This window comes from Mesorhizobium sp. CU3, from assembly GCF_006442965.1.
GTDB lineage: Bacteria > Pseudomonadota > Alphaproteobacteria > Rhizobiales > Rhizobiaceae > Mesorhizobium.
In genome coordinates this window covers 171247-227267 of the sequence record NZ_VFWX01000004.1, presented here as the reverse complement: position 1 = coordinate 227267, position 56021 = coordinate 171247, and the positions used below count along the sequence as shown (strand labels likewise).

The 56021-nt window shown below is 64.9% G+C and carries 55 protein-coding genes and 1 pseudogene (1 of these 56 running past the window's edge); 45 read left to right on the top strand and 11 right to left on the bottom strand.

Features of this window, described 5'->3' with window-relative positions:
- Nucleotides 1-49: 49 nt before the first annotated feature.
- From FJ988_RS08810 to FJ988_RS08735, 17 genes are all read left to right on the top strand, one after another.
- Nucleotides 50-1621, top strand: coding sequence for an ABC transporter substrate-binding protein (locus FJ988_RS08810; RefSeq protein WP_140816523.1), 1572 nt, complete (start codon nucleotides 50-52; stop codon nucleotides 1619-1621).
- Nucleotides 1618-2388, top strand: coding sequence for an SDR family NAD(P)-dependent oxidoreductase (locus tag FJ988_RS08805; protein WP_140816521.1), 771 nt, complete (start codon nucleotides 1618-1620; stop codon nucleotides 2386-2388). The genes FJ988_RS08810 and FJ988_RS08805 overlap by 4 nt, the downstream gene beginning before the upstream one ends.
- Before the next feature lie 20 nt (nucleotides 2389-2408).
- Nucleotides 2409-2705 carry a hypothetical protein gene (locus tag FJ988_RS30790; protein WP_181183468.1) on the top strand — a complete coding sequence of 99 codons (297 nt, stop codon included), beginning with the start codon at nucleotides 2409-2411 and terminating at the stop codon, nucleotides 2703-2705.
- Entirely contained in the window at nucleotides 2695-3585 is an 891-nt protein-coding gene (locus tag FJ988_RS08800) for an SMP-30/gluconolactonase/LRE family protein (protein ID WP_181183467.1), read from the top strand. Before FJ988_RS30790 ends, FJ988_RS08800 begins: the two co-directional genes overlap by 11 nt.
- Before the next feature lie 10 nt (nucleotides 3586-3595).
- The gene (locus tag FJ988_RS08795; protein WP_140816517.1) at nucleotides 3596-4192 is read left to right on the top strand and encodes a cysteine hydrolase family protein; all 597 of its coding nucleotides are present in this window, start codon (nucleotides 3596-3598) and stop codon (nucleotides 4190-4192) included.
- A complete protein-coding gene (locus FJ988_RS08790; RefSeq protein WP_210242751.1) occupies nucleotides 4189-5214 on the top strand; it encodes an ABC transporter permease in 1026 nt (341 codons plus the stop codon). The genes FJ988_RS08795 and FJ988_RS08790 overlap by 4 nt, the downstream gene beginning before the upstream one ends.
- Complete coding sequence (locus tag FJ988_RS08785) at nucleotides 5211-6065, top strand: ABC transporter permease (RefSeq protein ID WP_140816515.1); 855 nt, start codon at nucleotides 5211-5213, stop codon at nucleotides 6063-6065. Before FJ988_RS08790 ends, FJ988_RS08785 begins: the two co-directional genes overlap by 4 nt.
- Nucleotides 6062-6958: an SMP-30/gluconolactonase/LRE family protein gene (locus tag FJ988_RS08780; protein ID WP_140816513.1), complete on the top strand. Its 897-nt coding sequence runs from the start codon at nucleotides 6062-6064 to the stop codon at nucleotides 6956-6958. Before FJ988_RS08785 ends, FJ988_RS08780 begins: the two co-directional genes overlap by 4 nt.
- A 10-nt stretch (nucleotides 6959-6968) precedes the next feature.
- Nucleotides 6969-7895, top strand: coding sequence for an SMP-30/gluconolactonase/LRE family protein (locus tag FJ988_RS08775; RefSeq protein ID WP_140816511.1), 927 nt, complete (start codon nucleotides 6969-6971; stop codon nucleotides 7893-7895).
- Nucleotides 7888-9507: an ABC transporter ATP-binding protein gene (locus FJ988_RS08770; protein ID WP_140816509.1), complete on the top strand. Its 1620-nt coding sequence runs from the start codon at nucleotides 7888-7890 to the stop codon at nucleotides 9505-9507. Before FJ988_RS08775 ends, FJ988_RS08770 begins: the two co-directional genes overlap by 8 nt.
- Nucleotides 9508-9556: 49 nt before the next feature.
- Nucleotides 9557-10351, top strand: a complete 795-nt coding sequence (locus FJ988_RS08765; protein WP_140816507.1) for a MoaF C-terminal domain-containing protein — start codon at nucleotides 9557-9559, stop codon at nucleotides 10349-10351.
- Between the two features lie 90 nt (nucleotides 10352-10441).
- Nucleotides 10442-11809 carry an MATE family efflux transporter gene (locus FJ988_RS08760; RefSeq protein ID WP_140816505.1) on the top strand — a complete coding sequence of 456 codons (1368 nt, stop codon included), beginning with the start codon at nucleotides 10442-10444 and terminating at the stop codon, nucleotides 11807-11809.
- 440 nt (nucleotides 11810-12249) lie between these two features.
- Nucleotides 12250-13170: an ABC transporter substrate-binding protein gene (locus FJ988_RS08755; protein WP_181183466.1), complete on the top strand. Its 921-nt coding sequence runs from the start codon at nucleotides 12250-12252 to the stop codon at nucleotides 13168-13170.
- A gap of 39 nt (nucleotides 13171-13209) precedes the next feature.
- Nucleotides 13210-14085, top strand: coding sequence for an ABC transporter permease (locus FJ988_RS08750; protein WP_140816501.1), 876 nt, complete (start codon nucleotides 13210-13212; stop codon nucleotides 14083-14085).
- Nucleotide 14086: 1 nt separating this feature from the next.
- Nucleotides 14087-14827, top strand: a complete 741-nt coding sequence (locus tag FJ988_RS08745; RefSeq protein WP_140816499.1) for an ABC transporter ATP-binding protein — start codon at nucleotides 14087-14089, stop codon at nucleotides 14825-14827.
- A 21-nt stretch (nucleotides 14828-14848) separates the two neighbouring features.
- Nucleotides 14849-16165 carry an NtaA/DmoA family FMN-dependent monooxygenase gene (locus FJ988_RS08740; RefSeq protein WP_246688480.1) on the top strand — a complete coding sequence of 439 codons (1317 nt, stop codon included), beginning with the start codon at nucleotides 14849-14851 and terminating at the stop codon, nucleotides 16163-16165.
- Nucleotides 16166-16181: 16 nt separating this feature from the next.
- A complete protein-coding gene (locus FJ988_RS08735) occupies nucleotides 16182-16691 on the top strand; it encodes an NADPH-dependent FMN reductase (protein ID WP_210242750.1) in 510 nt (169 codons plus the stop codon).
- An 87-nt stretch (nucleotides 16692-16778) separates the two neighbouring features.
- Here FJ988_RS08735 and FJ988_RS08730 read toward each other — a convergent pair whose 3' ends face one another.
- From FJ988_RS08730 to FJ988_RS08710, 5 genes are all read right to left on the bottom strand, one after another.
- Entirely contained in the window at nucleotides 16779-17480 is a 702-nt protein-coding gene (locus FJ988_RS08730; protein WP_246688479.1) for an IclR family transcriptional regulator, read from the bottom strand.
- 169 nt (nucleotides 17481-17649) lie between these two features.
- Nucleotides 17650-19122 (bottom strand): aldehyde dehydrogenase, encoded by a 1473-nt coding sequence (locus tag FJ988_RS08725; RefSeq protein WP_140816495.1) that lies wholly within the window; start codon nucleotides 19120-19122, stop codon nucleotides 17650-17652.
- Nucleotides 19123-19147: 25 nt separating this feature from the next.
- Nucleotides 19148-19927, bottom strand: a complete 780-nt coding sequence (locus tag FJ988_RS08720) for a MoaF C-terminal domain-containing protein (RefSeq protein WP_140816493.1) — start codon at nucleotides 19925-19927, stop codon at nucleotides 19148-19150.
- Nucleotides 19924-20337: a carboxymuconolactone decarboxylase family protein gene (locus tag FJ988_RS08715; RefSeq protein ID WP_140816491.1), complete on the bottom strand. Its 414-nt coding sequence runs from the start codon at nucleotides 20335-20337 to the stop codon at nucleotides 19924-19926. The genes FJ988_RS08720 and FJ988_RS08715 overlap by 4 nt, the downstream gene beginning before the upstream one ends.
- A complete protein-coding gene (locus tag FJ988_RS08710; RefSeq protein WP_140816489.1) occupies nucleotides 20334-21260 on the bottom strand; it encodes a fumarylacetoacetate hydrolase family protein in 927 nt (308 codons plus the stop codon). Before FJ988_RS08710 ends, FJ988_RS08715 begins: the two co-directional genes overlap by 4 nt.
- A gap of 334 nt (nucleotides 21261-21594) precedes the next feature.
- Between FJ988_RS08710 and FJ988_RS08705 the strand changes: the two genes are divergently transcribed.
- The 7 genes and pseudogenes from FJ988_RS08705 to FJ988_RS08675 all read left to right on the top strand — a co-directional run bounded on the left by FJ988_RS08705 (nucleotide 21595) and on the right by FJ988_RS08675 (nucleotide 28656).
- Nucleotides 21595-22155: a VOC family protein gene (locus FJ988_RS08705; RefSeq protein ID WP_140816487.1), complete on the top strand. Its 561-nt coding sequence runs from the start codon at nucleotides 21595-21597 to the stop codon at nucleotides 22153-22155.
- Nucleotides 22156-22219: 64 nt separating this feature from the next.
- Nucleotides 22220-23053 carry a MoaF C-terminal domain-containing protein gene (locus FJ988_RS08700; protein ID WP_140816485.1) on the top strand — a complete coding sequence of 278 codons (834 nt, stop codon included), beginning with the start codon at nucleotides 22220-22222 and terminating at the stop codon, nucleotides 23051-23053.
- Between the two features lie 109 nt (nucleotides 23054-23162).
- Nucleotides 23163-24281: an ABC transporter ATP-binding protein gene (locus FJ988_RS08695; protein ID WP_140816483.1), complete on the top strand. Its 1119-nt coding sequence runs from the start codon at nucleotides 23163-23165 to the stop codon at nucleotides 24279-24281.
- 46 nt (nucleotides 24282-24327) lie between these two features.
- Nucleotides 24328-25370 (top strand): annotated as a pseudogene (locus tag FJ988_RS08690) (ABC transporter substrate-binding protein).
- A 153-nt stretch (nucleotides 25371-25523) separates the two neighbouring features.
- The gene (locus FJ988_RS08685) at nucleotides 25524-26708 is read left to right on the top strand and encodes an ABC transporter permease (RefSeq protein WP_140816481.1); all 1185 of its coding nucleotides are present in this window, start codon (nucleotides 25524-25526) and stop codon (nucleotides 26706-26708) included.
- Nucleotide 26709: 1 nt separating this feature from the next.
- On the top strand, nucleotides 26710-27510 hold the full coding sequence (locus tag FJ988_RS08680; protein ID WP_140816479.1) for an ABC transporter permease: 801 nt from the start codon (nucleotides 26710-26712) through the stop codon (nucleotides 27508-27510).
- Between the two features lie 21 nt (nucleotides 27511-27531).
- The gene (locus tag FJ988_RS08675) at nucleotides 27532-28656 is read left to right on the top strand and encodes an ABC transporter substrate-binding protein (RefSeq protein WP_140816477.1); all 1125 of its coding nucleotides are present in this window, start codon (nucleotides 27532-27534) and stop codon (nucleotides 28654-28656) included.
- Between the two features lie 81 nt (nucleotides 28657-28737).
- On the opposite strand, the gene FJ988_RS08670 is transcribed toward FJ988_RS08675, so the two are convergent.
- The 5 genes from FJ988_RS08670 to FJ988_RS08650 are packed head-to-tail and all read right to left on the bottom strand — an operon-like array spanning nucleotide 28738 to nucleotide 33643.
- The gene (locus FJ988_RS08670; RefSeq protein WP_140816475.1) at nucleotides 28738-29760 is read right to left on the bottom strand and encodes a histone deacetylase family protein; all 1023 of its coding nucleotides are present in this window, start codon (nucleotides 29758-29760) and stop codon (nucleotides 28738-28740) included.
- 28 nt (nucleotides 29761-29788) lie between these two features.
- Nucleotides 29789-30616, bottom strand: coding sequence for an ABC transporter permease (locus FJ988_RS08665; RefSeq protein WP_140816473.1), 828 nt, complete (start codon nucleotides 30614-30616; stop codon nucleotides 29789-29791).
- Nucleotides 30616-31512 carry an ABC transporter permease gene (locus tag FJ988_RS08660; RefSeq protein ID WP_140816471.1) on the bottom strand — a complete coding sequence of 299 codons (897 nt, stop codon included), beginning with the start codon at nucleotides 31510-31512 and terminating at the stop codon, nucleotides 30616-30618. The genes FJ988_RS08665 and FJ988_RS08660 overlap by 1 nt, the downstream gene beginning before the upstream one ends.
- Nucleotides 31512-32570, bottom strand: coding sequence for an ABC transporter ATP-binding protein (locus FJ988_RS08655; RefSeq protein WP_140816469.1), 1059 nt, complete (start codon nucleotides 32568-32570; stop codon nucleotides 31512-31514). Before FJ988_RS08655 ends, FJ988_RS08660 begins: the two co-directional genes overlap by 1 nt.
- Before the next feature lie 26 nt (nucleotides 32571-32596).
- Nucleotides 32597-33643 carry an ABC transporter substrate-binding protein gene (locus FJ988_RS08650; RefSeq protein WP_140816467.1) on the bottom strand — a complete coding sequence of 349 codons (1047 nt, stop codon included), beginning with the start codon at nucleotides 33641-33643 and terminating at the stop codon, nucleotides 32597-32599.
- Between the two features lie 177 nt (nucleotides 33644-33820).
- On the opposite strand from FJ988_RS08650, the gene FJ988_RS08645 reads away from it, so the two are divergent.
- The 15 genes from FJ988_RS08645 to FJ988_RS08575 all read left to right on the top strand — a co-directional run bounded on the left by FJ988_RS08645 (nucleotide 33821) and on the right by FJ988_RS08575 (nucleotide 47984).
- Nucleotides 33821-34444 carry a MarR family winged helix-turn-helix transcriptional regulator gene (locus FJ988_RS08645; RefSeq protein WP_140816465.1) on the top strand — a complete coding sequence of 208 codons (624 nt, stop codon included), beginning with the start codon at nucleotides 33821-33823 and terminating at the stop codon, nucleotides 34442-34444.
- A gap of 72 nt (nucleotides 34445-34516) precedes the next feature.
- The gene (locus tag FJ988_RS08640; RefSeq protein ID WP_140816463.1) at nucleotides 34517-35440 is read left to right on the top strand and encodes a hydroxymethylglutaryl-CoA lyase; all 924 of its coding nucleotides are present in this window, start codon (nucleotides 34517-34519) and stop codon (nucleotides 35438-35440) included.
- 9 nt (nucleotides 35441-35449) lie between these two features.
- Nucleotides 35450-36199, top strand: coding sequence for an enoyl-CoA hydratase/isomerase family protein (locus tag FJ988_RS08635; RefSeq protein ID WP_140816461.1), 750 nt, complete (start codon nucleotides 35450-35452; stop codon nucleotides 36197-36199).
- Nucleotides 36196-37383 carry a CaiB/BaiF CoA-transferase family protein gene (locus FJ988_RS08630; RefSeq protein WP_140816459.1) on the top strand — a complete coding sequence of 396 codons (1188 nt, stop codon included), beginning with the start codon at nucleotides 36196-36198 and terminating at the stop codon, nucleotides 37381-37383. The genes FJ988_RS08635 and FJ988_RS08630 overlap by 4 nt, the downstream gene beginning before the upstream one ends.
- Before the next feature lie 44 nt (nucleotides 37384-37427).
- Nucleotides 37428-38165 carry an enoyl-CoA hydratase/isomerase family protein gene (locus FJ988_RS08625; protein ID WP_246688478.1) on the top strand — a complete coding sequence of 246 codons (738 nt, stop codon included), beginning with the start codon at nucleotides 37428-37430 and terminating at the stop codon, nucleotides 38163-38165.
- A complete protein-coding gene (locus FJ988_RS08620) occupies nucleotides 38152-39771 on the top strand; it encodes an AMP-binding protein (protein WP_140816455.1) in 1620 nt (539 codons plus the stop codon). Before FJ988_RS08625 ends, FJ988_RS08620 begins: the two co-directional genes overlap by 14 nt.
- Before the next feature lie 10 nt (nucleotides 39772-39781).
- Nucleotides 39782-40744 carry a nitronate monooxygenase family protein gene (locus FJ988_RS08615; RefSeq protein WP_210242749.1) on the top strand — a complete coding sequence of 321 codons (963 nt, stop codon included), beginning with the start codon at nucleotides 39782-39784 and terminating at the stop codon, nucleotides 40742-40744.
- A 6-nt stretch (nucleotides 40745-40750) separates the two neighbouring features.
- Nucleotides 40751-42346, top strand: a complete 1596-nt coding sequence (locus FJ988_RS08610; RefSeq protein WP_140816453.1) for a GMC family oxidoreductase — start codon at nucleotides 40751-40753, stop codon at nucleotides 42344-42346.
- 163 nt (nucleotides 42347-42509) lie between these two features.
- A complete protein-coding gene (locus FJ988_RS08605) occupies nucleotides 42510-43580 on the top strand; it encodes a dihydroorotate dehydrogenase (RefSeq protein WP_140816451.1) in 1071 nt (356 codons plus the stop codon).
- Nucleotides 43577-44494, top strand: coding sequence for a DUF6282 family protein (locus FJ988_RS08600; protein ID WP_140816449.1), 918 nt, complete (start codon nucleotides 43577-43579; stop codon nucleotides 44492-44494). The genes FJ988_RS08605 and FJ988_RS08600 overlap by 4 nt, the downstream gene beginning before the upstream one ends.
- A gap of 22 nt (nucleotides 44495-44516) precedes the next feature.
- A complete protein-coding gene (locus FJ988_RS08595) occupies nucleotides 44517-44849 on the top strand; it encodes a cupin domain-containing protein (protein ID WP_140816447.1) in 333 nt (110 codons plus the stop codon).
- 26 nt (nucleotides 44850-44875) lie between these two features.
- The gene (locus FJ988_RS08590) at nucleotides 44876-46303 is read left to right on the top strand and encodes an NAD-dependent succinate-semialdehyde dehydrogenase (protein WP_140816445.1); all 1428 of its coding nucleotides are present in this window, start codon (nucleotides 44876-44878) and stop codon (nucleotides 46301-46303) included.
- Between the two features lie 38 nt (nucleotides 46304-46341).
- Nucleotides 46342-46671 carry a hypothetical protein gene (locus FJ988_RS08585; protein WP_140816443.1) on the top strand — a complete coding sequence of 110 codons (330 nt, stop codon included), beginning with the start codon at nucleotides 46342-46344 and terminating at the stop codon, nucleotides 46669-46671.
- 6 nt (nucleotides 46672-46677) lie between these two features.
- Nucleotides 46678-47106 (top strand): RidA family protein, encoded by a 429-nt coding sequence (locus FJ988_RS08580; RefSeq protein WP_140816441.1) that lies wholly within the window; start codon nucleotides 46678-46680, stop codon nucleotides 47104-47106.
- The gene (locus FJ988_RS08575; protein WP_140816439.1) at nucleotides 47103-47984 is read left to right on the top strand and encodes an amidohydrolase; all 882 of its coding nucleotides are present in this window, start codon (nucleotides 47103-47105) and stop codon (nucleotides 47982-47984) included. The genes FJ988_RS08580 and FJ988_RS08575 overlap by 4 nt, the downstream gene beginning before the upstream one ends.
- A gap of 10 nt (nucleotides 47985-47994) precedes the next feature.
- Here the strand turns inward: FJ988_RS08575 and FJ988_RS08570 are convergent, their stop codons facing one another.
- Nucleotides 47995-48810 (bottom strand): IclR family transcriptional regulator, encoded by an 816-nt coding sequence (locus tag FJ988_RS08570; protein ID WP_140816437.1) that lies wholly within the window; start codon nucleotides 48808-48810, stop codon nucleotides 47995-47997.
- Between the two features lie 221 nt (nucleotides 48811-49031).
- On the opposite strand from FJ988_RS08570, the gene FJ988_RS08565 reads away from it, so the two are divergent.
- From FJ988_RS08565 to FJ988_RS08540, 6 genes are all read left to right on the top strand, one after another.
- Complete coding sequence (locus tag FJ988_RS08565) at nucleotides 49032-50402, top strand: aminotransferase (RefSeq protein ID WP_140816435.1); 1371 nt, start codon at nucleotides 49032-49034, stop codon at nucleotides 50400-50402.
- A 5-nt stretch (nucleotides 50403-50407) separates the two neighbouring features.
- Nucleotides 50408-51514 (top strand): ABC transporter ATP-binding protein, encoded by a 1107-nt coding sequence (locus tag FJ988_RS08560; protein ID WP_140816433.1) that lies wholly within the window; start codon nucleotides 50408-50410, stop codon nucleotides 51512-51514.
- Between the two features lie 38 nt (nucleotides 51515-51552).
- Nucleotides 51553-52593 carry an ABC transporter substrate-binding protein gene (locus FJ988_RS08555; protein WP_140816431.1) on the top strand — a complete coding sequence of 347 codons (1041 nt, stop codon included), beginning with the start codon at nucleotides 51553-51555 and terminating at the stop codon, nucleotides 52591-52593.
- A 74-nt stretch (nucleotides 52594-52667) separates the two neighbouring features.
- A complete protein-coding gene (locus FJ988_RS08550) occupies nucleotides 52668-53852 on the top strand; it encodes an ABC transporter permease (protein WP_140816429.1) in 1185 nt (394 codons plus the stop codon).
- A 12-nt stretch (nucleotides 53853-53864) separates the two neighbouring features.
- On the top strand, nucleotides 53865-54659 hold the full coding sequence (locus FJ988_RS08545) for an ABC transporter permease (protein ID WP_140816427.1): 795 nt from the start codon (nucleotides 53865-53867) through the stop codon (nucleotides 54657-54659).
- Nucleotides 54660-54958: 299 nt separating this feature from the next.
- Nucleotides 54959-56021, top strand: partial view of a hydantoinase/oxoprolinase family protein gene (locus tag FJ988_RS08540; protein WP_140816425.1) — the 5' portion only. 965 nt of this gene lie beyond the right edge of the window; only the first 1063 of its 2028 coding nucleotides appear in the window; the start codon lies at nucleotides 54959-54961; the stop codon falls past the right edge of the window.

The window sequence follows — 56021 nt, the reverse complement described above, 5'->3', positions numbered from 1 at the left end:
AGGATTGGCTGCACGAAAACAAGAACAAACACAAAAAGAGGGAAACGACATGACACTATCTTCGAACAGAAAATTGGGGCGTCGGGATTTCCTCAAAGGAAGTCTCGCGGCCGGTGCCGCGCTGGTCGGCGGTGCGACACTTGTAGACCTTAGCGGGCGTCCGCTGGTTTCGGCGGCCAGGGCCGCCGAGCCGAAGCGCGGCGGCATGCTCATTCACGGCATCCAGGGCGGCAGCGCGGGCGACTCGCTTGATCCGTTCAAGGTTCTCTCGGCGGCCGACTACGCACGCTTCTCGGCACTCTACGAAACGCTCTGGCTCGCCTCGTCGAGCTACTCGATCGACCCGTGGCTGATCGAGTCCGGCGAGCCGAACGCGACGCTGGACGAATGGACGATCCGGCTGAAGAAGGGAATCCAGTTCCACCACGGCAAGACGCTGACTGCCGACGACGTCATCTACAGCGCCCAGCGTTGCTTGGATCCGGCGACCGGCGCGATATATGGTGGCTTGCTCGCGACCCTCGACCTGAAGGAAACCAAAAAGCTCGACGAGCGCACGGTGCGCTTCAAGCTGAAGTCGGGCATGATCTGCTTTCCCGAGGCGGCCTCGCTTGCGTTGCCGATCGTCCCGACCGACTTCGATCTCGCCAAGCCGGTCGGAACCGGTCCCTTCAAGGTCCAGAGTTTCGTGCCCGGCCAGCAGTCGGTGATGGTGCGCAACGAGAACTACTGGCGCGACGGCAGGCCCTACGCCGACGGCATCACGCATGTCGATTTCAATGACGAGACGGCCCGCATCAATGCCTTGCAGAGCGGCCAGATCAACATGGCCGATTTCGTCTCCTTCCCGCTCATCCGGGTGCTGGCGGCGGATCAGAACCTGCAGATCAACCGCAGCGAGACGGTCAGCTTCATTCCGCTCAACATGCGGGTCGATCAGAAACCGTACCAGGACGTAAGGGTGCGCGAGGCGCTGAAACTGCTCGTCGATCGTGAGGCCATGGTCAAGGGCGCGTATCTCGGCGAGGGGCGGATCGCCAACGACCTCTATGCACCGCTCGACCCCCTCTTCAACGCCGATCTGCCGCAGCGCCAGCACGATCCGGACAAGGCCAAGTTCCTGCTCAAGCAGGCCGGCTTCGACAGCCTGCAGATCGAGCTTACGACCAGCGACTTGGGTTCGGGTGTGCTCAGTTCGACCGAACTCTACGCCACGCAGGCGCGAGCGGCAGGCGTCGATGTCAAGCTCAACAAGGTGGATTCCGCGGCGTTCTACGGACCGCAATACGGGCAGTGGGCCTTCTCGCCAAACCTGCAGCCGCCTTACAATTACTTCGTCACCTTGATGCAGGCCGACGGGCCGACCTCGACGCTCAACCTCTCGCACTTCCAGGACGAGGAGTTTACCGGCTTGTACGGCAAAGCGGTCGCCGAGCCCGATGACGCGAAGCGCAAGTCGATGGCGCACCGCATGCAGGAAATCCAGTACGAGAAGGGCGGCACCATCATCTGGGGCTTCCAGAACTCCGTCGACTTCACACGCGGCGTTGGCGGCATCTCGCCCGACGTCTCCGGCTTCTCAACCTACAGGTCGGCCGATCTTTGGCTGGAGGATCAATGACACGCTCGGATCGACCCGCGGCAATCGTAACCGGCGCGGGCAGCGGCATCGGCCTGGCTTCGGCCAGGTCGCTCGCGGCGGCCGGGTACAACCTTGTCATCAACGGCAGGCGCAAGCACCTGCTGGAAGAGGCCGCGGCGGCAATCGTTGCGGCGGTTCCCGGAGCCGCCGTCGAGATCGTCGGTGGCAGCGTGGCCGAGCCCGGCGACGTCGATGCGATCTTTGCGCGCGCGGTCGACGCTTACGGGCGCCTCGATGCGGTGGTCAGCGCCGCGGCGGCTCTCCATGTCGCCAATTTCAAGGACCTCACCCTGGCGGACTGGGATGAGATGAACGCCACCGTCTTGCGCGGCGCGGCGATGATCGCGATGGCGGCGACGAAGTCGTTCCTGGCGACGCGCACGCGCGGGCGGATCGTGTTCATCTCGTCGATCAGCGCCCGCGTGGCCGATCCAGGCCTCGCCCACTACTGCGCGGCGAAAGCCGGGGTGGACGCGCTTGTCCGCTCACTGGCTGTCGATCTGTCGGCCGACGGCATCGTCGCCAACTCCGTGGCTCCGGGCTGGATCCACACGCCGATGATCGGGGAATTCGTCGATTCCCTGCAGCCTGGCGCACTCGCGGTGATGAACCCGCAGGCCCGTGCCGCCGATCCCGACGAGGTCGCCCGGATCGTCAGGTTCCTTGTCGCGGAGGCTCCCGACTTCCTGACCGGAACGACCATCACCGTCGACGGCGGCCAGACCGTCATGAACCACGTCATCTGAAATCTGAGGGAAGCCTGATCTTGACCGCAAGCAAAGCAACGCTCGTCGAAGTCGTGCGCATTCGCCCGAAGGAGGGCCTGCGCGATCAAATTGTCGCGCTGCGTCCGCGTTTCTGCCGGGAGTTTCGCGAGCAGGCCCCGGGATTTGTGTCGAACACGTTCCATGAACTGGCCGACGGGACATTCCTCGACGTCGTCCTGTGGGTGGACTCGGCGGCACTCGAGGCCGTCGACGAGACCCATCCCCTGCTCGAAGAATGGTACGACAAGGTCGACATATTGTGGATGGAAACGGGACTGCCGCTCCATGTCGACTGAGGATGCATCGACCCTGGCCGAGGCGCTCGGGCATCCGCAGGGACCTGACGTTATGGACGACGGCACGGTCGTGTTCGCCGAGACCTACACGTCGCGCCTGGCGCTGTGCAGCGGCGACGGCAAGCTGTCCGAGCTTCACCATTGCGGCGGCGGCCCGAACGCCGTCATCCTGGGCAGCGACAACCGCGTCTATTTCACGCAGAATGGTGGTCAAGCTGGCGACTGGCGCGCCGAGACCCAGCGGCCGCCGGCGCTCGAAGTGTTCGATCCGTCCACGGGCGAAGCCAGGGAAATCTGCCGTGCGGCGAACGGCCGCCCCTTCCTTGCCCCCCACGATCTCGCCTGGGGGCCGGACGGATCGCTTTACATGACGGATTCGGGCACCTGGGCGCCAGGCGGCGAGACCGAGCCCGGTGCGATCGTCGCCGTCTCGCCCGACGGCACTGCGGAACTCGTGCTGGAGACAGGCCACGTCTTTCCGAGCGGCATAGCGGTGGCGGCCGACGGCACCATCTACTGGGCGGAATGTTACACGCACCGTATCATGCGGCTGCGCAAGGGAGGGACGCCTGCCGAGGTCTGCACCTTGCCGCAGGGCCATACGCCGGAATCGCTGAAGATCGACGCCAACGGCAACTTCTGGGTCGCGGCTCTCGAGGCGGCAGGGTTCGACATCGTCAGGCCGAATGGCGAGATCGCCGGCTTTCTGCGGACCGGCGGGCTGCCGCTCAACGGCACCCTGAAAGATGGGAGGCTCTATGTCGCCGATCTCGGACCTTTCCAGGAAGACCTGCCGGCGCCGCAATTGATCGGCCGTCTGCAGTCGGTCGAATGCGGGGTTCGCCCCGGCCCGACCTTTCGCTCGAGCATCGAAATCTGAGGACGCATCCATGCCTGTGCCCGCCATCGACGCCGCCAACGCCGCCCTGATCATCCTGGACATGCATGCCTGTATCGTCGGTCCGCAGGGCAACGCGCAGCCGCATGCCACCGAGCAGAATCTCGTGCCCAACATCGTTGCGCTGCGTGAAGCCGCCAACCGCAAGGGCATGGCGGTCGTCTTCGTCCATCATCGGCGCCCGCGGGGCATCCGCGACAAGGGCATGGTGAGCGCCCTGTTTCGGGAAATCGCCGACGATCCCGACCTCCAGCCCGGCTCGCCTGGCCTCGAAATGCTGCCGGAGCTTGCCGTGGCCGACACCGACATCGTGGTCGAAAAGCAGCGGGCCGGCGCCTTCGCCGGCACCGACCTCGACCAGACGCTGCGGGCAATGGGCATCAATACGATTGTGCTTACGGGTGCCTGGACGAACCTCTCTGTCGAATCGACGGCCCGACACGGCAGCGATCTCGGCTACCGCGCGATCGTCGTCAGCGACGGGACGGCATCGCAGAGTGCTGAACTGCATCGGGTCGCGCTCGAGGGCGGTTTGTCGATGCTCGCCGAGATCGCCCCCTGCAACGAAGTGATCGGCGCCCTCGCATGAAGCAACCCGGCGCCATGCAACCGATCGCGGCGACGCCCTTGGCGGGGGGGTCTTCCGCAAAGCAATTGAAGTGGCTGCTCAAACGCGTTCTGAGCGGCGTGCTCGTGCTGTTTGTGGTCTCGCTGCTGATCTTCGTGGCGACACAGGCGCTGCCCTCGGATCCGGCGCAGACCATCCTCGGACGGCAGGCGACGCCGCAACTCGTCGCCGCGTTGCGGGAGCAGCTTGGACTGAACCGGCCGTTGAGCGTGCAGTACCTGTCCTGGCTCGGTGGCCTGCTGCATGGCGACCTCGGCGTTTCCCTCGCTGCCAAGAAGCCGGTCGCCACGCTGATCGGCAGCAGGCTGCTCAACTCGCTGGCCTTGCTCCTGTTTTCGGCGATCATTCTCATTCCGTTGTCGATCATCATCGGTGTGGCGATGGCGGTCTGGCGCAACACCATCTTCGACCGGTCACTCGTACTTGGACTGCTCAGCCTCATGGCGCTGCCGGATTTCGTGATCGGAACCATCCTGCTTCTGCTTTTTGCGACGCTTGTTTTCCAGGTCTTCCCGGCAGTCTCGCTGATCCCGCCCGGCCAGACCGGATTCTCGCATCTCTACAAGCTGGTGCTGCCGGTGATGACCGGCGTGCTGATCACGGCGCCCTATCTCATCCGCCAGACCCGCGCGTCGATGATCGAGGCGCTGGACTCGGAGTATGTCGCGCAGGCCCGCTTGCGTGGCGTCGACGAATGGCGCGTGGTCTGGCGGCAGGCGCTGCCGAACGCGCTGGTGCCGATGGTCCAGGGCAGTGCGTTGATGCTGAGCTACCTGCTCGGCGGTGTCGTCGTCATCGAATACATCTACAACTATCCTGGTCTTGGCGGCCTGCTCAACGACGCCGTTCGTTTTCGCGATCTCCCGGTCCTCCAGGCGGTGACCCTGATCTTTGCGTCGGGCGTGGTGGTGTTCAACATGATCGCGGATCTGTTGACCATCCTGCTGACACCGCGCCTGCGCACCGCGGAGTGGGGCCAGTGAGCGCGCCAGTTCCCCAGGCGATCGAGGACGGGCGAGCCAGACGCTTGCTCGCCTCGTGGCGGGTCCGTCGCGGTCTGGCCGCGACGGCGGCCGTGGTCGCGATCGCCTATCTCGGCCCATTGCTGGCGCCGCACGGCGTGTCGGACATCGTGGGCGTGCCCTTCGACGTCGCCAGCCGGCAGGCATGGTTCGGAACCGATTATCTCGGGCAGGACGTGTTCTCGCGAATCCTGCTCGGCGGCAGGTCCGTGGTCTGGATGTCGGTGCTTGCGAGCCTTCTGGCCACCGTTTGCGGCGCGGCGCTCGGCATCTTCGCGGCCTATGTCGGCGGCATCGTGGACCTCGCCGTCGGCTGGCTCAACGACGTGCTGCTGGCCTTTCCGCTGATCGTCCTCGTCATCCTGTTCCTGTCGATGCTCGGACATGACCCGTCGCTGATCGTCATCGTCGTGGCCATCGGCTGGCTGCCGACGGCTACCCGGCTGAGCCGCAGCGTGGCGCTGGCATCCATCCACCAGGAATATGTCGCGTGGGCGGAACTGGTGGGAATGCCGCGATACAAGATAGTCTTCCTGGAGATACTGCCCAACATCACCACGCCGCTGATCGTCCAGTTCGGCGCGCTGCTGACCTGGTCGATCGGCGTCATCGCAGGCCTGAGCTTCCTCGGCTTCGGTATCCAGCCCCCGAACGCCGACTGGGGCCTGATGGTCAACGAGAACCGCAGCGGCCTGATGATCGCCCCCTGGGGCACGGTCGCCCCGATCGTCATGATCGCGATGTTCGCGCTCGCGGTGAACTCGCTGACCGACGCCGTCAGCGACGTGCTTGGCATCGGAGAAACCCTATGACTGCTCCCGCCGAAGTCGAGGTGCTGGTGGAAGGACTCGGCCACCCGGAAGGGCCGGACTTGCTTGAGGACGGCGGAATTCTGTTCGTCGAGGCCGATAGCGGCCGGGTCTGCGTCTGGTATCCGGAGCGGGCGGTGGTGACGTTGGCCGCAACCGGCGGCGCGCCCTACGGATCGACGCTTGGCTCGGATGGCTGGATCTATGTCACCCAGAGCGGCGCGAACTATGGCGGCTACCGGCTGCCGCGCCCGGCGGCGCCGTCGATACAGCGGATTTCGCCCGACGGCGCCGTGGTGCAGACGGTGTGCTCGGCGTCGGACGGCGAGCCGTATTTCGCGCCCAACGACCTGTGCTGGGGACCAAATGGGCGGCTGTATTTTACCGACTCGGGTCTGTGGCAACCCGACGACCCGACCCAGCCAAGCGCGATCCATGCCGTTGGTCCCGACGGCAGGGCGCAGAAGATCCTCGACGTCGGTGCGGTGTTCGCCAACGGCATTGCCTGCGAGGCCGACGGGTCGATCGTCTGGCTCGAATCCTACACAGGTGTGATCGGGCGTCTGCGCCCGGACGGCCAGCGTGAAACGGTCGCCCGACTGCCGCGAGGCGAGACCCCCGAAGGTATTGCCATCGACAGCCACGGCAATCTCTGGATCACGACTTTCGAGGCGGGTCTGGTGACGGTGCTGTCGCCTGACGGGCGAACGCTGAAGAAGCTCGACATCGGCGGTGTGCCGGTCAACTGCGCTTTCGTCGGCAACTGGCTCTACATCACCGATTTCGGCTCGCCCGTCGATCCGTCGGATGAGAATTCACTGCGGCCCGGTCGCCTGGTCCGCATGCGCGTCGACGTCGAGGGCATGCCGGCGCGACGCGGGTTCATGATGCTTTAAGGTGTTGACGATGAGCGATCTCGGCAGGGTCAGCGTTGTGGAACGGGATTTCGGCGAGATGCCCCAGGGGGGCGATCTGCTGGATGACGGCCGCTTCCTTTGCGTGGATGTGATGACGGGCGACATCGTCGCCTATGCGCCGGAGACGGGCCGCGAGGTCCTTTCGCGGGTCAGCAGCGGGCCCATCGCGATCCTGCGCGGCAGCGACAGCGCCTTCTACATCGCCCATACCGGCGGCGTGCTCGGCGACTTCTGGGTCGCCGATGATCGGATCGCCCCCTGTATTCAGAAGCTGTCACCCGGACAGACCTCGCCCGAGATCATCCTGAGCGAGGTTGACGGCGAGCCGGTGGTGTCCGCCCACGACATCGCCTTCGGGCCGGACGGCCGGCTTTACGTCGCCGATTCCCACATCTGGGAATGGGAGCCGACCAAAAGGACAGGCGATGGCCGGATCTTTGCGATCAATCCCGACGGCAGCGCCGCGCTGCTGGTGAACACCGGCTGCACGTTCCCCTGCGGACTTGTGGTCGAAGCGGACGGCTCGGTCGTCTGGACCGAGGCCTATTCCGACAAGGTCCGCCGCCTGCGCACCGATGGCGCGGTCGAGGATGTCATCCAGCTCCCCGCCGGGCATACGCCGCACGGCATCCGCGTGGGTGCGGATGGAACGCTCTGGGTCGCCTCTTTCGGCTCCAGTTCGATCGACGAAATCGCGCCGGACGGAAGCTCCCTCATGTCGCACCCCGTGCCCGGCCACCCGATGCACATGGCCTTCGATGGCGACAGCCTGCTGATCGCAGCCTTCCGGGCAGTCGACGAGCAGAACATGGTCGGGCAGCTGCTGCGCTTCGATACGGGCAGGCCCGGCGCCGTGACGGCGCGCGGCGCAATCGCCGTGAGACGGCCCGACGACCCGGAGCAAGGCAATGGCTGATCCCGCGCCGATTCAAGGCCGGCGCGCGGCCGTCAGGGATCTGAGCGTCACCTTGAAGGGCGGGCGCGAGATCGTCTCCGATGTCGGCTTCGAGATCGCGCCGGGCGAGATCTTGTGCCTCATCGGCGAATCCGGCTCCGGCAAGACGACCGTCAGCACCGCGCTCCTCGCGCATGTGCGTGCCGGCGCGCGCATTGCATCCGGCCAGATCAGCATCGGCGATGTCGACGTTCTTTCGCAAACGCCACGATCGCTGCTTTCGCTGCGCGGCAAGACCGTTGCCTACGTGGCGCAGGACCCGACGTCAGCCTTCAATCCCGCCATCCGCATCCTGGACCAGATGATCGAGGTGGCTCTCTGCCACGGCTGGGACCGCAAGACGGCACGGACCCGGGCAATCGAAATTCTCGCCGAGGTCAGCCTGCCGACGCATGATGATTTTCTCTGCAGGTTTCCCCATCAGGTTTCGGGCGGGCAGTTGCAGCGTCTCGGCATCGCCATCGCCATGATGCTCGAGCCAGCCGTACTGGTGCTGGACGAGCCGACGACAGGGCTCGACGTGGCGACCCAGGCGATCGTGCTGAAGCTCGTCCGCCAGCTTTGCACCGATCACGGCATTGCGGCGCTGTATGTGACCCATGATCTCGCCGTGGTCGCCGCGATCGCCGACCGGGTCGCCGTGATGCGCAACGGAAGGATTGTCGAGACCGATGCCGCCGGTCCGTTCTTCAAGGCGCCGTCGCACGATTATTCGCGCGAGCTTCTGCAGGCGGCTCCCGACCCGGCCTTGGCCAGGCCGCGCACCGGCATGGCGCTTGGGGCATCCGCGCAGCCGATCCTTCGGGTGGCCGGGCTGGCGGCGAGATACGGCCTGGCGCCGGTGCTGAACGAAGTCAGCTTCGAGGTCCATGCCGGCGAATGTCTGGCCATCGTCGGGGAATCGGGCTCGGGAAAGACCACGCTGTCCAAATGCATCGTCGGACAGCACACCCAGCAGAACGGTTTGGTCGAACTCGACGGCGTCGCCCTGCATGCTCGCTCACGCAACCGCTCGCTTAAGGCGCGGCGGGAATTGCAATACATCTTCCAGTCGCCGTTCTCAGCGCTCAACCCGCGCAAGACGGTCGGCGAGAGCATCGGCATGGCCCATAATCTCGTTGCCGGCAGCAAGAAAAATCGCAGCCAGGCAGTCGTGGAGGCACTGACGAAAGTCGGCCTGCGCGCCGACCAAGCGACACTGAGGCCGGACCGCCTGTCCGGTGGCGAGCGTCAGCGCGTCTGCATCGCGCGTGCGCTGATCTGCAAGCCCAAGGTCCTGGTCTGCGACGAGATCACGTCGGCGCTCGACGTGGTCGTCCAGGAGGCCATTCTCGACCTCTTGGTCAGGCTCCGCGACGAGGAAGGCCTGGCGATGCTCTTCGTCACCCACAATCTGGCGGTCGTTCGCAACCTCGCCGACCGGGTGCTGGTGCTCGACAAGGGCAAGACCGCCGAGATCGGCGCCACAGAGGACGTGCTGACGCGCCCGCAGCATCCCTACACACAATCCCTGCTCGCCAACACGCTGTCGATCTCCACGATATCCGGCCAGCGATGGGGCAGCACTTCGTGAACGCCGGCATACCGGCCATCGAAAAAGATACTCTGAAAGGAACCGCCAAATGAACGAGCAGGTGGCACCGAAGTCCGACAGCGCGCTTGGCCTTGGCACGAACTTCACGTCGAACAAAGCCGAACGCAGCACGGAACTTGCCGGGTTGAACCTCGTCGCCGAGCTGGACGGCGGCCAGTCCATCGCATTCGCGTTCATCGACGGCGAGAGGCTTTCCTGGGCCGACGGAACGCAGGACGCGCAGCGCAGCGAGACTTACGAGGCGCAGAAGGTGGATGACGGCCTTTTCCTGATCGCTTTCCAGCATGCCGACGACGCCCGCGCTTCGACGAGCATTATTGCCGATCTTTATTCCGGGCAGATCGTCTTCATACGCAATGTCGTGGGCGTAAGGGTGGGCGATGAACCCGCAGTGGCTCAGACGGTCACGCTGGGCAGGATTGGTGGCCAGCCCGCCTATGGCGACAAGATTGCCTTGACGAGCGATCTCTTCGGCAGGCGGGCAATGTGGGTCTACAGCGCTGACGACGTCTATGAGCACATCTATCTCAATGCCGAATGGTATGCGTGGCATTGCCTGAGAGGCGAGGAATACCCGAAGGCCGATATCGATCCCTGCCGGATGTTCAAGCTGCGCGAGAATATCTACCTGCTGACATTCTCGGAAAAGGTTATGGTGATGGCGGCCGGCATGGTGCTGGACTTCGCCAAGCTTCGCTCCTTCTGCGCCGCGATCGGCCGCGATCCCGGCACCGGCGCGCTCACCCATTTCACCTTCGGCGCCTTTGGAAAGATCCTGAGCCAGACCGACTACCCACAGCCGCTGGTGGAATCGGCGGCCTGATCCAGGCTGCATTCCGCGACGAAATCCGGATCACCTGCTCGGGCAGGGCGGTGCATCTGACCGGTACGGCAAGGAAATCGGCGAACAACGGTGGAACAATCCGTCAGCACTGATCGCGAAGGCTGGACCGGGCAAGCCTCGGCGATCCTGCGGCTCGGCCTTCCGCTGGTCGGGGCGCAGCTTGCCCAGCTTGCGATCAACACCACCGGCGTGCTGATCGTCGGCCATCTCGGCGCTTCGGATCTGGCGGGCATCGTGCTGTCGATCCAGTATTTCTACCTGATCCTGCATTTCGGATCCGGCTCTTCGATCGCCATCATCCCGCTTGTGGCCCATGCGCTCGGCCGGGGCGATACCGGCGAGGTGCGGCGCTCGGTGCGCATGGGGATCTGGGCTTCGCTGGCCTATGCCGTGATGACGCTGCCGCTGTTCATCTATTGCGAACCCATCCTGACATGCATGGGGCAGAAGCCGGACGTCGTCGCCAAGGCGGCCTCCTACCTGCGGATCATGGGTTTCGGGCTCGCGCCGGCCTTGACGTTCCTGGTGCTGAAGTCCTTCCTCAGCGCGCTCGGCCGGACCCGCATCATACTGGCGGTCAACCTCGTCTGCGTCGCCTGCAACGCTTTGCTGGCCTACATGTTCACGCTTGGCCGGTTCGGCGTTCCAGCGTTCGGCCTGCCGGGCGCCGCGTCGGTTGCGGTGGCGATAGAAACGATGTTTGCCGCCAGCCTGGCGATCTACATTGGCCTGGTGCCGGCCTGTCGGCGGTTCCGGCTGCACAGCGAGATCCTGAAGCCGGACTGGCCGGCGCTCCGCGAAGTGCTGCGTCATGGAATTCCGATCAGCATGATGGTGCTCTCGGAGATGAGCCTGTTTTCGGTCGCCGCCGTCATGATCGGCTGGATCGACACGCTGCAACTCGCCGCGCATGGCGTTGCCATGCAACTCGTCGCCATCGCCTTCATGGTCCCGCTTGGTCTGTCGCAGGCCGCGACGGTCCGCATCGGCGTTGCGGCCGCGCGCAACGACGGCGAGGCGATCCTGAAAACCGGTATCGCGGCGCTGGCCATGGCCGCACTCTTCGCTGCATTTAGCGGCGGACTTTTCATCACGGCTGGACGCTTCCTCGCCGGGCTGTTCGTCGACAAGACGGCGCCCGGCGCGGAGACGGTGGTGGGAATCGCTGTGCGGTTCATCATGATCGCCGGCGCGTTCCAACTTTTCGACGCTTTGCAATCCGTCGCCGCCGGCCTCGCGCGCGGCCTCAAGGACTCGACGGTGCCGATGGTCCTTGCGATCGTAAGCTATTGGTGCATCGGTTTTCCCAGCGCCTATCTGCTCGCCTTCAGTCTCGGCATCGGCGGGATCGGCATATGGTACGGTTTTGTCGCCGGCCTGATCGCCGCAGCGGTTTTGCTGATCGTCCGTTTCGTCAGCCTCGCCCGCTCGCGCTGAGCACCCAGCGTAACGTAGATGTCGCGTGTTCATATAGGTGCGAATCCGGGTACCGCACCGATTGACAGTCATTCCACTGCGATGCATGTTTATCGAACACTTGTGTTCGATAAACGGACATTTTTTGGCTCATATTACGGTTGTGTCGGCAAAAATGTTCCGCCAGTGGCAGCAAATTCAATCCAAATCAGCCTCCATTTCCCCAGCCAGGCCTCATAATTTTCCGACGCTTTGAAGCTGCCTTCGAAAGTCGATCATTGGCGCCGTGCAACCCGGTTGTCAGGGCCACGCCAGGACGCAGTTCGAGGCCGCATCGCGGTGTCAGAAGATCACCAAGGGCGCTTGCCGGGGCGCCGTCTGGTTCCAGAAACCGGTTCGGAAAGGAAATGAAGTTGAGTCATCTGTTGGGAATGCTCAAGAGGCCGATAGCGGTATTGTCCATGGCGGCCGCATTTGCCGTTGTCGGGACCGGTACGACACTGGCGGATGACGCCTCGGTGTCGCTCATCCAGCTGCGCAGTTACATCGTGACGCCTGTCGGCACCGAACACGGCAAGTTCAAGGATGCGGGCGTCGCGCTCGACACCAAGATTGTCACCGACAATCTCCTGATCAACGAGGCAATGGCCGGCAACGCCTCGGATGTGGGCATCACCGGCACGACCTATCAGGCCCTTGCGGCGCCGGATCTGCCTTACTCCATCATCGCCATCGCCGAGCAGTCCCCCGAAGCGGTCGGCGTCATTGTTGCGGCCGATTCCGATATCAAGTCGCTTGCCGATCTCAAGGGCAAGACGATCGCCGGCGGCGATGGTTCGCCGATCGCCTATGTACAGGAGGCGCTCGCAGACGTGGGCATCGGCAAGGACGACTACAAATACGTCAAGATCGAAGCCAGCACAGGCGCCGCGGCCCTTGCCGGCAAGCAGATCGACGCCTGGATCAGCTACAACCCCTTTATCGCGGCGAACGTCTCCAAGGGGCTCGCCAAGGTCATCTTCACGCCGTCGTCGAAGTATTTCAACAACTTCGTCATCATCCTCGCGACCAAGAAGGCGATCGCCGAGAAGCCGGATGCGCTGGCCGCCTTCCTGAAGGGCTACAAGGCCTCGCTGGACTGGGTCCGGGCGAACAAGACGGAAGCCGTCGCCGAATACGCCAAGGTCACCGGCCTCGAGCCCGACGTAGCAGCGACGACCTTTGCCAAGCGCAACCAGCAGTTCAAGTCGCCGGACGCTTCAGTGGTTGCCGACTTCAGCCGGGAAGCCCAGCTCTACATCAAGTACGGCCTCATCACGGCAGAGCCCGACTGGTCGAAGGTCATGAACACCGAGATATGGGACAGGGCCTTCGGCAATTGAGTTTGCCGGGCGCGTCCAGAACCGGAGTGCCGAAAGCCGATGCCTGACGCCGACAAGACAGCTTCAGCGGCTGCCGGACCGGCCGGTAACCGGCGCGATCCATCCGCATCGGCGATGCAAGGAAATCGTTCCGCCGGGGCACGTGCTCCGGCGGCGCTGCTGCGGCATCTCGCCGGGTTCATCATCCCCGTCTTGATCGTCGTCGTCTGGGAGACCGCGGCGCGCATCGGCGCCGTCAACACGCTCCTGCTGCCAGCACCCTCGCGTGTGTTCTTGACATTGGGGCAAGCCGCGCTGGACGGATCGCTTTGGATCAATCTGGCTTACAGCATCCGTCGTTGGATATTGGGTTTTGCGATCGGCGGTGGGCTTGCGCTGTTTCTTGGCGCGCTCAACGGCCTGTCGTTGTTCAGCGAGCGACTGTCCGACACGACCGTGCAGATGCTGCGCACCGTGCCTTTCATGGGGCTGACGCCGCTGCTGGTGATGTGGTTCGGTCTCGGAGAGACGCCGAAGGTCATCCTGATAGCGGTGGCGAGCTTCTTTCCCGTCTACATCAACACGCTGGCGGGTGTGCGCAACGTCAATCGCGGTTTCGTGGAGGTCGGGCAGTCCTTCGAATTCTCGAAGGCTGAACTGCTTCTTCGGGTCATCCTGCCGGCTGCCCTTCCTGAAATCCTAACCGGCATCCGCTATGCGTTGGGGATTGCCTGGCTCGCGCTGGTCATAGCCGAGTTGATGGCCGCGCAAAGCGGTATCGGATACTGGCTCATGCAAGGCCGCGAGGCGGTTCGCGTCGATGTCGTCCTGGCGAGCCTGATCGTCTTCTCGCTGGCCGGCAAGCTCATGGATGTCGCCCTGCGGCTGATCGAGGCCCGAGTGCTGCACTGGCGCAACGCCTTCTCGGGGTCATGACATGAGCCAGTTCGTCTCCGTTCGCAATGTCAGCCGCACCTTCGAGGGCAGGGGACAAGGCGTCACGGCGCTCAGCGATGTCAGTCTCGACATCCGTCCGGGCGAGTTCGTGGTGCTGGTCGGTCCGTCGGGCTGCGGCAAGTCCACGCTTTTGCGCAGCATCGCCGGCCTCGATCTCGGTTTCAGCGGCGAGATCCTGGCCGGCGGACAGCCGGTCGTCGGGCCCAATCGCTCGCGCGGTCTGGTCTTTCAGGAAGCCCGGTTGCTCCCCTGGCTGACCGCCGGCGGCAACATCGCGTTCGGGTTGAGAGCGGGCCCGGAAGAAAAGCGCGCGCGGGTGGGGGAACTGCTCGACCTTGTCGGTCTGGCCGGCTTCGAGGATGCCTACCCCCACCAGCTTTCGGGCGGGATGGCCCAACGTGTAGCCATCGCCCGGGCATTGGCGCCGCGGCCGACCATATTGCTGATGGACGAGCCGTTCGGCGCGCTTGACGCATTCACCCGGATAAAGCTTCAGGACGCGCTGCGCGATATCTGGCGGTCGCAGAACGTGACGACTGTCTTCGTCACCCATGACATCGACGAGTCGCTCGCGCTCGGCCAGAGGGTCGTGGTCATGTCGGCGCGTCCGGGACGCATCTCGCAGGTGATCGAAGTCGACCTTCCTTATCCGCGCGACCGCGTTTCGGAAGCCTTTTCCAGATACCGCAACAGTTTGATGAACAGCTTCGGCCTGCATTGACGCCGGAAGCCGGAGGCCATGATGAGCAGGAAATTCCATCTGGGTTACTTCCTCACGGATTCGCATGCGCAGGCATGGGCGACTGCGTGGGGCGGCAATGTCGGCAAGGAATGGGCAAGTCCCGACCTCTATGTCGCGGCCGCCCGCGAACTGGAGCGCGCCTGCTTCGATTATGTGCTGATCGAAGACAATGTCTTCGTCGCTGACGCCTATGGCGACTCGATGGACATCTATCTGCGAAAGGGGCTTTCGGTGCCGCGCCGCGATCCGCTGATGGTTGCGCCCTACATGCTGCAGGCCACCCGTCATATCGGCGTCGTTCCGACCATCTCAACATTCGCCTACCACCCCTACCAGCTCGCCCGGCTCATCGGTTCACTCGACCAGCTTTCGCACGGGCGCGCGGGGTGGAATGTCGTCACCGGTTCTTCCGAGCGGGCGCTGCAGAATTTCGGCCATGACGGGATGGACGAGCATGACGCGCGCTACGACGTCGCCGACGAGTTCGTGGAAGCGGCAAACGCATTGTGGGATTCCTGGGATGCCGACGCGGTCGTCGCCGATCGTTCTTCCGGCGTCCTCATCGATCCCTCGAAGGTGAGGATACCTGACTATAAAGGCAAGCATTACGCCACGCGGGGCCCGCTGAACTCCGGTCCCGCTCCGCAAGGGCGGCCGGTCATGGCGCAGGCGGGCAGCTCGGGCAGGGGGCGTATCTTCGCCGCCCGGAATGCCGATACCATCGTGGTCAAGGCCAAGACGCTCGACTATGCCCGGCAGTACCGTCAGGAGATCAGGGAACTGGCGCGGAGCCTGGGTCGGGATCCTGACACGATCAAGCTGATGCTGCTGATCGCGCCGATCATCGGCGCGACCCGAGAAGAGGCCGAGTTGAAGCGCCGCAAACGCGACGCGGACGATCTGGCTGAAGCTGAGGCGACACTCGCCAAGGTCTCGAAGATCGTCGACATCGACTTTAGCCGTTACCCTCTCGACGAGCCGCTGAAGGCCGAAGGGTTAAGCACTCAAGGCACGCGTTCGGTGCTTACCGACTTTATTGCCCGCAACGCCGGCCGCACACTGCGCCAGGCAGGCGCCATCGCTCTGGCCTATAATCCCGACGGAACCAGCCTTGCCGGCACCGCGCAGGACGTCGCCCGCGAGATGGTCGAGATCATGGAGCATGTCGGCGGCGACGGCTTTCTCGTGTCCGGCCAGACGACGCGGCATTTCCTGGCCGAAGTTGTCGACGGCCTCGTTCCTGCCCTGCAGGACCTGGGGGCGGTCAGAAACCGATATGCCGGAGGGATGCTGCGTGACAACCTGATGGAATTCTAACGCCTGAGGACAGACCATGGAGACCTTGCGCACGGCCGTAGTGGTCGGCAACCCGAAGCCGGCATCTCGAACCCTTGACGCCGCGAGGCTTCTCGTCGAGCGCCTCACGGGCACGGGGCCAAATGTTGAGTTCGACCTCGTCAAGTTCGGTGCCGCTCTCCTCGACTGGGACGACGAAACGGTTAAGTCCGCCGTCGCCACGGTTGCGGCAAGCGACCTCGTCGTGGTCGCAAGCCCGACCTTCAAGGCCACCTACAGCGGCCTGCTTAAACTCTTCCTCGACAGGTTTGCAGGACAGACCGGCATGCGCGGGGTGATCGCCATTCCGCTCATGCTCGGGGCGGGAGAGCGTCACGCGCTTGCTGTCGAGGCCTATCTCAAGCCGCTGCTGGCCGAGCTTGGCGCGACCTGCCCGACGCCTGGCCTCTTCCTCAACGACAAGACCTACGCGGACGGGCCGGAGCTCGATCAGTTCACGCAGATCTGGCGCCCAGTCGTTCACGCGCTGCTCGAGCAGCGGAAGTGAGTTCCGAGATCGACCCAGCGATTGGCGCGGTGCTCCCGCCGTTGCCCGACGGATGTTGGCTGCAGTGGGACCGATACGCGCCTTGGCCTACAACTGATTGGAAATCTCGGCGGCGAGGTCGAGCAACCTCGGTGTCAGCGCCGGCAGCGTTTCAGCCCGGATGCTTGGCACCAGTATTGCGAGGCTCGCGTTGCAGCGGCCGTCCGGCTCGATCAATGGCGCGGCAATGCCGTGCACGCCCATCTGCAGTTCGTCGTGCGAGATCGCGTAGCCGTCCTCTCGGGTCTGCTCGACGCGCGCCAGCGCCGCGGCCGGGTCGGCCGACTTCTTGACGATGCGCGCGATCGTCTTCTGGTCCTGGAATGCGAGCATCGCCCAGCCGCTGGCGCCGAGGTGAAGCGGATGGCGCGAGCCAGGCACGTGCTGCACTCGCACGAGATGCCGGTTGCCAAGCGCCTGTTCCGTCACCACCGCCTCGTCCTTATTAAGACAGTGCAGCACCACCGTCTCGCCGACAGCATTGGCGAGCGTGCCCATGAACGGGCGAGCGATGCTGGAAATGTCGCGATCGAGCTGGCGGACCAGATCGTTGATCGCGCTGCCTAGCGTATAGCCGTCATGGCCGCGCCGCACATAGGCGCGCTGTTCCAGCGTGACGAGAAGCCGGTAGGCCACGGTCCTGTTGATGTCGCAGGCGCGCGCGACGTCGGCCGCACTCACCGGACCTTTCTTCGCGACGGTTTCGAGGACGGTGAGCATCTGGTCGCCGGTCAGCGATATTTCGGCCAAGAAGAAACTCCAATGTTGCGGGAAGCGCTTGGTGCTGCATCGCCTCCCGGCACCGGGCCGGATGGCCGGCGACGGATGCGTGGACTATCGAACGTGAATCGTCCGATAATCGACACTAGTGTGAAGCCCCAGGCCCTTCAATACGCAACGAGACGCAGCTGGTCGTCTCTCAGGAGATGATAGACACGGTCTTCTCGACGGTGTTGGCAAGGATGCCGGAGCGGCCGAGCTCAAGCCCGAGGCCGCTGGTCTTGACGCCGAGCCATGGCAGGGCAGGGTGGGGCGGCCCCCAGGCGTTGACCCAGACCGAGCCGGTCCGTAAATAGCGCGCGAAGCGGTTGGCCGTGGCGAGATCGCGCGTCCAGACGACAGAGGTCAGGCCGTAGTCCGTCGCGTTGGCGAGACGCAGGGCTTCCTCTTCGTCGCGGAACCGGATGATGGTGCCGACCGGGCCGAAGATTTCCTCGCGCGCGATGGTGAGCTGGTTGTCGCCGGCAAACAAAGTGGGCGCGTAAAAATATCCGGGACGGTCGATGCGGTTGCCGCCGGTGAGCAGGCGGGCGCCTTCGGCCTTGCCCTTCAGCACATAGCCGCTCACCCGCTCGAGCTGCCTTTCGCTCACCAGCGAGCCCATCTGCGTCTCCGGCGCGAACGGGTCGCCGACCACGACGCTTTGGGCTGCGGCAACCATGCGCTCGATTACCTCGTCGGCGATCGATTCGTGCACGAGGACCCTGCTGCCTGAGGCGCAGGTCTGGCCCTGGTTGGCGAACAGCGAGATCGAAGCGCCTGGGATGACGCGGTCGAGATCGGCGTCCTGGCAAACGATCTGGGGCGACTTGCCGCCGAGTTCCAGCGTCACTTTCTTCAAGGCCTCCGAGGCGATTGCCGCGATCCGCCGGCCGACGCCGGGACTGCCGGTGAAGGAAATCTTGTCGATGCCCGGATGCCGCACCAGCGCATCGCCGGCGACCGCGCCGCTGCCGGTCACGAGGTTGACGACGCCGGCCGGGAATCCGGCTTCCTCGATCAGTTCGACCAGGCGGATGGTGCTCAGCGAGGCATCCTCGGCCGGCTTGATAACGATGGTGTTGCCGGCGGCGAGCGCCGGCCCCAGCTTCCACGACGCGATCATGGTCGGCGCGTTCCACGGCGTGATCGCGCCGACGACGCCGATCGGCTGTCGCAGCGTGTAGGAATGGCGCTGGCGCCCGTCGAGATCGGGCAGGTCGAAGGTGCTGCCGCCGATCTTGTCGGCCCAGCCGGCGAAGTGGCGGAAGGTCTCGGCCGCGAGCGGGATCTCGAACATGAACGGTTCGAAATAGGGGCGCCCGATATCGATGGCTTCCAGATAAGCAAGGTTCTGGCGATTGGCCTCGACGAGATCGGCAAGCCGCCACAACAGCTTGCCGCGATCCGATCCCGAAAGGCGCGACCATGCACCGGTCTCGAACTGCGCGCGCGCCGCGCTGACGGCAGCGGACACATCGCCCGCTGTCGCCATGCTCAGCGTGCCGAGCGGCTGGCCGGTGGCTGGATTGACGATGGTCTGAACACCGCCATCCGCCGCCGACCGCCATTCGCCGCCGACATAGAGTTCGGCGCGTGGCAGCCGTTTCGCCGTTTCGCTCAAGTCCGTCACGCGATGCCCTCCCGTCAACCGGCCTTCAGTACTTCGTCTCGTTGACCAGCACGCCGGTGGCGCCGACGATCACCTGGCTGATGAGGCGCTTGTCCGCATCCCAGCCGACCAGCCGGCCGGCTGATTTGGGAGCCTCGTTGAGATCGATCACCAGGGCGCCGTTGAAGGGTGTCGCCCGGTCGGACCAGGTGAACAAATAGAGCTTCTCGGCGATCTTGCGGACCGAGGTCGGTTCCACCGCGCCCATCCCGGCTTCCGGCCCGATGATGCCATGCCAGACATAAAGTTCAGGCTCGATGTAGATGTGCTCGAAGAAGTGCGTCGGGCCATAGGTCCAGTGGATGCGCTTGCCGACCAACTCCTTGGTCGGCTCGAAGTGCTCGCCGATAGCCTCGCCGATGCCGGCCTCGAGAATGACGCTTCGCTCGGCAATGGTGGAGGTTCCGGTCATCATGACGGTATGGACGATCACGGCGCGTTTGCGGGCGAGGTCGAACACCACCATGTCGTTGGAGTTGCCTGCAGGATGATTGATCGTGGCAGCCAGCAATCCACGCCTCACTTCGATCGCTTCATAGCTGGCCTCGCCGACCGGATAGGCGACGTTGGCGGCCGGCTCGGACGTCCAAGTGACGGTCTTGTCGCCGAAGCTCATCGACAGCGGCGGGCGGTCGGAAAAATGCAGCACCTGCGTGGTGCCGGCAAGCGACAGCGTCGCATCGAGCCTGAGCGCATCATGGCCGGGAAACAGCTTGTCCGGCGTGACGGTGTCGAGGCGTTTGTAGTTCTCGGCTATCTGGCTCATGGCTTTGGACCTTTCGAAGGTGCGGTGGGCTGGGTTTCCGGGTTCTCCAGGACGTCCTGCGCGATGCGGAAGGATTCCACGCCCGCGGGAACGCCGGCGTAGATCGTCAGCTGGATCAGGGCATCGCGGATCTCGTCCGGGGTGACGCCGTTGCGCAGCGCGCCACGCAGGTGCAGCGCCAACTCGGCATTGCGCCCGAGCGTGCCGAGCATGACGATGTTGAGCAGGCTGCGGTCGCGCCGGCTAAGCGCCTCGCGCCCCCATGACGCGCCCCAGCAGAATTCGGTCACCAGTTCCTGGAAATCGCGGCCGAAATCGCCCGCCTTGTCGAAGGCGCGTTGCACGTACTCCTCGCCGACGACTTCCTTGCGGATCTTCAGCCCCTTTTCGAACAGCGCCGACCTGCTCATGCCGGTCCACTTTCGTCGACGACCGGGTTGGTGAGTGTGCCTAGCCCCTCGATCTCGACGGAGATGACGTCGCCGCCCTTGAGGAAAAGCGGCGGTTTGCGGGTGAAGCCGACACCGGCCGGCGTTCCCATCGGGATGACGTCGCCGGCTTCGAGGTCGATGAACTCCGAAATGTGCTCGATGATCGCCGGAATATCGAAGATCATCTCGCTGGTATTGCCCGATTGCACCACGTCGCCGTTGAGCGTCGTGGTGATCTGCAAGGCGTGCGGGTCGGCAACCTCGTCGCGGAGCACGAGATATGGCCCGAACGGCCCGCTATGGGAGAAGTTCTTGCCGGCCGTGTATTGCGAGACGCGGAACTGATAGTCGCGCACCGTCACGTCGTTGAAGATCGAATAGCCGGCGACGTGGTCGAGCGCGTCCTTCCTGGAAATATAGCGGCCCGGCTTGCCGATGATGACGGCGAGTTCGCCCTCCCAGTCGAGCTGATGCGATACGCGCGGCACCACGACATTGCCGCCGTGAGCGACAAGCGTCTTGGCGAAGCGGGCGAAGATGATCGGGATCTCGGAAACGGGGCGCCCGGCCTCCTCGGCATGCTTGCCGTAGTTGCGGGCGACGCAGATGATCTTGGGCGGATTTGGGATCGGCGGCAGGAGCTTGACCGAGGCCGGCTCGACGAGAAGCGATCGCGCGTCCGCTTCGCTGAGCGCCGACACTTTCCCGATGATGGCGCCGAGTGCCTTAAGAGCCGGAGCACCCGCCGCGAGAAAGGCGACACCGTCCACGGTCCAGCCGTCGCCCGAAGGCACGTCCTGCGGAAAGGCGCCGTTGGCACTGGCAAGGTCGATGATCAGGTCGCCCTGAACGGCGCCGAGGCGCGGCCGGTCGCCAGATGTGTATGTGACGAGCTTTGTCATTTCGCTCCCTTCAAATCGTGGACTGTCGAGAATTTATCCGATTATCGGACATATATAGTTCGATATTCGGTATCATAGAGCGCATCGGCACGACGGTCAAGGCAGGTTCAAGTGCATTGATCCGCGCGTGATGCATTGCGGCCGGTAGCAGCGACCAACGCGGTCAGATGAAGCATTTCCAGCGATTTTTCGGCCCTTTCGCGCCTTTCAGCTACTTTTGGAGGTTGATGAACATGCGCTCTTGACGCCGCGCTTGAGCTGATTTAGTTTCGAATAACGAACAAATACTGTCCGATAATCGGACTAAGCGAAAACGAACCAGAGAGGAAGCACAATGACGTTGCGCGTTGGTCGGCTTGGGCATGTCGGGATCGCCGTTCGGGATATGGAGCGGTCGGTCAGCTTCTACACCGAGGTTCTGGGGATGCGGCTTACCGAGCAGTTCAACTACGGGATGGACGAGGTGGGCCACGGTGTGGCGGTGCTGTCCGGATCGTTCGTGCGAAACGACTCCACCCATCACTGCCTGTCGATCTTCACGCTCAGGAACGCGGTCGAGCCGCCGGCGCAGCATGCCTTCGGCCTGCACCATATCGCCTTCGAGATGAACAGCTCGGACGACCTTCTGGCGCTTTACCGCCGTTTCGAGGAGCGCGGGATCGCCATCGTCAACGCGCGTAAGGGCGGGCCCGGCAACCAGCCGCGCTTCTATGGGCGCGACCCCGACGGCAATCTGCTGGAATTCTACTGGAGCATCGACCAGATCGGCTGGGACGGTATTGCCCGACCCTATCCGCCGATCGAGGAGATCGAGCTGGAAAGCTTCGATTTCGAGGCCTTCGAGCGCGATCGCGAACGCATGGCCGAGGCTGCCAGGAACGCAAGGAAAGCCTGAGCAAGAACACAGCCTCGAGCGCTACCGAGGGGGTCGCGCCGCACATTGGGAACAGGGAGGACCGATGGTCACCAGCGCCGCATCATCTGCTGCCATCCACTGGCCGCAGATAGGAGACATCCTGCAGAACCATTCCGGCGGCAGGCCGGATCCGACAACCGATCTCGCCGGCAAGTCATTCGCTGTTTCCCTCAACGATGGGGGCAGGCTCGACCTGGCGTTCGCCACGGGGGAGCTCTTGTCCTGGAGCGCGAGCGGCGCCGGGGGGCATGGCGAGCAGCCCTACCAGGCGTTCAATGTCCGCGACGGCATGTATTTCGTCGACTTCATCGACGCCAATGACGAGCTGAAATCGGTCAGCCTCTGGCTGGACCTGACGCGCAATGCCGTCCTGCTGATCGAAGGCTCGGTGGCCGACCGCAGCGCCGAGGACCTGAACCTTTTGACCCGCGTCGAGCGGACCGGCGCGCAGAGCGTGCCGACGCTGACCTATCGCACGGGCAGCTTTGGAGCGTCGACGGTTGCCGACTTCCCGCGCACCGACAAGCTGTTCGGCAAGTACTTCCGCTACGTCTACAGCGACACCCACGTCTACGACCACTATTACGTGAACCCGAAATATTACTTCTGGTACTGCTGGCATGGTCCGGACGCCGGCATCGGCGAATTCGACGAGGCCGACTACTTCGAACTGGCCGAGGACGTCTACCTGATCTGCTGGCGGGAGAAATTCCTGCCTTGCCTTGCCGTTACCGTCGAGGACCTCCGCTCCATGCGCTCCATCGGCAAGGTCTTCGGCGCCGATTCCAAAAGCTGGCGGACCGGTAACAGCACCGTGGGGGCATCGATGAGCATCGTCGCAACCATCGCGCCAGGCGCCCCCGGCGTTCCGGCGTAGCAACCCGGCATGCCGGTCCCACAGCCGGGTTGGCAGCGCGGGCGATGCGACCGACGCAAGAGCCGTGGAGCCGCTGCCGTGTGATGAACTTGGGAAAGAATCGCCGGAGATGACGCAGCACGACACGACAAGGAATGAGCCGCAGGCCGCTTCGGCGCCGCCGCCGATCGTGCGCTTCAGTGGTGTTTCGAAGCACTATGGTGCTTTCCGGGCGCTTCGCGACATCGACCTTGAGATCCAGCGCGGCGAGTTCCTGACTCTGCTCGGGCCATCGGGCTCGGGCAAGACGACGTCGCTGATGCTGCTGGCCGGCTTCGACATTCCTACGGCCGGCACGATCGAGATGGACGGCGCGCGCATCGAAGGCCTGCCTGCGCATAAGCGCGACATCGGCGTCGTGTTCCAGAACTATGCCTTGTTTCCGCATCTTTCCGTCGCGGAGAACTTGGCGTTTCCGCTCTCCGTGCGTCGCGTGCCCAAGGCCGAAATTCGCGAAAGGGTCGAGAAGGCGTTGAGCCTCGTCCATCTGGACGGCATGGGAGGGCGCAAGCCGTCGCAACTGTCGGGCGGCCAGCAGCAGCGCGTCGCGCTCGCCCGCGCCATCATCTTCAAGCCTCGCCTCATCCTGCTCGACGAGCCGCTCGGGGCACTCGACAAGAATTTGCGCGAGCACATGCAGGCCGAACTGAAGCATCTGCACCGGCAACTCGGCATTACCATGGTGTTTGTAACCCACGACCAGTCCGAGGCGCTCAACCTGTCGGATCGCGTCGCCGTGTTCAACAAGGGCCGGCTCGAGCAGGTCGATCCTCCCGAACTGCTCTACGAGCGGCCGTGCACACCGTTCGTCGCTTCCTTTATCGGCGAGAACAATTTGCTCGAAGGCCGGGTCGAAGCGCTTGCGGCCGGAAGCGCCGCGGTCCGGCTGGAGGCAGGCACCGTCGTCAACATCAAGGTGGCAGGGCATCCCGCCATCGGCGACCGCGTCAAGGTTTGCATCCGGCCTGAGCATGTGACCGTCGGCGACGGCGAAGGCGCATCCGCGGCGAGGGTGGTCGAGATCTCCTATCTCGGCGACGCGCGGCGCGTGGCCGTCGAATGCGGCGGCGTCGGACGCTTGACGCTGAAACTTCCGACAGGAGCCGGGGCCGACCGGATCGGCATCGGCGATGAGATCCGGGTCGTCATCCCCGAGGCGCAGTGCAAGGCGCTGCCCGACATGGAGTGACGCCCGCGATGTTTGCGAAACCATCAACCAAGAAAGGGGAATAACCATGAAAACAAGCCTGCTTCATGTAGCGCTTCTGGCATCCGCCATCGCACTGCCGGGCGTCGCGGTGGCCCGCGACCTGACCGTCGTGTCGGCGGGCGGCATCTTCCAGGACGCGCAGCGCGCGGTGTATTTCGATCCCTTCCGCAAGGACACCGGCATCCCGCTCGCCGAAGACAGCTGGGATGGCGGCATCGGCGTGCTGCGCACCAAGGTCGGCGCCGGCGAAGCCAACAATTGGGATGTGGTCGAGGTCGAGGCCGAGGAGCAGGCGCTCGGCTGCGAGGAGGGCCTGTTCGAGACCATCGATCCCGCCACGGTCGGCGGCGCCGAACGCTATATCCCCGGCAGCGTGACCGAATGCGGCGTTCCCGCCAACATCTTCAGCATCGTGCTGGCTATGACGGCGCGGTGTTCAAGGACGGCCCGAAGACGTGGGCCGATGTCTGGGACGTCAAGAAGTTTCCAGGCAAGCGCGCCTTCCGCAACGGGCCGAAATTCACCCTCGAAGCCGCGCTGATGGCCGACGGCGTCGCGCCGGCCGACGTCTACAAGACACTGGCCACGAAGGAGGGGGTGGACAGGGCCTTCAAGAAGCTCGACGAGATCAAGCCCAACATCGTCTGGTGGTCCTCCGGCAACCAGCCGATGCAGCTCCTCGGATCGGGCGAGGTGGCGATGACCACCTCCTATAACGGTCGCATCCGCGGCGCCAACGCCGAGAACAAGCGCGACTTCAAGATCATGTGGGCGGGCAACATCCTCAACATCGATTCCTGGGTGATCCTCAAGGGCTCGCCCAACAAAGACAACGCCGTCAAGCTGCTGGAATATCTCGGCCGCACCGACCGCCAGGTCGAATGGCCGGCCAAGCTCGGCTACGGGGTCGGTTCGGTCGCGGCGCAGGCTGCCTTGCCGGCCGATGTCGCGGCAACCTTGCCGACCGCGCCGGAACACATCGCCGCCGGCATCACCGTCGACGCAAACTTCTGGGTGCAGAACATCGACGCCCTGAACGAGCGGTTTGCCGCCTGGGCGGCAAAATGACGACAAGTATGGCGGCGGACCCGGTCCGCCCCCGTCCCGGAGCATGATCCCGAAGAGTGAACCTGGTTTTCGGAAAATCATGCTCCGACAACGACTTAGATCAGGATGGCGATCCAACTAGACGTCATCCTGATCTTGCGGGAGCCAGCGACCATGACCACCGAGATCAAACGGCGGCGACGGGCATTCGGCCCAAATGCCGTGGGCATTGCCCTGGTGGCGCCGCTGGCGTTGTTTCTTCTCGCCACGTTCTTCGTGCCGCTCGGCGGCATGCTGTTCCTGTCGGTCGATGACCGCGAGCTTGGCACGGTGATGCCCGGCACCGTCGCGGCACTGGCCGGCTGGGACGGCGCGGATCTGCCGCCAGCCGCGGCATTCGAGGCGGTAGGGCGGGATCTTGTCGAGGCGCGCAAGGCAAAGATCGCCGGAACCGCCGCGCGCCGGCTCGGCTACGAATCCAGCACATGGCGCACGCTCATCCAGTCGACCGCGCGCGCACTGCCGCGCGATACCGCCACCGTCACCGACTGGAAATCCACACTGATCGCCGCCGATGGCGCCTGGGGTCAGCGAGGGATCTGGCAGGCGCTGGCGAATGCGCGAGGACCGCTCACCGGCCTCTATCTGCGGTCCGCGCTGGGGCTGCAGGGCGGCCAGGACAGCGCCCTCTATGTCAACGTGCTCGCGCGCACTTTTGCCATAGCCTTGTCGGCGACGGCCATCTGCATCCTTCTGGCGCTGCCCGCCGCCTCTCTTCTGGCAAGCGTCGGACAGTTCACGGCCAATCTTTTGATGCTGGCGCTGCTGTTGCCGCTGTGGACCTCGGTACTGGTGCGCTCGACCTCCTGGCTGGTCATCCTGCAGAAGAACGGCGTCTTCAACCAGGTGCTGATGGGGCTCGGCATCATCGATGCGCCACTCGAGCTCGTCTACAACCGCATCGGCGTGCTGATCGCGCTCACTCACATCCTTCTGCCCTACGCCGTGTTGCCCCTCTACGCCTCGATGAAGGCGTTGCCGTGTTCGCAGATGCAGGCCGCGCGATCGCTGGGAGCCGGCCCGCTCAATGCCTTCTTCCGCATCTACCTGCCGCAGATCGTGCCGGGTATCTCCGCCGGCGGGCTGCTGGTCTTCATCCTGGCGCTTGGCTACTACGTCACGCCCCTTTTGCTCGGCGGCCAGGGTGACCAGATGCTGCCTTTCTACATCGCCTACAACACGCTGCAGGCGCTGAACTGGGGCCTTGCGGCCGCGCTCGCCAGCATTCTGCTTATCGCCACCGTGATCCTCTACGCGCTCTACGTGCGGCTTGTCGGCGTGCAAAGGGTAGGGGTCTGAGATGCTGGACGGCACGCGCATCTGGCTATGGGGCTGCCGGCTCGCCGGCGCGCTGGTGCTGGGCTTCCTGCTTCTGCCGATCTTCGCCATCGTGCCGCTCTCCTTCAATGGCGGTTCGATCCTGGCCTACCCGCTGCAGGGCCTGTCGCTCAAATGGTACGCCGCCGTCGTCTCGACGCCGCGCTGGCTGCATGCCGTCGCCAACTCGCTGATCGTGGCTATCTCGACGGTCGCCATCGCGACGCCGCTTGGCACGCTGGCCGCGCTCGGGCTCGATCGCATCCGCTTCCCGGGCAAGTCGCTGCTGATGGCGCTACTGATCTCGCCGATGATCGTGCCGGTGATCATCACTGCGGTCGGCGTCTATTTCTTCTTCGCGCCGCTTGGCCTCGCCAACAGCCTGGCCGGGCTGGTGCTGGCGCATGCGGTGATCGCCGTGCCGCTGGTCCTGGTCACCGTCAACGCTTCGGTGAGCCAGCTGGACAAAGGCTTGCTCAGGGCGGCCGAAAGCCTCGGCGCGCCGCCGATGACGACCTTCCGCAGGATCACCATTCCGCTCATCCTGCCCGGTATCGTCTCGGGCACCATCTTTGCCTTCGCCGCGTCCTTCGACGAGGTGGTGATCGCGCTGATGATCACTGGCCCCGGTCAAAAAACCCTGCCGCGCGAACTGCTCAGCGGGACGCGTGAGAACCTCGACCCGACCGTGCTCGCGGTCGCCAGCATCCTGATCGCCATATCGGCGGGGCTGCTTCTGTTGCTGACGGCTGTTCAGCAGCGGTCGGCGAAGCAGAACGCCTAAACAAACCGAAAGGAGCACGACATGAAGATGAACCGAAGGACGGCCCTGGGACTCGCGGCGAGTGTCAGTCTGCTGGCCGGCGCCGGCGATGCGCTGGCCGGAAACGCAGTCGCCGAGGAAAAACGCAGCCTGGACCAACTCTACAAGGCGGCGCTTGGCGAAGGCGGGCGTGTCATCGTCTATGCCGGCGGCGACACGCCCGGCCAGCAGGATGGCACCAAGAAGGCCTTCGAACAGAAGTTTCCGGGTGTGACGCTTGACGTGGTCGTCGATTACTCGAAGTTTCACGAAGCCCGCATCGACAATCAGATCGCCACGAAGACGCTGGTTCCCGACATCATCCAGATCCAGACGCTGCAGAACTTTCCGCGATGGAAGAAGCAGGGCGTTCTGGAGGCCTACAAGCCCATCGGCTGGGACAAGGTCTACCCCGCCTTCAAGGATCCCGACGGCGCCTATACCGGTGTCTTCGTCGATGCGTTCTCCAACCTCGTCAATTCAAAGCTGCTGCCGGACGAGGCGACATGGCCGCGTGAGGCGAAGGATTACCTGCGCCCCGAATTCAAGGGCAAGATCGTGTTGACCTATCCGACCGACGACGATGCGGTGCTGTTCTGGTTCAAACAGGTCGTCGACAAGTATGGTTGGGACTATGTGGCGCAGTTGGCCAAGCAGGAGCCGATCTACGTTCGCGGCACGCAGGCACCTACCGACATGGTGGAAGCCGGCCAGGCCACCGTCACCTTCTCGACCGATGGCGGGCTTGTGCCGTTCCCGGGCACGGTATCCCGCTTCGTGCTGCCGAAGGAGGATCCGTTCGTCGCCTGGCCGCAGCAGGCCGCCATCCTCAAGGGGGCGAAGCATCCAGAGGCGGCAAAGCTCTATCTGAGCTGGCTTCTCGACAAGGAGACGCAGACGAACGTCTGGTACATGTGGTCGGTGCGCACCGACATCGCGCCGCCGGCAGGCTACAAGCCGATCTGGAAGTACAAGAACGGCGATCCGACCGCTTTCGGAAAGTTCCTTGCCGATCGTGCCGCCGTCGAAAGCTTCCGTTCGCAGATAGGGCTCTACCTCGGCGAGGCAAAAGGCGAACCTTCGCCTGGCCACCTTGGACTGCACCCGGAGAAGGCGTTGCCGCACTAGGCGAAGGGAATTTTGCGCACGCCAAGCGACAGGTGAGACGTTGGACATCGGCACCGGCAAAGTGTCCATCCCGACAGCGTATCAATGTCCGACAAATCCATTCAGGAAGGCTGCCAGCGAATCCGCCAGCGTCGGCGACGGGTAGCCTCCCTCCTGAACAATCAGTGTCGGGTGTCTCAGTGCTGCAAGCATTTCTCCCATCCGACGAAAGCCCGTTTCGTCTACGGCCATGCAGGCAAAGGGGTCGTCCTTAGAGGCGTCCAGCCCCAGCGCAATGATGAGGACATCGGGCGAGAACTGCCGGACCGCCTCGTACGCTTTCGCCACGGCCGCCAGATAGGCCTCGGTACCGCTCATCAGAGGCACCGGCAGATTTAGGTTGTACCCTTCTGCGTAGCCAGCCCCGATTTCGTCGGCGTAGCCGGCATAATAGGGATAGAGGTGGGCAGGATCGCCATGCACCGATACGGTCAGAACATCCCGCCGGTTGTAGAAAAGCGCCTGGGTCCCGTTGCCGTGGTGAACGTCGACATCGACGATCGCCACCCGCGCATCTTGCGAGGCAGCGAGGTTGGCCGCGATGGCTGCGTTGTTCAGGTAGCAGAAGCCGCCCGCCTGATCGCGATAGGCGTGATGGCCGGGCGGCCGGCAAAGCGCGTATGCCGCATCCTCACCCGCCAGCACCCGCGCCATGGCATCGACGGCCGTGTTGGCGCTTGCGCGCGCCGCCTCCCAGGTTCCCTCGACGAGCACGCAACTGGCGTCGGCCTGATAGAAGCCGGCACGGCCGAGCAGGTCCTGCGGCAAGCGGCTCATATGGCGGCTGGGATGGACGCTCGATCTCAATTCGGGACCGGCACCCGGCAATTGCCGCCATGCCTGGAAGCCGGTTTCGAGAAAGGCGAGGTAGTCGCGGTCATGCATTGCCGCGATGGCATCGATCGGATGCTCGCGAGGAGGCTGGACGGCGATACCAGCCTCATCAAGGCCGTGGAGCAGGGCCGCTATCCTTTCAGGCTGTTCAGGGCTGCGCTTCAATTCGCCGCCGGCGATCCGGGTCAAGGGGCGATGCAGGAATTGCCGCTCATCGAAGATGGCCAGCATTGAGGTCTCCAGGAACGGTGCGGCTGGATCAGCGGTTGTCGGTCGCCTTGACGCCGTCGCGGCGCACGAATTGCGCGGCGATGAGAACGACGATCGACAGCACCACCAGCATGGAGGAAATCGCCGCGACGGTCGGATCGACCTGATCGCGTATGTTGGCGAACATGCGCTTGGTCAGCGTCGACGTCGCGCCGCTGGAGATGAAGAGCGAGACGACGACTTCGTCGAAAGAGGTGACGAAGGCAAACAGCATGCCGGAGATCACCGAGATGCGGATCTGCGGCAAGGTCACGGTGAGGAAGGCGCGCAGCGGTGAAGCGCCCAGGCTGCGCGCGGCGCGTTCCTGGTTGGCGTCGAAGCTTGCCAGGCCGTTGCTGACGGCGATGATTACGAACGGGATGGCGAGCGTCGTGTGCGCCAGCACCAGCCCGGTCAGCGTGTTGTTGAGGTCGAGCCGCGAATAGACGAAGAAGGCGCCGATGGCGACGAAGATCAGCGGCACCATCATCGGCAGCATCAGCGCGCCGCGCACGATCGGATCGAGATTTCCGGCACGCTTGTGGAGGCCATAGCTGGCGAGCGTGCCCAGCACCGTGGCCAGGATCGTCGTGCTGCACGCGACCTTGAGCGAAACCACCGCCGAGCGCAGCCACTCGTGCGAAGTGAAGAAGGCCTCGTACCACCGGAGGCTCCAGCCGCGCGGCGGGAATTCGAGATATTGCGAGTCGGAGAAGGACAGCGGGATGATGATCAGGCAAGGGATGACGAGAAAGGCCATCACCAGCGCCACCAGCCCGTAGAGCCACAGACGCTGGCCGTGGGTGATCTGGGTTGAGGACGCGGCGCGGCTCAGCATCAGCGCTCTCCGAGAGACGTGCCGAGGCGCCGGACGCCCCATTTCATCAGCCATAGGATAAGGCCGGTGACGACGAGCAGCGCCACGCTCAGCGCGCTCGCCGCGCCCCAATTGGCGAATTTGGCGACGGCATCGGCGATCTGCGTCGACCACATGGCGACGCGGCCGCCGCCGAGCAGCGCCGGCGTCAGGTAGAAGCCGAGGCAGAGCACGAAGGTGAGCGCAGCACCGGCGCCGAGACCCGGCGCCGACAGCGGCAGGAACACCTGGCGGAAAGCCTGCGCCGGCGAGGCGCCGCAATTGGCGGCGGCTCTGAGATAAACCGGGTCGATGGCGCGCATCGAGGCATAGAGCGGCAGGATCAGGAAAGGCAGCATCACATGCACCATGCCGATGACCGTGCCGGTCAGATTGTTGACCAGCGGCAGGGATTCGCTGATCAGGCCGAGCTGCTTCAGCCAGGTGTTGATGATGCCTTCGCGCTGCAACAGGACGAGCCAGGCGTAGGTCCTGACCAGGACCGATGTCCAGAACGGCAGGATGACGAAGACGAGCAGTATCTGCGCCGCGCGCTTCGGGAGTTGCGACAGCAGATAAGCGACGGGATAGCCAAGCAGGATGCAGACGCCGGTGACGAGCGCGGCCACCTCGAGCGTGCTGACGAAGCTGTTGACGTAGGCCGGGCGCAGCAGTCGGGCGTAGTTCTCGGCCGACAAGGCGCCCGAAGCATCGAACAGCGACAGCCAGGCGAGCCATGAAAACGGAACGAGCAGAACCAGCGCTACCAGCAGCATGGCCGGGACCGACAGTCCGAACATCGCCAGCCGATGGCGGCGCTCGTCATCGCCGAGCAGTCCGGCGTTGAGAGGCTGCGTGTCGAGCGCGGCTGCCGTCATCAAGGGGCTTCCTCGACCAGGACGCTGGCCTCCGGCTTCAGCCACAGGGTGAGCGTCTGGCCGGGCTCCGGCAGCGGCTTGTCCTCGGTCGGCGCACGGCGGATCGATATTTCGTGGTCGCCCGGCAGCTTCAGCGAGATCGAGTGGCTGTCGCCGCGATAGACGACATCGACGACCAGTCCATCGATGCGATTGTCGCGCGCCTCGTCGCCATGCCAACCGAGACGCTCGGGCCGCACCACCAGCCATTGCGCGTCGGCGGCCGAGGGCGGCTGCGCCAGTTTCAGCCGGCGCCCGGCAAACTCATATCCGTCGCCCGACCTGCCGACGGGAAGCATCCGCGTCTCGCCCATGAAGCTTGCCACGAAACGGCAGTTGGGCCGGTCATAGATGTGTTTCGGCGTGTCGAGCTGCACGATGCCGCCGTTGCGCAGCACGGCGATGCGGTTCGACATGGTCAGCGCCTCCTGCTGGTCGTGGGTGACATAGATGGTCGTCATCCCCAGCCGGTCGTGCAGGCGCTTCAGCTCGATCTGCATATGCTCGCGCAGGTTCTTGTCCAGCGCCGACAGCGGCTCGTCCATCAAGAGCAGCTTAGGCTCGAAGACGATGGCGCGCGCCAGCGCCACGCGCTGCTTCTGGCCGCCGGACAGTTCGGTGATGCGACGGCCGGACAGATGCGCCATCTGCACGGTTTCGAGCGCCTGCCTGACGCGCTCGCGCGTCTCGGCTGCCGCAAGACCGCGCAGCTTCAGCGGGTAGGCGACGTTGTTGAAGACGTCCATATGCGGAAACAGCGCATAGTTCTGGAACACCATGCCGAGGTCACGCTTGTGCGGCGGCTTGGTGATGAACTCCACGCCGTCGACCAAAAGGCTGCCGCTGTCGGGGCGTTCGAAGCCGGCAATGACGTTGAGCAGCGTCGTCTTGCCCGAGCCCGAGGGCCCGAGCAAGGTCAGGAACTCGCCGGGCTCGATGTCCAACGATACGTTGTCGAGCGCCGTGAACGTGCCGAACGCCTTCGAGACGTTTCGTATGGATACGGCGCCCGACGTCATGCTTTCTCCTCCCGTCAGCGCAACGCTCAGTTGGAGATCAGCAAGCTGTAATCCTCGCGAACCAGCTCGTTGTTGTCGCGCCACCAGTTCGCGTCGATGAATGTCTGCTTGGCGACATTCTCAGGCGACATGTTGGACTTCGCAAGCACGTCCGGCGAAAATTTGCCGACCTTGAAGGCGAGGTTGTTGGTCGGTCCGTAATAGGGCATCATTTCGGGGATGCGCGCCTGCACCTCGGGCGAAACCACGCCGGCGATGAATTTCTGCGCCGCCGCGACATGCTTGGAGCCCTTGAGGATGGCCAGGCAGCCATAGCCGAGGATGCCGTTGTCGTAGGTGAATTCGACCGGCGCGCCGTCCTTGATGACCGAAGCGACGCGGCTGCCCCAGATCGCCATCATGTCGACTTCCTTATCCTTGATGAGCTGTGCCGACTGGGCGCCCGACGACCACCAGACCGAGATGTTCGGCTTGATCTCCTTCAGCCGTTCGAGCGAAAGCTTGGTGTCCAGCGGATAAAGCTTGTCCTTGGCGACGCCGGCGCCGAGCAGCGCGATCTCCATCATTTCCTGCGGATAGGTACTGAGCGCCCTGCGGCCCGGGAACGCCTTGACGTCCCAGAAGTCCGCCCAGCTGGTCGGATGCTTGTCCTTGTAGACGTCGGTGCGCCAGGCGAGCACCACCGAATAGGTGTTGGTGGCGATCCAGTGTTCGCCATAGGCCTTCTTGTCGAAGCCGTCGGTCTTGATGGTGTTGTAGTCGAGCGGCTCGAACAGGCCTTCTTTGCCACCGACCGCGCATTCGTCCGCGCCGAGATGCACGATGTCCCAGGTCGGGCTTCCCGACTGCACCTGCACGCGCACCGAGGCGAGACCATCCTGAGTCTCTTCCGAAAGCGTCACGCCGGCGGCGTCGGCGGCGGGCTGCCACAGCGTGGCGCGCAGGTCTTTTTGCAGATTGCCGCCGAAGCCGGAGATGGTCAGCGTTTCGCCGGCCGCGAACGCGCCCGTGGCCATAAACAGTGCGGTTGCCGCACCCAACATGTTCGCGATTGCAAGGCGCTTCAGATGCATGGTTTTCTCCCTGTGATTGAGCGGTGCCGTCGCACCGGCCTTTCCCCAGGGCTTCGATGCGCGACAAGATCGACAGGACGTCACGGTCGTGCCAATCTGGTTGATTAAATGAACTATATGGTTTATCTTGTCAACTAAATTCGGGCAGCTCGCTGCTGCGTGTCGTGGAGGCTGACCATGAACAAATCAAAACACGGCTGGGTCAAGGCTCCTTCTCCCTATGGGCGGGATGCGCGCGGCGAGCGCGAGCGGGAGGCCGGATCGCGCGAGCAGGTGCATCGCGCCGGCTGGAGCCTTGAGGACGATGCCGCGGCGCCTGATATCAGGGACCTGTTTTCCTTCGAGCTTCAGCGGCTTGCCGGTCTTTCGACGCGCATCGCCACTTTGTCGATCCGGCCGAAATACGGCCTGACGGCGCGCGAATGGCGCGCCCTGGCGGTGCTGAGATATCTTGGAACCGTGCCGTTGCAGGAGCTTGCCAAGCATAGCGGCCTGCTAAAAAGCCAGATGAGCCGCACCGTTTCAGGTCTCATCGACCGAGGCTACATACAGAAGGCGGCCAATCCGGAGGACGGCCGCTCAATCCTACTGCGCCTCAGTCCGGAGGGCCTCGACCTGTCGGAGCGTGTCCTGGACGATTCCTTCGAGCGCAACGAACATATGCTGGCGACGCTCAGTTATGCCGAGCGGCAGATACTGGTCGAGTTGATGCGGCGCGTCATCCGCACCAGTTCGACCTATTTCCACGATCTCAAGCAGCAGGCTACGCAGTCCGATCTCGACCAGTTGGATGAGGAATAGGGCATTTCAAAATATGGTTGACTGAGTGAACGGTATAGTTCACAAAAGCAACTAAATTAGGTTGAATGGCTCATGAATTCCGCCGTTGTGATCTGCGAATGCTTTGCCCGCGACGGCCTGCAGCATGAGACTGCGGCCATCGCGGCGCATGACAAGATCGAGATCATCGACGCCATCGCCGATGCCGGCTTTTCCCGCATCGAGGCGACAAGCTACAGCCATCCGGCACAGGTGCCGGCCTTCGCCGATGCCTCGCAGGTGCTGAAGGGCATCGATCGGCGCGAAGGCGTCTCCTACAAGGCCACCTGTCCGAACGGGAAAGCGGTCGAGCGGGCGCTCGCCGATTTCGCCGCCGGCTACGGCGCCGAGGAACTGAGCCTTCTCGTCTCGGCGACGGAAGCGCATACCGAGCGCAATCTGCGCACGACGCGCGAGAAGCAGTGGCGCAACGTTGCCGAGATGGCGGCGCTTGCCGGCCGGCGCTTCCGGCTGATCGGGGTAGTCTCGATGGCTTTCGGATGTCCTTTCGAAGGCAAGGTCGACCAGGGCTCGGTCGTCGCCGACATTGCGCATTTCGTCTCGATCGGCGTACGCCATGTCACGGTGGGCGACACGACGGGGCATGGCACGCCGTCATCGGTCCGCAGTCTGTTCGAACGTGTCGCGCGCGATGTACCCGAGGTGACGGCGATCGCGCATTTCCACGACACCCGGGGAACCGCCTTGGCCAATTGCGTGGCCGCCTATGAGGCCGGATGCCGCTGGTTCGACAGCGCGCTCGGCGGCGTCGGCGGCCATCCGGCGCAGATCCAGTATGGCGAAGGCTATACCGGCAATGTCGCGACCGAAGATCTGGTCAATCTGTTCGAGGCCGAGGGTGTCGCCACCGGTCTCGATCTCGATCGCCTCAGCAAGGTCTCGCTGCTTTGCGAGAAGACGCTCGGGCGAACGCTGCAAAGCCGCGTGGCCCGCGCCGGCTATGGCTTTCTCGGCTAGGAGGCCGGCATGGAACAGGCAAGGCAAGCTCCAGTGCTGATCGTAGAGAACCGCGCGGCGGTCCGCATCGTCAGCCTCAACCGTCCGGACAAGTTGAACGCGCTCGACACCGAACTGACGCAGGCGCTGCATGACGCGCTGCAAGCGGCAGATGGCGATGCCGGCGTGCGCGCGATCGTGCTGACCGGCAATGGCCGCGCCTTCTGCGCCGGAGCGGACCTGTCGGAGTTCAAGCAATTGACGCCCGCCAACCAGGATCTGGTGGAGAAGCGGGCGGACCTCACCTGCCGCACGCAGGCGATGATGCAGAAACTGTCGAAGCCGATCGTCTCGGCCGTGCGGGGGGCCGCGGTCGGCGGCGGCGCCGGCCTCGCCATCGGCTGCGACATGATGGTGGCGGCCGCCGACCTCAAGTTCGGCTATCCCGAGCTCAAGCATTCTATCGTGCCGGCGCTGGTGATGACCGGCCTGCAGCGCTCGTTGGGGCGCAAGGCGGCGTTCGAGATGATCAGCCTCGGCCGGCTGATCGGCGCCGAGGAAGCGCTGAAGTTGGGTCTCGCCAATCGCGTGGTCGAGCCGGATCAGGTCGTCGAGGCTGCAATCGCGATTGCCGAGCAGTGGGCGGCGGCCAATCCGCGCGCCATGGCGGCGGTCAAGGCGCTCTACTATCAGGTCGCGGATTTGCCCTATGATGAGGCGATGGCGGCCGGACGCGACGTCAACGCCGCCATGCGCGCCTTCAGGGAAGACAAGCCATGAAGCCGCTCGAGGGAATACGCATCCTCGATTTCTCGCGCGTGCTCGCCGGGCCGATGGCGACGCAGATCCTGGCCGAGATGGGCGCCGAGGTCACCAAGGTCGAGCGTCAGGGCACCGGCGATGAATCGCGCAGCTTCGAGCCGCGCGTCGCCGGCGGCGAGAGCGCCTATTTCCTCGCTTTCAACAGAGGCAAGCGGTCGCTGACGCTGAACCTGAAATCGCCGAAGGGCCAGGAGCTGGCGCGGCGGCTGGCGGCCGAGTCTGACGTCGTGCTGGAGAATTTTCTGCCCGGCGAGATGGAGCGTTTCGGGCTCGGCTACGATCGGCTTGCCGGCCTCAATCCCGGGTTGATCTATGTGTCGAGCACCGGCTTCGGCCAGACCGGACCTTATCGGAACCGTCCCGGCTACGACACGGTTTTCCAGGCGCTGTCGGGGCTCATGCATCTGACCGGCCATGCCGATGGCCCTCCGGCCAAGGCCGGCATTCCGGTCGCCGACATGAGCTCCGGGCTTTGGATCGCGATCGCCATTCTCAGCGGGCTGGTCGGCAAGGCGAGGCACGGCAAGGGCTGCCGCGTCGACCTGTCGATGATGGACGTGCAGGCAAGCCTGCTGGCGCTCGCCGCCGCCAGGCTGTTCGCGCTCGACGAGGATGTGACGCGCGCCGGAACCGAGCATCCCGGCCGCGTTCCTTCCGCCGCCTTCGAATGTTGCGACGGCGGCTGGCTCCACATCAGCGGCAGCGACCAGCATTGGCCGGCGCTGGTAACGGCGCTCGGGCTTGCCGAGCTGGCGGCCGACAGCGGGCTCGACAAGAATGCCGGACGCGTCGCGGACCGCGAGCGGGTGATGGCCGCGATGCGCTCCGCCATCCTCCGGCATGATCGCGCGCCTCTGGCGGAACAGCTGCGGGCCGCCGGCATCCCGGCCGGTGAGGTCAACACCGTCCGCGAGATCCTCAGCGATCCGCATATGCAGGCGAGGGGCGTCGTGGGAGCCTTCGAGCATCCGAGCGCCGGCCGCTTTCCGGCTCTGCGCACGCCGGTGCGTTTCGAGGGGTTCGACGATCCCGAGATCGGCTGCCCGCCCCGGCTCGGCGCCGACACCGAGCGCATCCTGTCGGAGGAACTGGGACTCGGCGCGGCCGAGATCGAGACGCTGAAAACGGAAGGGGTTGTTTGAAGATGAGTGCGCCCGCAACCGTTGTTTGCCGCCGTGAAGGGCCTGTGGCCCATCTGGTCCTGAACCGCCCGCAAGCCCGCAATGCATTGAACCTCGAAATGTGCGTCGAGTTGCGCCGCCATTTCGAGGAACTCGATGGCGACAAGGACGTCAGGGTGGTGCTTGTGGCATCGACGGGTCCCGTCTTCTGCGCCGGCGCCGATCTCAAGGAGCGCGTCGACAAGGACGAGCGCTGGGTGCTCGAACGCCGCAGGGCTTCTTTCGCCGCCTATGACGCCATCGCCCGCTGCGGCAAGCCGGTCGTCGCCCTCGTCCAGGGACCAGTGGTCGGCTCGGGCGGCGAAATCCTGATGAGCTGCGACTTCGCCATCGCTTCGGACAAGACCACCTTCCGCTTCCCGGAACCGCAATGGGGCACGGTCGGCGCGACGCAGCGCCTGCAGCGGGTGATCGGCAAGATACGGGCGAAGGAACTGCTCTTTACCGGCCGCATCATGCCCGTGGCGGAGGCCTACGAGCAGGGCCTGGTTGCCCGCGTCGTGCCGCATGAAGACCTCGCCAAGGTCGGCGAGGAGGTCGCCGCGGCCATCGCGGCGGCGCCGCCGCTCGCCATCGCGCTGACCAAGCAGGCCGTCGATCTCGGCCACGAGACCGATCTCGCCAACGGCATCCGCATCGAGCTTGCGGCTATCGAACGCTGCCTTGCCGACGGCGGCTGGCGCGACGGCATCAAGAAGTTCATCCAGCAGGCCGAGACCGGAGCCGCCAATGGCGAAGGTTGATCTCGAACTCTCGGGCTTCTTCCCGCTCACCGTCGCAGAGGCGCTGCGCCGGACGGCGGCCACCGCCCCCGACATAGAGGCGATCGTCGCGCCGGACGGGCGCGTCACCTGGGGCGCCCTGGCCGACGATGTCGCGCGCGTCGGCGCGGACCTCGCCGCCCAGGGCATCCGCAAGGGCGATCGCGTCGGCCTTTGCCTGGGAAACTCCGTGCAGTGGATGGCGATCTTCCTGGCCCTCGGCTCGCTCGGCGCCGTCACAGTGCCGGTCAACACGCGTTTCGTTGCCAGCGAGATGGCCTACGCGCTGCGCCAGTCGAAGGTCGGCACGCTGATCACCTGCGACCGCCTGTTCAAGATCGATTTCATCGCCATGCTGCGCGAGATATGCCCGGCGCTCGACCATAGCCTTCCAGATCCGGCCGTTCCGGAGCTGCGGAAGATCATCGTCATCGGCAACGATGTGCCGGCCGGCGCGGTCGGTTGGAGCTCGATCGCAATCGCGGGCACCGCCGGCGCGGCCGCGACCCAGGCGTGCGGCCCGGATGATCCGCTGCTCATCCAGTACACGTCGGGCACCACGTCGTTCCCCAAGGGCGTGGTGCTGACCCACCGCAACATGCTCGCCAACGCCTACTTCTCCGGCCTTCGAATGGGCTTGCGGCCGGGTGACCGGTTCCACAGCGCGCGGCCCTTTTTCCATGTCGCCGGCACGACACTGTCGATCCTGTCGGTGCTGCAGCACGCCGCCACCTTGGTCAGCATGGACCGCTTCGAGGCTGGCGAGGCGTTGCGGCTGATGGAGGCGGAGCGCTGCACGCATTTTTCCGGCAACGACACCATGGCGCTGATGCTGCTCAATCATGCCGACCGCGCGCGGCGCAAGCTCAGCCTGCGCGGCGCGTGGCTGGCCGCCTCGCCGACCATCGTGCGGCGGGTGATCGACGAACTCGGCGCGCGCGAGTGCGTGGTCGGCTACGGGCTTTCGGAGGCCTCGCCCAATGTCGCGCAATCCTGCTTCTGGGAACCGGAAGAGATCAGGGTGAGCGCCGCGATGCGGCTGGAGCCCGGGGTCAGCGTGCGTATCCGCAGCAGTGATGGCAGCGATGCCGGGATCGGCGAAAGCGGCGAGATACTGGTCCGCGGCTGGAACGTGATGCTCGGCTATTTCGACAAGCCGAAGGAGACGGCCGAGGCGCTCGATACCGAGGGCTGGCTGGCGACAGGCGATCTGGGTTCCCTCGATGCGAGCGGGCGGCTCACCTTCCTCGGTCGCGCCAAGGAGATCATCCGCGTCGGCGGCGAGAACGTCTCGCCCGCCGATGTCGAGAATGCGTTGCATCGTCATCCGGCGATAAGGCAGGCGGCGGTTGTCGGCGTTCCGGAAGAGCGGCTGGTCGAAGTGCCGGCCGCCTTCGTCATCCTCAATGACGGCCATGCCGCGGATGCGGAAGAGATCAAGGCCTGGGCAAAGAGCGAAATGGCCGGTTTCAAGGTGCCGCGGCATGTCTGGATCGTCGACAGCTTCGAGGCTATCGGGATGACAGCCAGTTCCAAGATCCAGAAGAAGCAGCTTGCCGCGCATGCGCGCGGCCTGCTCGGGCTTTGAGGAGAGCGTCGTGCGGATCGAGACACCGGTCACGCGGCTGCTGGGCATCGACTTGCCGATCGTCCAGGCCGGCATGTCCTGGGCCTCGTCGAACGCGGCGCTGCCGCTCGCTGTGTCGCGCGCGGGCGGCCTCGGCGTCATCGCCGCCGGTCCGATGTATCGCGACGACCTCGCCGCCGCGATCGATGAGGTCCGCGCGGGCACCGACCGGACCTTCGCCGTCAACCTGCCGCTTTACCGGAAGGGCGTGGACGAGATCATCGATCTGCTGATCGAGAAACGCGTACCGGTGCTGATCGCCTCGCAGGGCGGGCCGAAGAAATACATCGAGCGCTTCAAGGCCATCGGCACTGTCTGCCTGCATGTGGTCGCCGGGGCCGAACATGCGCGGAAGGCCGCCGATGCCGGCGTCGACGGGCTGATTGCGGTCGGCGGCGAGGCGGGCGGCCATCCGCCGCCGGAGCTGGTCTCGACGCTGGTGCTCGGCCGGGCGATCGCCAAGGCGGTTCCCGATATGCCGCTGATCCTTGCCGGCGGCTTCGCCGACGGGCACGGCCTGGCGGCGGCGCTGGCGCTTGGCGCCGGCGCGGCCCAGTTCGGCACCCGCTTCATGCTGTCGAGTGAGGCGAGGCTGCACGATGCCTATCGGCAGCGCCTGCTCGGCGCCGGCATTGCCGATACGCTCGTCGTCGGCCGTGGGCTGGGCATGATCCGCGTGCTGAAGAACCGCTTTGCCGAAGAGATGAGCAAGGCCGAGGAGAATGGCACGGACGACGAGGCGCGCCGCGCGCTGTTTGCCGCCGGCACGCTCAAGGCCGCTGCCTTCGACGGCGATGTCGACCAGGGCAAGCTGGAAGCGGGTCAAAGCGTCGGCCTCGTCGGCGACATCCTGCCCGCCGCTGACATCGTGCGCATGATCGCCCGGGAATATGCCGGTGTCGTGGCCTCGCTGCCGCATCCGGTCGAAAGCTAGAAGGGAATGTCCGTCCACGACTACGTCATCGTCGGCGCCGGCTCCTCGGGCTGCGTGCTCGCCAACCGGCTGGTGAGCGCGGGCAAGAGCGTCCTGCTGCTCGAGGCCGGCCCGCGCGACGACACGCCCTTCATCCACATTCCGGCGACCTTCGTGCGCGTGCTCGGCACCAAACGCACGTGGATGTACCGCACCGAGCCGGAACCCGGCGCTAACGGCCGCGTGCTGACGGTGCCGCAAGGGCGCACGCTGGGCGGCGGCTCGTCGGTCAATGCCATGATCTATATCCGCGGCCAGGCCGAGGACTATGACACATGGCGCGATCTCGGCTGCGTCGGCTGGGGCTATGACGACGTATTGCCGGTCTTCCGCCGCAGCGAGGACAACGAAACCTTTTCCAACGCCTTCCATGGCACCGGCGGTCCGCTCAAGGTTTCTGAGCCGCGCCATCGCCATCCGATCAGTTCCGCCTTCGTGCGCGCGGCGCAGGAGATCGGCCTGTCCCATAGTGCCGATTTCAACGGCGCGACGCAGGCCGGAATCGGCTTCTACCAGACGACCACTTTTGCAGCCCGCCGCGGCTCGACGGCCGCCACCTATCTGAAAGCGATCCGCCATTCGAAGCTGCTGACGCTGCATGTGGAAGCGGCGGCCGAGGGGCTTGTGTTGGAAAACGGCGCCGCTGTCGGAATCCGCTATCGCAAGGCGGGGCAGGTTTTGGAAGCGCGCGCCAGGGAGGAAGTGGTGCTGTGCGCCGGCGCGCTGGCGACGCCGAAGCTGCTGATGCTCTCGGGCCTGGGTCCCGCCGCCGAACTGGCCAAGTTCGGAATTCCCGTCACGCGGCACCTGCCCGGCGTCGGTGAGAATTTTCAGGACCACATCACCGCGTCCGTCTACGGCATCACCGACCGGCCGATCTCGCTCAAGGGGCAGGACAAGGGCCTGAGGGCGATCGCGAACGGCCTGCAATATCTTTTCGCGCGTTCCGGTCTGTTGACGTCCAATGTGGTCGAGAGCGGCGGCTTCGTCGACACGAACGGGCAGGGCAGGCCGGATATCCAGTTCCACGTCACCCCGGCCCTGGTCGGCGATGCCACGCGACAGGCCATGGAGGGCCATGGCGTGTCGATCAATCCATGCATCCTGCGTCCAGTGTCGCGCGGCAAGGTTTCGCTGCGCAGCCGCGAGGCCAACGACCCGATCGTCTTCGTCGGCAACAACCTGACGAGCCGCGAAGATGTCGACACGCTGGTGCGTGGCCTGAAGCTTGCCCGCGATATCCTTGCAGCTCCGTCGATGCGGGCGCTGGGTTTTCGCGAGCTTGCGCCCGGCGATGGCGACAAGAGCGACGCCGAGCTGGAGCACCATGCGCGCTCATTGGCCAAGACGGTCTATCACCCGGCAGGCACCTGCAAGATGGGCGCCGACGAGATGGCCGTCGTCGACAGCAAGCTCCAGGTTATCGGCGTGCCGCGCCTTCGGGTCGCGGACGCCTCGATCATGCCGACACTGGTCAGCGGCAACACCAACGCGCCCTGCATCATGATCGCCGAACGCTGCGCGGATTTCCTGCTCGCGCGCGATCGAGGCCAGGCCGGATAAGCGCAAGACCCAGCTTCACGGATGTCTTCGAACCGTATCGCGGCGGTTGACGCAGTCAGCGGCGCGTTGTATCAAGAGAAACGTTGTTTTGTTATACAAAACGAACGGTAATGGATCTCCGCGCGCTGCCTGGCGGCGAAAGGCGGAAACTTCGGGAACCGGAATGGTCAGGCTGCGCTGCACTGTCGGTCGCGTCGAGCTCAAGAATCCGCTAATCGCCGCGGCCGCCGAGCACATGATCGACGCCGCGGGCGTGGAGGCGGCGATCCGCGCCGGCGCCGGCGCCGCGGTGGTGAAGTCGACCAATGAATCGGAAGCCGCGAAGGACCAACTGCAACGGGCCGAATATGTCGCCCTTGGCGCGGACTGGCGGCCGGTGCCGTGGAGCGGCGACGCGCCAGACGACGTCACCATCGCCAGCCGCTCCGGCCTCACGCCGCAATTCTTCGAAACATGGCTCGATCAGGCTGTTGCGCTCGAACGCAAGGCGCGCGCCCGTGACTGCGTGCTGGTGGCCAGCCTGATCCTCGCCGACCTCGACCAGGCCGTGGGCATGGCTCGCCAGGTCGAGCAGGCGGGATTGCCGGTGCTCGAATTCAACATCGGCACGCCCTATGCGAGCCAGGCCGCCAAGGGTGCCGTCAGCACGGAGCTGTCGCCGGAACGCGTCGGGGCAATCGTCGCCAGGATCCGCCAGACGGTGTCGATCCCGCTCTGGATCAAGCTTACGGGGCAGAGCGAGCGCGTGCCCGACCTCGCCGACGCGGCGTTTTCCAATGGCGCCGATTCCGTCGTCATGGCGGGCCGGTTGCTCGGCTTCATTCCCGATGTCGAGACGCTGGAGCCGATGCTCGGCACGAGCCTTGCCGTCGGTGGGTTCTGGAACCTGCCGCTGACCTGCCAATGGCTGGCGCTGAGCCGCGCGCGCCTCGGTCCGGACCGGCCGCTGATCGGCATCAACGGCGCGCGCAACGGCCTGGACATCGCCCGCATGCTGCTCGCCGGCGCATCCGCTGCGGGCATCGCGTCGGCCGTGATGCTGCGCGGCTTCGGCGTCATCGGCGACAGCCTCGCCGAACTCGATCGCTGGCTGGAAGGCAAGGGGCTGACCGCCGGCGACGCCGTCGGCCTCGCCGCCGACCGACGCAAGAGCTTTGCACAGATGCCGCTGCGCACCGACCACTGGCGGCAGTTCATACCGGCCGCGCCGGAACCCGGGAGAGAGACACGATGAGCGACACGATCGATCCGCAGAAGGAAGCGACCATCACCAGGCTGATGCAAGGCGCCGTCGACCTTCATGTCCACAGCGGCCCCTCGCTGATGCCGCGCGCCGTCGATCACATCGAGGTGGTCAAGCAGGCGGCTGAAGCCGGAATGGCGGGGATCCTGCTCAAGGACCACTACTATCCAACGATGCCGATCGCGCATCTGATCAACAAGCATTTCCCGAGCCCGGTCACCACGCTTGGCGCCATCGTGCTCAACAACCCGCTCGGCAGCCTCAACCCGAGCGCCGTCGACTATGCGCTGAAGCAGGGCGCCCGCATCGTCTGGATGGCGACGGCGCATGCGCAGAACCACATCGATCACGACAAGAAGGACGCCGACTTCAAGAACAAGTTCCCGGTCAACAGCAAGAAGACGGTGGCGCCGGTCGGCTGCCGGCTGATCGACGACGCGGGCAAGGTGACCGACGAGGTCAAGCTCATCCTCGACCTCGTCGCGCAGGCCGATGCGGCGGTGTCCGGCGGCCATCACCATATCAGCGAGCTCTGGCCGTTCTACGAGGAGGCCAAGGCGCGGGGCATCAAGCGGCTGTTCCTCAACCACCCGACCTACGTCAACGACGGCTCCTTCCAGGACGTTGCGCAGCTGGCGCGTATGGGCGTCATGATCGAGCATTCGATCTGCATGTTCGTGCCCTCGACCTTCTACCTGTTCGACCGCGAGCATCTGCGCCAGGTCATCGACGCCGCCGGCGTCGAGAACACTTTCTTCGGCTCCGATCTCGGCCAGAAGAACAACCCGACCCCGGTGGAAGGCTTCCGGCTGATGATCGCGCTCCTGCTCGACCTCGGCTACGGCGAGGCCGATGTCCGGCGCATGGTCGCCACCAACGCTTCGCAATTCATCGGCCTGTCCTAAGCCTGTTCCCAAGGAGGATTTCATGAGCATTCATTCCATCGACTGGGAAGCGATCGACTGGACGCCGGTGCGGCCCGGCATCGAGCGCAAGGCGTTCTCCGGCAATGGTGCGACGCTGGCGCTGCACCGGCTGTGGCCGGGTCATGAGTTGAAGCCGCATTCGCACCCCAACGAGCAGATCGTCTACATCCTCGAGGGTCTGGTCGACTTTCATATCGGCGACGAAGTGGTGCGTCTGGGGGCAGGCGGCCTCGCGCACATTCCGGGCGATGTCGTGCACTATGTCGAAGTGGTCGGCGACAGCCCGGCCCTCAATCTCGACGTCTTTACCCCCGCCCGCCCCGAATACGCCTGACCCAGTTCTCAAGGATTGCATTTGTCATGACCAAATCCCTTTTCATCGGCGGTGCCTGGACCGATGGCACCGGCTCGCGCCGCGGCAAGGTCGTCAATCCCGCGACCGGCGAGGCGATCGGCACAGTTGCCTTTGCCGAGGCGGCCGATCTCGATGCCGCACTTGCTGCCGCCGAGAGCGGCTTCAGGGTCTGGCGCAAGGCCACCGCCTTCGAGCGTTACCGCATCCTGACCAAGGCAGCCGACCTGATGCGCGAACGGGCCGAGACGATCGCCCAGGCGATCACGCGCGAACAGGGCAAGCCGCTCGCCGAGTCGCGCATGGAAGCGGGCGCTGCCGCCGACATCACGGATTGGTTCGCCGAGGAGGGCAGGCGCGCCTATGGCCGGGTCATTCCCTCGCGCCTGCCCGGCGCGCGCCAGGTCGTGCTGGCCGAGCCGGTCGGCCCGGTCGCGGCCTTCAGCCCTTGGAATTTCCCTTGCGGACAACTGGTACGAAAGCTGGCCGCCGCGCTCGCGGCCGGCTGTTCGATCATCGCCAAGGCGCCGGAGGAAACGCCGAGCTCGGCAATCGAGCTGGTGCGCTGCTTCGAGGAGGCCGGGGTTCCGGCCGGCGCACTCAACCTGGTCTTCGGCGTGCCGGCGGAGATCTCGTCCTATTTCATTCCGTCGCCGGTGATCCGCAAGATCTCCTTCACCGGCTCCGTCGCCGTCGGGCGTTCGCTGTCGGCGCTTGCCGGCCAGCATCTCAAGCGCACCACCATGGAGCTCGGCGGCCACGGTCCCTTCATCGTCTGCGACGACGTCGATGTCGATGCCGTCGCCCGGATCGGCGCCGGCATCAAGTTCCGCAACGCCGGCCAGGTCTGCACTTCGCCGACGCGCTTTCTCGTCGACGACAAGCTCAAGGGCCGTTTCACCGAGGCGTTCACCGCGCTGGCCGAGAAACTGGTCGTCGGCAATGGCGCCGCCGACGGCACGCAGATGGGGCCGCTGGCGCATGCGCGCCGGGTCGACGCGCTTGACGGTTTGATCCGCGATGCGGCTGAAAAGGGTGCGCGCGTCGTCACCGGCGGCCGGCGGATCGGCAATGAAGGCTATTTCTACGCGCCGACAGTGCTGGCTGACGTGCCGCTGTCGGCGCGCATCATGAGCGAGGAGCCGTTCGGCCCAGTCGCCATCGTCAACGGCTTCGGCACGCTGGACGAGGCGGTGGCTGAGGCGAACCGCCTGCCATACGGGCTCGGCGCCTATGCGTTCGCAGCCTCCACCGCCAAGGTCGCGAAGATCGGCGACGAGGTCGAATCCGGCATGATCTCGATCAATCACTTCGGCTTTGCCGCGCCCGAGACGCCGTTCGGCGGCATCAAGGACAGCGGCCATGGCGCCGAAGGCGGCAGCGAAGGCCTGCAGGCCTATCTGGCGATGAAGTTCGTCAGTCAGGTCGCGGCGTAACGGGCCGGGCCGGCAGTCTGGCGGAGGCGGCGCGAGTGATGGATATCGACTATCGGCATCTGCTCGTCGGCGCCGCTCCGTCCTTGCGCTACGGGCCGGCCACAGCGTCGCGGATCGACGCGCTGCTGTTGCGCGCCGAGGGCTGCGTCATCAGCCGGCAGCGCGGTCGGGCTTTCGCGGACGTCAATGTCGACGGCGTTTCGCATCGCGTCGAGTTCGATCGTGAGGCGGACCTCGAGCAATTCGTCAGCGGGGTCCGGTCGCGCGGAATTCCCCTGCATCGCGATCGCGAGGTTGTCCTTGCCGTGCTGGGCATTGGTGCCGTCCTGGTCCTGACGATCGCGCTTGCCCTCTGGCTGAGGCCCTGACATCCGATGGACCGTCGGCGATCGATCTATATTCCCGGCTTTCGCCACAAGAACCCTATTCCCAATGCAGCAATCATCGGCGATCTGCTGATGTCAGGCGTCATCAACGGCGTCGATCCGGCGACGGGTGAGCTGGCCGACGGGCTCGACGATCAGTGCCGATTCATGTTCGCCCATGTCCGCGCCATCGTCGAAGCCGCCGGCGGTACGACCGGCGACATTCTCAAGATCACGGTCTGGATGCGCGACAGGTCGAAGCGCGAAGCGCTGAACCGCGAATGGCTGGCCATGTTTCCGGACGAAGCCAGCCGCCCGGCGCGGCACAGTTTTCAGGCCGAACTCGAAGGCCGCATCGAAATCCAGTGCGACGTCACGGCCGTCATCGGCGGCGCGCAATCCCGGCCGCGTTCAACCGCTATCGCGGGCGACCAATGACCGACTATTTCCCATTCGATCCGCATCCCGTGCCGGCCTGTAAGGTACCTCCCTCCGGCGCCACGGATTGCCAGTTTCACGTCTTCGGTCCAGCGGACGTCTACCCTGCGCGCAAGGGCGCCGCATACGAGATGCCGCAGGCGACCGTAGAGAAGGCGCTCGCCATGCACCGGGTGCTGGGCATCGAGCGCGGCGTCATTGTGCAGCCGACCACTTATGGCACCGACCACTCGGCACTTCTCGACGCGCTGGCGCTCGCGGGTCCGCACTATCGCGGCTGCGTGATCGCGGCGGCGCTCACCGATTGCTCCGACGCCGAACTGGCAAGGCTCGACGCGGCCGGCGTCGGTGGCGCGCGGTTCAATTTCCTTGGTGCCGTCAATCTCGCCCCCGACCGCAAGATGCTGGACCGCGCCTATGCACGTGCCCGCGAATTGGGCTGGCACGTCAAGATCCAGCCCGGCCAGGACGGCATACTGGACAGTCTTGCGCTTTACGAAACCGTCGACGACCTGCCGGTCGTGATCGACCACATGGGACGGCCGGACCTTCGTCAACCGGGCCATCAGGCGACGGTACAAAAGGTCGTCGATCTGCTGCGAAAAGGCAATTTCTGGGTGCTGCTCTCCAATGGTCACAAGATATCGCAGGCCGGCTTTCCCTGGCATGACGTGCTGCCGGTGGCGCGCGCCTATATCGAGGCCGCGCCCGACAGGGTGTTATGGGCGAGCGACTGGCCGCATCCGCTGTCGAAGACCCAGCCGCCGAACGATGGCGCGCTGCTCGATCTGTTGTTTCGCTATGCCGGCGACGAGGCGACGGCGCGCCGTATCCTCGTCGACAATCCGGCGCGGCTTTTCGGGTTCGGCCAGGCCTGATCGTTATGCGTCAGCGGGCGGCGGAATCGAGGCGGCGCCGCGCCTCGACGGCGCCGCGGTCATAGCCGAGATTCCACGAAATGCGCAGGCTGGCCTTGAGCAGGGCCTCGACCTGGACCTGATCCGGCACGGCCTTGATGTTCTGCACCGAGCCGACGATGGCGATCGTGCCGGCGACATCGCCGGCGCGGTCGAAGATCGGCGCCGCCACCGCATTGATGCCGAACGTCTCCTCGCTGGGCGCGGTGATGAAGCCTTGCGCGCGCGCCTGATCGAGCTCGGCCTCCAGCTTCGCCGGGTCGACGATGGTGTGGTCGGTGAGCCGGGTCAGGCCCTGGCGCAGCACATGCTGCAAAAGCGACCGCGGGCTGAAGGCAAGCGCCACCTTGCCCTGGGCGGTGCCGTGCAGCACCAGTTCGCTGCCTTGCCGCACGCCGATCTCGAGGTTGGATTTGCCGAACACCGTGCGCAGCACGACGAGCATGCGGTTGCGCAGCGCCGAGACCACGACGGTTTCGCCGATCTCGTCGCGCAGCGAGGCGATCGCGTCCGCCGAGGCGGTCAGCAATTCGATCCGGCCGGCGGCGACCTGGCCGATCAAATAGGATCTGGTGCCGAGCTTGTAGCGGGCGGAGACCGTGTTCTGGTCGACATAGCCGCGCTCGACCAGCGTCTGCAGATGGCGGAAAACCGTTCCCTTGGTGGTGCCGAGCAAGGCCGCCAGCTCGCTCACCCCAACTTCGCCGGGCGCCGCGGCCACCGCCTCGAGGACGTCGAAGGCCAGTTGCACCGATTTGACGCCGCCGTCGGGCCGAGCCGTGGTCATGCCTGCACTTTCCTTCACGTCCTGCGCGCCGGTTGCGGCGGCTTGAGCACCCGAGTCCGTGCTAACCCGGCCAGCCCCGCAAAACAAGATTCCGCAAAGCCGTCTCGGTTCCGCCGCGTCGGGATCGATCGTCCGCCATCTCGTCGTCAGCGCTAAAAAATCGTCTTGTAATACGAAACATCATTTTGTATCGTAAAACAAGATTGAAACGGGAATGGGTGATGGACCAGGCTCTTCTGAACTCTCCGCATGGCCGCGACATCCGCTTCCATGCCCATCCCCAGACCAATTTCCGGCTGCATGAGCAGGTCGGTCCGATGGTGATCGGCAAGGGCGACGGCGTCCGCATCGCCGACCTGGACGGCCGCCGCTATCTCGACGGCATGGCAGGTCTCTGGTGCGCCTCGCTCGGCTTCAGCGATCGCCGCCTGGCGGACGCGGCTTACGCGCAGATGCTGAAGCTGCCTTATCAGCAGACCTTCGCCCATCGCAGCTCGGAGCCGGTCATCGATCTCGCCGAGGCGCTGCTGGCCAGGGCGCCGGTGCCGATGTCCAGGGCGATGTTCCAGGCCTCCGGCTCGGAAGCGGTCGACACCGCCATCAAGCTGGTCTGGTACTATCACGCCGCCATCGGCAAGCCGCAAAAGCGCAAGATCATCGGGCGGCAGCGCGCCTATCACGGCACGACGGTCGCCGCGGCAAGCCTCACCGGTCTGCCCAACATGCACAATGGCTACGGCCTGCCGCTGCCCGGCTTTCTGCATGTTTCGTGTCCCGATCTCTATCGCGGCAAGGCGGACGGCGAGACCGAGCAGGCCTATGCCGGGCGGCTGGCGGCGGAACTCGAGGCACTGATCCTTGCCGAAGGTCCCGAGACGATCGGCGGCTTCTTCGCCGAACCGGTCATGGGCACGGGCGGCGTCGTCGTGCCGCCCGAGGGCTATTTCGCCGCCGTGCAGAAAGTGCTGCGCAAATACGATGTGCTGTTCATCGCCGACGAGGTCATCTGCGGCTTCGGCCGCACTGGCGACTATTGGGGCTCGCAGCGTTTCGGCCTCGAACCCGACATGCTCACCTGCGCCAAGGGCCTATCGTCGGCCTATTTCCCGATCTCGGCGCTTTTGGTCAACGACCGCGTCTACCAGGCGATCGCCGATTTCACCGCGAGCCTCGGCGGCTTCGGCCACGGCTACACTTATGGCGGCCATCCGGTCGGCGCGGCGGTGGCGCTGGAGACCTTGCGCATCTATGACGAGATCGATGTCTGCGGCCATGTGCGCGCGGTCGCCCCGGCGCTGCAAGACGGTTTGCGGGCGCTCGGCGATCATCCGCTGGTCGGCAATGTGCGCGGCGTGGGCTTCATGGCAGCGGTGGAGTTCGTCGCCGACAAGGCAAGCCGCACGCCTTTCGCGCCGGAACTCGGCGTCGCCAAGCGCATCGCGGAAGCGGTCAAGGAACGCGGCGTGCTGCTGCGCGCGCTCGGGCCGACGCTGGTGTTTTCGCCGCCGTTGATTGCGCAGAACGAGCATATGAGCGAAATCGTCACGGCCGTGGCCGAGAGCCTCGACCAGATTCACGCCCAATTGAGCTGACCTTGATGACCGAACGGCCGACCGCCGATCCCGCAGTACCGCCGATCGTTTCGTTCCGCTCGGTGACGAAGCGCTACGACCCTAAATCCACGGTCGTGGATGATCTCTCGCTCGACATCGTCAAGGGCGAGTTCCTGACGCTGCTCGGGCCGAGCGGTTCCGGCAAGACCACGACGCTGATGATGCTCGCCGGCTTCGAATGGCCGAGCTCGGGACGCATCTTCATGGATGGGCAGGACATCACCGACCTGCCGCCGCACAAGCGCGACCTGGGCGTCGTCTTCCAGAGCTACGCGCTCTTCCCGCATATGTCGGTCGCCGACAATGTCGCCTTCCCGCTCGCCGTGCGCAACGTCTCGGCGGAGGAGAAGAAGCGCCGCGTCGCCGAGGCGCTGGAGCTCGTTCATCTCTCCGGCTTTGGCGACCGCAAGCCCGGCCAATTGTCCGGCGGCCAGCAGCAGCGCGTGGCGCTTGCCCGCTCGCTGGTCTACCGGCCGCGAATCGTACTGATGGACGAGCCGCTCGGCGCGCTCGACAAGGCGCTGCGCGAGCAGATGCAGCTTGAGATCAAGCAGATCCATCGCCAGCTCGGCGTCACCTTCGTCTATGTCACCCACGACCAGGACGAGGCGCTGACCATGTCGGACCGGGTCGCCGTGTTCCATGAAGGCCGCATCCAGCAGATCTGTTCGCCGGTCGAGATCTACCGGCGCCCGCGCACGCGCTTCGTCGCCAGTTTCCTCGGCGAGACCAACATGCTGCCGGGCACCGTTGTCGGCGCCGATGGCGCCATGGCCGAGATCAAACTCGCCAATGGCGTCGTGCTGCGCGGCCTGGCCGGCGAGGGCATCGCCGCCGGCAAGGAGGCCGTCCTGGTGGTGCGCCCCGAAGCGATCCCCGAAATCCATGCCGCGGATGCCGGCGGCAACGCCATCGAAGGCACGCTGCTCGACCAGCTTTTCCACGGCGACCATGTGCGCGTCCGCATCACCGTCGCAGGCGGGCAAACGGTGCAGCTCAAGCTCAGGCCGCAGGCCTGCTCCGGTCTCCCGGCGGCCGGCGAGACGCTGCGCCTTTCCATTCCGGTCGAGGAGGCTCTGATCCTCGCCTGAATCCTGATCCATCAAAACCAAACAAAGGGGAACTTGAAATGCAAAAGAAAACGACACTGCTCATCGCTTCGCTTCTCGCCTGCACGGTCTTCGCGGCCGGCGCGTCCGCGCGCGACCTCGTCATCGTCTCCAACGGCGGCACGTTCCAGGAGGCGCAGAGCAACGCCATCTTCAAGCCGTTCGAGAAGAAGACCGGCATCAAGGTCGTCGAGGACACCTGGGACAACGGCATCGGCGTCATCCGCACCAAGGTCGAGGGCGGCGACAGCGGCTGGGACATCGTCAATGCGGAGAGCGAGGAACTGGAGATCGCCTGCCAGGAAGGCCTGATCCTGCCGCTCGACATCGACAAGCTCGGCGGCAAGGACAATTACGTGTCCGGCGCCGTCCACAAATGCGGCATCGGCGCTGCGATCTACAATCACGTGCTTGCCTACGACAAGACCCGCGTCAGCGCTGTGCCGAGCTGGGCCGACTTCTTCGACCTGAAGAAATATCCGGGCAAGCGCGCTCTTCGGGCATCGCCCAAGACCAATCTCGAATTCGCGCTGATCGCCGACGGCGTGCCGCTCGCCGACGTCTACAAGGTGCTGTCGACGCCCGAGGGTGTCGACCGCGCCTTCGCCAAACTCGACACCATCAAGTCGTCGCTGGTGTTCTGGACCGCAGGCGGCCAGCCGATGCAGCTTCTCGCCTCCGGCGAAGTGGTGATGACTTCATCCTTCAACGGCCGTGTCACCAACGCCATCAACAAGGACCACAAGCCGTTCGGCATCGTCTGGGACAAGTCGCTGCAGACGGCCGACAGCTGGGTCATCCTCAAGACCTCGCCGAATGTCGACAAGGCCTATGAGCTGTTGAAGTTCGCCGGCGAGGCCGAGCCGCAGAGCCATCTGCCCGAGGTCCAGCCGATCGGCATCACCTCTGCCAAGGCCATGACCATGGTCAAGCCGGAGCTGCTCGCCGACCTGCCGACGGCGCCTGAGAACGCCAAGGACGTGCTGCAGATCGACGACGCCTTCTGGATCGACAATATCGACGCGTTGACCGCGCGCTGGGCCGAGTGGTCGGCACAGTAAAGCCAGTCTAGGCTGGGACCTGCGCCACCGTTCGGGTTGGCGCAGATCCCAGCGTCGCGCGGGGAGGTGATTTCATGCTGAAGGGACAAAGAGGCGGAGTGCTGCGCAGCTACGCGCTGATCGCGCCGCTGTTTTTGTTCCTGCTCGCCACCTTCCTGCTGCCGGTCGGCATGATCCTGTGGCGCAGCGTCTCCGATCCCGAATTGCGCGCGGCGCTGCCCGCGACGGCCGCGGAGCTTTCGTCCTGGAACGGCCAGGGCCTGCCACCGGCCGCTGCCTATGCCGCGCTGGCCACCGACCTCAAGGCAGTCGACGGCGCCAGCCTGGCCTCGCTCAGCCGACGGCTCTCCTACGAGAACCCGGGCTTCCGCGCCTTGCTGCAATCGACCAAGCGGAAGCTGGAGGCGGCGCCCGCCGGCGCCGCGCCGGATCTCGTGGCACTCGATCCGCAATGGGGCGCGAACAAGACGTGGCAGGCGATGAAACGGGCCGCCGGTCCGGTCGGCATCTACCACATCCTGTCTGCGCTTGATCTGAAGCGGGACTACGAAACCGGCATCGGGCCGGCCCGGCCGGGTCAGGCGCTCTACCGTTCGATCATCCTGCGCACTTTCATGATCGCCTCCACCACGGCGATCATCGCGCTGGCGCTTGCCTTCCCGCTCTGCGCCTTCCTTGCCCGCCAGAGTGACCGTGTCCGCAATCTCCTGCTGTTGATGGTGCTTTTGCCGTTCTGGACCTCGATCCTGGTCCGCACCACCGCGTGGCTGGCGCTTTTGCAGGATCGCGGCGTCATCAACACGCTTTTGATGGATATGGGCGTCATCGATCAGCCGATGAAGCTGCTCTACAACCGCATCGGCGTCATCATCGCGCTGGTGCATGTGATGCTGCCCTTCATGATCTTTCCGTTGCTCGCCTCGATGCGCTCGATCGACCCGCGCCTGTTCAGGGCGGCGCTGTCGCTCGGCGCCACGCCGTTCTATGCCTTCCGGCGCGTCTACCTTCCGCAGGTGATGCCAGGCGTCATGGCCGGCACGCTGATGGTCTTCGTCGTCACGCTCGGCTTCTATGTCACGCCGATGCTGGTCGGTGGTCCGGGCGACCAGATGATCAGCTATTACATCGCGCTCTACACCACCGGCACGCTGAACTGGGGCCTTGCCTCTTCGCTCGGCTTGATCCTGCTTGTCGTCACGCTGTCGCTCTACGCCGTCCAGAATGCGCTGCTGCGACGCAGCGGCGTCGGCGTCCGCTAGGAGGTGGCAGGTATGAGACAAACTCCCGCAAGCCGCCTCGGCCATTTCGGCCTCGGGCTGACGGCCGCGCTTGTGCTCGCTTTCCTGATGGCGCCGCTGATCGTCATCGTGCTGTTCTCGTTCAAGGACAGCGGCGACTTCACCTTTCCGATCACCGGCTGGTCGCTGAAATGGTACCGCGACTTCTTCACCAGCCCGACCTGGATGGCGGCGCTGCAGAACAGCCTGATCCTGGCCGTCTCCACGACTTTGCTGGCAACGCCGCTCGGCACTATGGCGGCGCTCGGCCTTGCCGCGCCGCAACTGCCGGGACGGCGGCTGATCTCGGCTTTCCTTTTGATCCCGATGATTGCGCCGGTCGTCATCGTCGGCGTCGGCATGTATTTCGTCTTCTCGATGACCGGCCTGACCGCGACCTTCCCCGGCCTCATCCTCGGTCACACCTCGCTCGCCGTCCCCTTCGTCGTGGTGACCGTCTCGGCCGTGCTCACCGGCCTCGACCGGCGGCTGCTGTGGGCCGCCGCCAGCATGGGCGCGCCGCCCTTGCTTACCTTTCGCAAGGTGACGCTGCCGGTCATTCTGCCCGGCATCGCGTCCGGCGCGCTGTTTTCCTTCGCCACCTCGCTCGACGAGGTGGTGGTGACGATGTTCCTGGCCGGTCCCGGCCAGCGCACGCTGCCGCGCGAGATGTTCACCATCGCCCGCGACACGCTGACGCCGACGATAGCCGCGGCCGCCACGGTGCTGATCGCCGCGTCGATCGTGCTGTTGATCGCGTCGAGCGTGCTTGGACGATCGAATCGATAGCCTCTGCGCTCCCACAATCGCGGTTGTCCTCGACCTGCATCGCGGCGACGGATTTTCCCGCCTGCGCGATATCCATTAGTATATACTGATATGGCGTAATTTGCACGGAACTTGGCGTAATATGCCAAGAATTGTTCGGCCAACGGCGCGACGCTGATGCCAACAACGAAGGGGAAGACAGGACCGGAAACGGTCCCGTCCGAAGTCGCAAAGACCGAAACTAGACCGGAAGTGCGTGAGCCGCCCGATTGCGGGCGCGCCGGCGCGCGCCCGCCAGAAAGGCAGATGGGAGTACCATAATGGCATCATTGCGTGTCGCGATCGACATCGGCGGAACCTTTACCGACGTCTGCATCCTCGACGATGCCAGCAAGTCGATCCGCGTCACCAAGGTGCCGTCGACGCAGAACCCGATCGACGGCTTCATGGCCGGCCTGCAAAGGGGCAATGTCGCGCTGGGCGAGGTCGCGCTCCTCGCGCACGGCACCACCGTCGCCACCAACGCGCTGATCACGCGGCGGCTGCCGCGCGCGGCGATGGTCTGCAGCAAGGGTTTCCGCGACATCATCGAGATCAGGCGCGCCGACAAGGAAGACCTCTGGGACACCTACAAGGACGTAGCGCGTCCCTACATCCCGCGCCGCGACCGGCTGGAAGTTGCCGAGCGCATGGACGCCATGGGGCGCGTCCGCCAGCCGCTCGACGAGGATGAGGCGCGCCGCGTGGCCCGCGTGCTGAAGAAGCGCGGCGTCGCCGCCGTTGCTGTGTGCTTCATGAATGCCTTCGCCAATGGCGAGCACGAACGGCGGATGAAGGAGATCCTGCTCGAGGAGTTGGACGGCGTTCCCGTCACCACCTCGTCGGAGACGCTGCCGGAAATCTTCGAGCACGAGCGCTTCTCGACCACGGTGGTCAATGCAGCACTTGCGCCGGTCGTCGGCGACTATTGCAACGCGCTCGACGCTCGGCTGAAGTCCGAAGGCTACAAGCGCGACCTGCTGCTTCTCCACTCCGGCGGCGGCGTGATGACGGCGCGCGGCGCAAAGCAGTTCGCCGCCCGGCTCGCCGGCTCGGGCATCGCCGCCGGCGCCATCGCCAGCCGCCACATCGCCTCGCAATGCGGCTTCCCCAACTCGATCGGCCTCGACATGGGCGGCACCAGTTGCGACGTGTCGCTGGCCAGCGAAGGCCGCTCGCGCGTCACCAAGGACTGGTTCATCGAATTCGGCTACCCGATCCGCTTCCCGGCGATCGAACTGCTGACCATCGGCGCCGGCGGCGGCTCGCACGCCTGGATCGATCCGGCAGGCTCGCTGCGCAACGGTCCGCAATCGGCCGGCGCCAACCCGGGACCAGCCTGCT

What these genes read in the sequence shown, in the direction of transcription:
- FJ988_RS08810 (WP_140816523.1), top strand. Translation starts at nt 50, where the DNA reads ATGACACTATCTTCGAACAGAAAATTGGGGCGTCGGGATTTCCTCAAA.
- FJ988_RS08805 (WP_140816521.1), top strand. Translation starts at nt 1,618, where the DNA reads ATGACACGCTCGGATCGACCCGCGGCAATCGTAACCGGCGCGGGCAGC.
- FJ988_RS08800 (WP_181183467.1), top strand. Translation starts at nt 2,695, where the DNA reads ATGTCGACTGAGGATGCATCGACCCTGGCCGAGGCGCTCGGGCATCCG.
- FJ988_RS08795 (WP_140816517.1), top strand. Translation starts at nt 3,596, where the DNA reads ATGCCTGTGCCCGCCATCGACGCCGCCAACGCCGCCCTGATCATCCTG.
- FJ988_RS08790 (WP_210242751.1), top strand. Translation starts at nt 4,189, where the DNA reads ATGAAGCAACCCGGCGCCATGCAACCGATCGCGGCGACGCCCTTGGCG.
- FJ988_RS08780 (WP_140816513.1), top strand. Translation starts at nt 6,062, where the DNA reads ATGACTGCTCCCGCCGAAGTCGAGGTGCTGGTGGAAGGACTCGGCCAC.
- FJ988_RS08775 (WP_140816511.1), top strand. Translation starts at nt 6,969, where the DNA reads ATGAGCGATCTCGGCAGGGTCAGCGTTGTGGAACGGGATTTCGGCGAG.
- FJ988_RS08770 (WP_140816509.1), top strand. Translation starts at nt 7,888, where the DNA reads ATGGCTGATCCCGCGCCGATTCAAGGCCGGCGCGCGGCCGTCAGGGAT.
- FJ988_RS08765 (WP_140816507.1), top strand. Translation starts at nt 9,557, where the DNA reads ATGAACGAGCAGGTGGCACCGAAGTCCGACAGCGCGCTTGGCCTTGGC.
- FJ988_RS08755 (WP_181183466.1), top strand. Translation starts at nt 12,250, where the DNA reads ATGGCGGCCGCATTTGCCGTTGTCGGGACCGGTACGACACTGGCGGAT.
- FJ988_RS08750 (WP_140816501.1), top strand. Translation starts at nt 13,210, where the DNA reads ATGCCTGACGCCGACAAGACAGCTTCAGCGGCTGCCGGACCGGCCGGT.
- FJ988_RS08745 (WP_140816499.1), top strand. Translation starts at nt 14,087, where the DNA reads ATGAGCCAGTTCGTCTCCGTTCGCAATGTCAGCCGCACCTTCGAGGGC.
- FJ988_RS08740 (WP_246688480.1), top strand. Translation starts at nt 14,849, where the DNA reads ATGAGCAGGAAATTCCATCTGGGTTACTTCCTCACGGATTCGCATGCG.
- FJ988_RS08735 (WP_210242750.1), top strand. Translation starts at nt 16,182, where the DNA reads ATGGAGACCTTGCGCACGGCCGTAGTGGTCGGCAACCCGAAGCCGGCA.
- FJ988_RS08720 (WP_140816493.1), bottom strand. Translation starts at nt 19,927, where the DNA reads ATGAGCCAGATAGCCGAGAACTACAAACGCCTCGACACCGTCACGCCG.
- FJ988_RS08715 (WP_140816491.1), bottom strand. Translation starts at nt 20,337, where the DNA reads ATGAGCAGGTCGGCGCTGTTCGAAAAGGGGCTGAAGATCCGCAAGGAA.
- FJ988_RS08710 (WP_140816489.1), bottom strand. Translation starts at nt 21,260, where the DNA reads ATGACAAAGCTCGTCACATACACATCTGGCGACCGGCCGCGCCTCGGC.
- FJ988_RS08705 (WP_140816487.1), top strand. Translation starts at nt 21,595, where the DNA reads ATGACGTTGCGCGTTGGTCGGCTTGGGCATGTCGGGATCGCCGTTCGG.
- FJ988_RS08700 (WP_140816485.1), top strand. Translation starts at nt 22,220, where the DNA reads ATGGTCACCAGCGCCGCATCATCTGCTGCCATCCACTGGCCGCAGATA.
- FJ988_RS08695 (WP_140816483.1), top strand. Translation starts at nt 23,163, where the DNA reads ATGACGCAGCACGACACGACAAGGAATGAGCCGCAGGCCGCTTCGGCG.
- FJ988_RS08685 (WP_140816481.1), top strand. Translation starts at nt 25,524, where the DNA reads ATGACCACCGAGATCAAACGGCGGCGACGGGCATTCGGCCCAAATGCC.
- FJ988_RS08680 (WP_140816479.1), top strand. Translation starts at nt 26,710, where the DNA reads ATGCTGGACGGCACGCGCATCTGGCTATGGGGCTGCCGGCTCGCCGGC.
- FJ988_RS08675 (WP_140816477.1), top strand. Translation starts at nt 27,532, where the DNA reads ATGAAGATGAACCGAAGGACGGCCCTGGGACTCGCGGCGAGTGTCAGT.
- FJ988_RS08670 (WP_140816475.1), bottom strand. Translation starts at nt 29,760, where the DNA reads ATGCTGGCCATCTTCGATGAGCGGCAATTCCTGCATCGCCCCTTGACC.
- FJ988_RS08665 (WP_140816473.1), bottom strand. Translation starts at nt 30,616, where the DNA reads ATGCTGAGCCGCGCCGCGTCCTCAACCCAGATCACCCACGGCCAGCGT.
- FJ988_RS08660 (WP_140816471.1), bottom strand. Translation starts at nt 31,512, where the DNA reads ATGACGGCAGCCGCGCTCGACACGCAGCCTCTCAACGCCGGACTGCTC.
- FJ988_RS08655 (WP_140816469.1), bottom strand. Translation starts at nt 32,570, where the DNA reads ATGACGTCGGGCGCCGTATCCATACGAAACGTCTCGAAGGCGTTCGGC.
- FJ988_RS08650 (WP_140816467.1), bottom strand. Translation starts at nt 33,643, where the DNA reads ATGCATCTGAAGCGCCTTGCAATCGCGAACATGTTGGGTGCGGCAACC.
- FJ988_RS08645 (WP_140816465.1), top strand. Translation starts at nt 33,821, where the DNA reads ATGAACAAATCAAAACACGGCTGGGTCAAGGCTCCTTCTCCCTATGGG.
- FJ988_RS08640 (WP_140816463.1), top strand. Translation starts at nt 34,517, where the DNA reads ATGAATTCCGCCGTTGTGATCTGCGAATGCTTTGCCCGCGACGGCCTG.
- FJ988_RS08635 (WP_140816461.1), top strand. Translation starts at nt 35,450, where the DNA reads ATGGAACAGGCAAGGCAAGCTCCAGTGCTGATCGTAGAGAACCGCGCG.
- FJ988_RS08630 (WP_140816459.1), top strand. Translation starts at nt 36,196, where the DNA reads ATGAAGCCGCTCGAGGGAATACGCATCCTCGATTTCTCGCGCGTGCTC.
- FJ988_RS08620 (WP_140816455.1), top strand. Translation starts at nt 38,152, where the DNA reads ATGGCGAAGGTTGATCTCGAACTCTCGGGCTTCTTCCCGCTCACCGTC.
- FJ988_RS08610 (WP_140816453.1), top strand. Translation starts at nt 40,751, where the DNA reads ATGTCCGTCCACGACTACGTCATCGTCGGCGCCGGCTCCTCGGGCTGC.
- FJ988_RS08605 (WP_140816451.1), top strand. Translation starts at nt 42,510, where the DNA reads ATGGTCAGGCTGCGCTGCACTGTCGGTCGCGTCGAGCTCAAGAATCCG.
- FJ988_RS08600 (WP_140816449.1), top strand. Translation starts at nt 43,577, where the DNA reads ATGAGCGACACGATCGATCCGCAGAAGGAAGCGACCATCACCAGGCTG.
- FJ988_RS08595 (WP_140816447.1), top strand. Translation starts at nt 44,517, where the DNA reads ATGAGCATTCATTCCATCGACTGGGAAGCGATCGACTGGACGCCGGTG.
- FJ988_RS08590 (WP_140816445.1), top strand. Translation starts at nt 44,876, where the DNA reads ATGACCAAATCCCTTTTCATCGGCGGTGCCTGGACCGATGGCACCGGC.
- FJ988_RS08585 (WP_140816443.1), top strand. Translation starts at nt 46,342, where the DNA reads ATGGATATCGACTATCGGCATCTGCTCGTCGGCGCCGCTCCGTCCTTG.
- FJ988_RS08580 (WP_140816441.1), top strand. Translation starts at nt 46,678, where the DNA reads ATGGACCGTCGGCGATCGATCTATATTCCCGGCTTTCGCCACAAGAAC.
- FJ988_RS08575 (WP_140816439.1), top strand. Translation starts at nt 47,103, where the DNA reads ATGACCGACTATTTCCCATTCGATCCGCATCCCGTGCCGGCCTGTAAG.
- FJ988_RS08570 (WP_140816437.1), bottom strand. Translation starts at nt 48,810, where the DNA reads ATGACCACGGCTCGGCCCGACGGCGGCGTCAAATCGGTGCAACTGGCC.
- FJ988_RS08565 (WP_140816435.1), top strand. Translation starts at nt 49,032, where the DNA reads ATGGACCAGGCTCTTCTGAACTCTCCGCATGGCCGCGACATCCGCTTC.
- FJ988_RS08560 (WP_140816433.1), top strand. Translation starts at nt 50,408, where the DNA reads ATGACCGAACGGCCGACCGCCGATCCCGCAGTACCGCCGATCGTTTCG.
- FJ988_RS08555 (WP_140816431.1), top strand. Translation starts at nt 51,553, where the DNA reads ATGCAAAAGAAAACGACACTGCTCATCGCTTCGCTTCTCGCCTGCACG.
- FJ988_RS08550 (WP_140816429.1), top strand. Translation starts at nt 52,668, where the DNA reads ATGCTGAAGGGACAAAGAGGCGGAGTGCTGCGCAGCTACGCGCTGATC.
- FJ988_RS08545 (WP_140816427.1), top strand. Translation starts at nt 53,865, where the DNA reads ATGAGACAAACTCCCGCAAGCCGCCTCGGCCATTTCGGCCTCGGGCTG.